The sequence below is a fragment of the Butyrivibrio sp. DSM 10294 genome, assembly GCF_028539135.1.
In the GTDB taxonomy this organism is placed as follows: domain Bacteria; phylum Bacillota; class Clostridia; order Lachnospirales; family Lachnospiraceae; genus Butyrivibrio.
Genome location: NZ_JANSWL010000039.1, coordinates 1 through 57,671, shown reverse-complemented (window position 1 = coordinate 57,671; position 57,671 = coordinate 1). Strand labels below are relative to the sequence as shown.

Annotated in this window: 50 protein-coding genes (1 of these 50 running past the window's edge); 40 read left to right on the top strand and 10 right to left on the bottom strand. The window is 45.2% G+C overall.

The window, feature by feature from the left end:
- The 3 genes from NXH67_RS02485 to NXH67_RS02475 form a co-directional block, all read left to right on the top strand.
- A protein-coding gene (locus NXH67_RS02485) for a DUF1622 domain-containing protein (protein WP_272796252.1) crosses the window boundary here: on the top strand, positions 1 to 271 show its 3' portion. The gene continues 77 nt to the left of window position 1, outside the view; 271 of the gene's 348 nt are visible here — the last part of the coding sequence; its start codon lies off the left edge, out of view; the stop codon is at positions 269 to 271.
- Between the two features lie 97 nt (positions 272 to 368).
- Positions 369 to 956 carry a hypothetical protein gene (locus tag NXH67_RS02480; protein ID WP_272796250.1) on the top strand — a complete coding sequence of 196 codons (588 nt, stop codon included), beginning with the start codon at positions 369 to 371 and terminating at the stop codon, positions 954 to 956.
- Between the two features lie 28 nt (positions 957 to 984).
- Positions 985 to 1,173: a hypothetical protein gene (locus tag NXH67_RS02475; RefSeq protein ID WP_272796249.1), complete on the top strand. Its 189-nt coding sequence runs from the start codon at positions 985 to 987 to the stop codon at positions 1,171 to 1,173.
- Between the two features lie 582 nt (positions 1,174 to 1,755).
- Here the strand turns inward: NXH67_RS02475 and NXH67_RS02470 are convergent.
- Entirely contained in the window at positions 1,756 to 3,363 is a 1,608-nt protein-coding gene (locus NXH67_RS02470; RefSeq protein ID WP_022777964.1) for a CTP synthase, read from the bottom strand.
- A gap of 311 nt (positions 3,364 to 3,674) precedes the next feature.
- On the opposite strand from NXH67_RS02470, the gene ftsH reads away from it, so the two are divergent.
- The 13 genes from ftsH (at position 3,675) to NXH67_RS02405 (ending at position 19,293) form a co-directional block, all read left to right on the top strand.
- Positions 3,675 to 5,978: an ATP-dependent zinc metalloprotease FtsH gene (gene ftsH / locus NXH67_RS02465; protein ID WP_272796248.1), complete on the top strand. Its 2,304-nt coding sequence runs from the start codon at positions 3,675 to 3,677 to the stop codon at positions 5,976 to 5,978.
- A gap of 83 nt (positions 5,979 to 6,061) precedes the next feature.
- Positions 6,062 to 7,936 carry an excinuclease ABC subunit UvrC gene (gene uvrC / locus NXH67_RS02460; protein ID WP_022777962.1) on the top strand — a complete coding sequence of 625 codons (1,875 nt, stop codon included), beginning with the start codon at positions 6,062 to 6,064 and terminating at the stop codon, positions 7,934 to 7,936.
- A 97-nt stretch (positions 7,937 to 8,033) separates the two neighbouring features.
- The gene (hprK, locus tag NXH67_RS02455) at positions 8,034 to 8,984 is read left to right on the top strand and encodes an HPr(Ser) kinase/phosphatase (protein ID WP_022777961.1); all 951 of its coding nucleotides are present in this window, start codon (positions 8,034 to 8,036) and stop codon (positions 8,982 to 8,984) included.
- Positions 8,985 to 9,196: 212 nt separating this feature from the next.
- Entirely contained in the window at positions 9,197 to 10,132 is a 936-nt protein-coding gene (locus NXH67_RS02450; protein ID WP_272796247.1) for an ROK family glucokinase, read from the top strand.
- A gap of 33 nt (positions 10,133 to 10,165) precedes the next feature.
- On the top strand, positions 10,166 to 11,077 hold the full coding sequence (gene murB / locus NXH67_RS02445; RefSeq protein WP_442870176.1) for a UDP-N-acetylmuramate dehydrogenase: 912 nt from the start codon (positions 10,166 to 10,168) through the stop codon (positions 11,075 to 11,077).
- 41 nt (positions 11,078 to 11,118) lie between these two features.
- The gene (rapZ, locus tag NXH67_RS02440) at positions 11,119 to 11,994 is read left to right on the top strand and encodes an RNase adapter RapZ (protein WP_022777958.1); all 876 of its coding nucleotides are present in this window, start codon (positions 11,119 to 11,121) and stop codon (positions 11,992 to 11,994) included.
- A gap of 9 nt (positions 11,995 to 12,003) precedes the next feature.
- Entirely contained in the window at positions 12,004 to 12,948 is a 945-nt protein-coding gene (gene whiA, locus NXH67_RS02435) for a DNA-binding protein WhiA (protein WP_022777957.1), read from the top strand.
- A 69-nt stretch (positions 12,949 to 13,017) separates the two neighbouring features.
- The gene (locus NXH67_RS02430; protein ID WP_022777956.1) at positions 13,018 to 13,278 is read left to right on the top strand and encodes an HPr family phosphocarrier protein; all 261 of its coding nucleotides are present in this window, start codon (positions 13,018 to 13,020) and stop codon (positions 13,276 to 13,278) included.
- Between the two features lie 327 nt (positions 13,279 to 13,605).
- Complete coding sequence (locus NXH67_RS02425) at positions 13,606 to 14,526, top strand: GNAT family N-acetyltransferase (RefSeq protein ID WP_022777955.1); 921 nt, start codon at positions 13,606 to 13,608, stop codon at positions 14,524 to 14,526.
- A 129-nt stretch (positions 14,527 to 14,655) separates the two neighbouring features.
- Positions 14,656 to 16,449 (top strand): Na/Pi cotransporter family protein, encoded by a 1,794-nt coding sequence (locus NXH67_RS02420; protein ID WP_272796245.1) that lies wholly within the window; start codon positions 14,656 to 14,658, stop codon positions 16,447 to 16,449.
- A gap of 94 nt (positions 16,450 to 16,543) precedes the next feature.
- A complete protein-coding gene (locus NXH67_RS02415; RefSeq protein WP_022777953.1) occupies positions 16,544 to 17,698 on the top strand; it encodes a serine hydrolase domain-containing protein in 1,155 nt (384 codons plus the stop codon).
- Between the two features lie 264 nt (positions 17,699 to 17,962).
- The gene (locus NXH67_RS02410) at positions 17,963 to 18,523 is read left to right on the top strand and encodes an NUDIX hydrolase (protein WP_022777952.1); all 561 of its coding nucleotides are present in this window, start codon (positions 17,963 to 17,965) and stop codon (positions 18,521 to 18,523) included.
- Entirely contained in the window at positions 18,520 to 19,293 is a 774-nt protein-coding gene (locus NXH67_RS02405; RefSeq protein ID WP_022777951.1) for a Crp/Fnr family transcriptional regulator, read from the top strand. Before NXH67_RS02410 ends, NXH67_RS02405 begins: the two co-directional genes overlap by 4 nt.
- Before the next feature lie 136 nt (positions 19,294 to 19,429).
- On the opposite strand, the gene pflA is transcribed toward NXH67_RS02405, so the two are convergent.
- On the bottom strand, positions 19,430 to 20,158 hold the full coding sequence (gene pflA / locus NXH67_RS02400) for a pyruvate formate-lyase-activating protein (RefSeq protein WP_022777950.1): 729 nt from the start codon (positions 20,156 to 20,158) through the stop codon (positions 19,430 to 19,432).
- Between the two features lie 453 nt (positions 20,159 to 20,611).
- Here pflA and NXH67_RS02395 point away from each other — a divergent pair, with 453 nt between their 5' ends.
- From NXH67_RS02395 to NXH67_RS02385, 3 genes are all read left to right on the top strand, one after another.
- Positions 20,612 to 21,043, top strand: a complete 432-nt coding sequence (locus NXH67_RS02395) for a hypothetical protein (protein WP_272796243.1) — start codon at positions 20,612 to 20,614, stop codon at positions 21,041 to 21,043.
- Between the two features lie 329 nt (positions 21,044 to 21,372).
- A complete protein-coding gene (locus NXH67_RS02390; protein ID WP_022777948.1) occupies positions 21,373 to 21,570 on the top strand; it encodes a hypothetical protein in 198 nt (65 codons plus the stop codon).
- Between the two features lie 114 nt (positions 21,571 to 21,684).
- On the top strand, positions 21,685 to 23,586 hold the full coding sequence (locus NXH67_RS02385; RefSeq protein WP_022777947.1) for an asparagine synthase-related protein: 1,902 nt from the start codon (positions 21,685 to 21,687) through the stop codon (positions 23,584 to 23,586).
- Here NXH67_RS02385 and NXH67_RS02380 read toward each other — a convergent pair.
- Positions 23,575 to 24,660, bottom strand: coding sequence for a hypothetical protein (locus NXH67_RS02380; protein WP_272796242.1), 1,086 nt, complete (start codon positions 24,658 to 24,660; stop codon positions 23,575 to 23,577). The genes NXH67_RS02385 and NXH67_RS02380 overlap by 12 nt on opposite strands.
- A gap of 182 nt (positions 24,661 to 24,842) precedes the next feature.
- On the opposite strand from NXH67_RS02380, the gene pflB reads away from it, so the two are divergent.
- Both pflB and NXH67_RS02370 read left to right on the top strand, forming a co-directional pair.
- Positions 24,843 to 27,107 carry a formate C-acetyltransferase gene (gene pflB, locus NXH67_RS02375; protein WP_022777945.1) on the top strand — a complete coding sequence of 755 codons (2,265 nt, stop codon included), beginning with the start codon at positions 24,843 to 24,845 and terminating at the stop codon, positions 27,105 to 27,107.
- Between the two features lie 352 nt (positions 27,108 to 27,459).
- Positions 27,460 to 27,783, top strand: coding sequence for a hypothetical protein (locus NXH67_RS02370; protein WP_272796241.1), 324 nt, complete (start codon positions 27,460 to 27,462; stop codon positions 27,781 to 27,783).
- Positions 27,784 to 27,896: 113 nt separating this feature from the next.
- Here the strand turns inward: NXH67_RS02370 and NXH67_RS02365 are convergent, their stop codons facing one another.
- Positions 27,897 to 28,886, bottom strand: a complete 990-nt coding sequence (locus tag NXH67_RS02365) for a helix-turn-helix transcriptional regulator (protein WP_272796240.1) — start codon at positions 28,884 to 28,886, stop codon at positions 27,897 to 27,899.
- A gap of 288 nt (positions 28,887 to 29,174) precedes the next feature.
- Here NXH67_RS02365 and mgtE point away from each other — a divergent pair, with 288 nt between their 5' ends.
- From mgtE to NXH67_RS02345, 4 genes are all read left to right on the top strand, one after another.
- Entirely contained in the window at positions 29,175 to 30,539 is a 1,365-nt protein-coding gene (gene mgtE / locus NXH67_RS02360) for a magnesium transporter (RefSeq protein WP_022777942.1), read from the top strand.
- A 15-nt stretch (positions 30,540 to 30,554) separates the two neighbouring features.
- Entirely contained in the window at positions 30,555 to 33,020 is a 2,466-nt protein-coding gene (locus tag NXH67_RS02355; protein ID WP_272796239.1) for an adenosine deaminase, read from the top strand.
- Entirely contained in the window at positions 33,017 to 36,670 is a 3,654-nt protein-coding gene (locus tag NXH67_RS02350) for a GH25 family lysozyme (RefSeq protein ID WP_272796238.1), read from the top strand. The genes NXH67_RS02355 and NXH67_RS02350 overlap by 4 nt, the downstream gene beginning before the upstream one ends.
- Before the next feature lie 313 nt (positions 36,671 to 36,983).
- Entirely contained in the window at positions 36,984 to 37,388 is a 405-nt protein-coding gene (locus tag NXH67_RS02345; RefSeq protein WP_272796236.1) for a hypothetical protein, read from the top strand.
- Positions 37,389 to 37,460: 72 nt separating this feature from the next.
- On the opposite strand, the gene NXH67_RS02340 is transcribed toward NXH67_RS02345, so the two are convergent.
- Positions 37,461 to 38,459: a sensor domain-containing diguanylate cyclase gene (locus NXH67_RS02340; RefSeq protein ID WP_272796235.1), complete on the bottom strand. Its 999-nt coding sequence runs from the start codon at positions 38,457 to 38,459 to the stop codon at positions 37,461 to 37,463.
- 192 nt (positions 38,460 to 38,651) lie between these two features.
- On the opposite strand from NXH67_RS02340, the gene NXH67_RS02335 reads away from it, so the two are divergent.
- Positions 38,652 to 40,016 carry a sodium-dependent transporter gene (locus NXH67_RS02335; protein ID WP_272796234.1) on the top strand — a complete coding sequence of 455 codons (1,365 nt, stop codon included), beginning with the start codon at positions 38,652 to 38,654 and terminating at the stop codon, positions 40,014 to 40,016.
- Between the two features lie 24 nt (positions 40,017 to 40,040).
- On the opposite strand, the gene NXH67_RS02330 is transcribed toward NXH67_RS02335, so the two are convergent.
- Positions 40,041 to 40,325 carry a hypothetical protein gene (locus NXH67_RS02330; RefSeq protein WP_272796233.1) on the bottom strand — a complete coding sequence of 95 codons (285 nt, stop codon included), beginning with the start codon at positions 40,323 to 40,325 and terminating at the stop codon, positions 40,041 to 40,043.
- 159 nt (positions 40,326 to 40,484) lie between these two features.
- Between NXH67_RS02330 and NXH67_RS02325 the strand changes: the two genes are divergently transcribed.
- Both NXH67_RS02325 and NXH67_RS02320 read left to right on the top strand, forming a co-directional pair.
- Entirely contained in the window at positions 40,485 to 41,819 is a 1,335-nt protein-coding gene (locus tag NXH67_RS02325) for a hypothetical protein (RefSeq protein WP_272796232.1), read from the top strand.
- A 286-nt stretch (positions 41,820 to 42,105) separates the two neighbouring features.
- Entirely contained in the window at positions 42,106 to 45,636 is a 3,531-nt protein-coding gene (locus NXH67_RS02320) for a starch-binding protein (protein WP_272796231.1), read from the top strand.
- A gap of 56 nt (positions 45,637 to 45,692) precedes the next feature.
- Here NXH67_RS02320 and NXH67_RS02315 read toward each other — a convergent pair whose 3' ends face one another.
- The gene (locus NXH67_RS02315) at positions 45,693 to 45,860 is read right to left on the bottom strand and encodes a hypothetical protein (protein ID WP_022777933.1); all 168 of its coding nucleotides are present in this window, start codon (positions 45,858 to 45,860) and stop codon (positions 45,693 to 45,695) included.
- A gap of 314 nt (positions 45,861 to 46,174) precedes the next feature.
- Between NXH67_RS02315 and NXH67_RS18420 the strand changes: the two genes are divergently transcribed.
- On the top strand, positions 46,175 to 46,345 hold the full coding sequence (locus NXH67_RS18420; RefSeq protein ID WP_272796230.1) for a leucine-rich repeat protein: 171 nt from the start codon (positions 46,175 to 46,177) through the stop codon (positions 46,343 to 46,345).
- Here NXH67_RS18420 and NXH67_RS02305 read toward each other — a convergent pair.
- Positions 46,338 to 46,463: a hypothetical protein gene (locus tag NXH67_RS02305; RefSeq protein ID WP_022777931.1), complete on the bottom strand. Its 126-nt coding sequence runs from the start codon at positions 46,461 to 46,463 to the stop codon at positions 46,338 to 46,340. The genes NXH67_RS18420 and NXH67_RS02305 overlap by 8 nt on opposite strands.
- A 33-nt stretch (positions 46,464 to 46,496) precedes the next feature.
- Between NXH67_RS02305 and NXH67_RS02300 the strand changes: the two genes are divergently transcribed.
- The 4 genes from NXH67_RS02300 to NXH67_RS02285 all read left to right on the top strand — a co-directional run bounded on the left by NXH67_RS02300 (position 46,497) and on the right by NXH67_RS02285 (position 49,430).
- Positions 46,497 to 46,658 carry a hypothetical protein gene (locus tag NXH67_RS02300; RefSeq protein WP_022777930.1) on the top strand — a complete coding sequence of 54 codons (162 nt, stop codon included), beginning with the start codon at positions 46,497 to 46,499 and terminating at the stop codon, positions 46,656 to 46,658.
- The gene (locus tag NXH67_RS02295; RefSeq protein WP_196804954.1) at positions 46,630 to 46,800 is read left to right on the top strand and encodes a hypothetical protein; all 171 of its coding nucleotides are present in this window, start codon (positions 46,630 to 46,632) and stop codon (positions 46,798 to 46,800) included. The genes NXH67_RS02300 and NXH67_RS02295 overlap by 29 nt, the downstream gene beginning before the upstream one ends.
- 160 nt (positions 46,801 to 46,960) lie before the next feature.
- Positions 46,961 to 48,448, top strand: coding sequence for a hypothetical protein (locus NXH67_RS02290; protein WP_022777928.1), 1,488 nt, complete (start codon positions 46,961 to 46,963; stop codon positions 48,446 to 48,448).
- A gap of 181 nt (positions 48,449 to 48,629) precedes the next feature.
- Positions 48,630 to 49,430 carry an FRG domain-containing protein gene (locus tag NXH67_RS02285; RefSeq protein WP_022777927.1) on the top strand — a complete coding sequence of 267 codons (801 nt, stop codon included), beginning with the start codon at positions 48,630 to 48,632 and terminating at the stop codon, positions 49,428 to 49,430.
- A 210-nt stretch (positions 49,431 to 49,640) separates the two neighbouring features.
- Here the strand turns inward: NXH67_RS02285 and NXH67_RS02280 are convergent, their stop codons facing one another.
- Positions 49,641 to 50,060 (bottom strand): LysM peptidoglycan-binding domain-containing protein, encoded by a 420-nt coding sequence (locus NXH67_RS02280; protein ID WP_022777925.1) that lies wholly within the window; start codon positions 50,058 to 50,060, stop codon positions 49,641 to 49,643.
- A 158-nt stretch (positions 50,061 to 50,218) separates the two neighbouring features.
- The gene (locus NXH67_RS02275; RefSeq protein ID WP_272796296.1) at positions 50,219 to 50,530 is read right to left on the bottom strand and encodes an asparagine synthase-related protein; all 312 of its coding nucleotides are present in this window, start codon (positions 50,528 to 50,530) and stop codon (positions 50,219 to 50,221) included.
- Between the two features lie 354 nt (positions 50,531 to 50,884).
- On the opposite strand from NXH67_RS02275, the gene NXH67_RS02270 reads away from it, so the two are divergent.
- The 7 genes from NXH67_RS02270 to NXH67_RS02240 all read left to right on the top strand — a co-directional run bounded on the left by NXH67_RS02270 (position 50,885) and on the right by NXH67_RS02240 (position 57,559).
- Complete coding sequence (locus NXH67_RS02270) at positions 50,885 to 51,547, top strand: hypothetical protein (protein ID WP_022777923.1); 663 nt, start codon at positions 50,885 to 50,887, stop codon at positions 51,545 to 51,547.
- 366 nt (positions 51,548 to 51,913) lie between these two features.
- Positions 51,914 to 53,722, top strand: a complete 1,809-nt coding sequence (gene aspS / locus NXH67_RS02265; RefSeq protein ID WP_272796228.1) for an aspartate--tRNA ligase — start codon at positions 51,914 to 51,916, stop codon at positions 53,720 to 53,722.
- Between the two features lie 242 nt (positions 53,723 to 53,964).
- Positions 53,965 to 55,239: a hypothetical protein gene (locus NXH67_RS02260; protein ID WP_272796227.1), complete on the top strand. Its 1,275-nt coding sequence runs from the start codon at positions 53,965 to 53,967 to the stop codon at positions 55,237 to 55,239.
- A 15-nt stretch (positions 55,240 to 55,254) separates the two neighbouring features.
- Entirely contained in the window at positions 55,255 to 55,938 is a 684-nt protein-coding gene (locus NXH67_RS02255; RefSeq protein WP_272796226.1) for a hypothetical protein, read from the top strand.
- A gap of 42 nt (positions 55,939 to 55,980) precedes the next feature.
- Entirely contained in the window at positions 55,981 to 56,676 is a 696-nt protein-coding gene (locus NXH67_RS02250; RefSeq protein ID WP_272796225.1) for a hypothetical protein, read from the top strand.
- A gap of 49 nt (positions 56,677 to 56,725) precedes the next feature.
- Complete coding sequence (locus NXH67_RS02245) at positions 56,726 to 57,154, top strand: hypothetical protein (protein ID WP_272796224.1); 429 nt, start codon at positions 56,726 to 56,728, stop codon at positions 57,152 to 57,154.
- A gap of 18 nt (positions 57,155 to 57,172) precedes the next feature.
- A complete protein-coding gene (locus tag NXH67_RS02240) occupies positions 57,173 to 57,559 on the top strand; it encodes a hypothetical protein (RefSeq protein ID WP_272796223.1) in 387 nt (128 codons plus the stop codon).
- Positions 57,560 to 57,671 lie beyond the last annotated feature (112 nt).

Sequence of the window (57,671 nt, the reverse complement as noted above, 5' to 3'; positions counted from 1 at the left end):
CGGAATATGTATTCTTGTTTACACCGGCGTAAAAAGTTTTATCCTGTGGATCAAGAAAAATGATGCCATTCGCCTGGAGCTTGCTCAGGGCATAGCACTTGCTCTGGAATTCAAACTTGGAGGAGAGGTCCTTAGAACCGTAGTTGTCCGTGACTGGGCAGAGCTGGGAATCCTCGGAGCCATCATAACTCTCCGGGCTGTTCTTACCTTCCTGATTCATTGGGAAATCAAGAATGAGAAGAAAGCACTGGAACCCGATATCAAAGAATGAAGTTGAGGCTGTTACGATGCTGTAGCAGCCTTTTTTATGCGATTATGGCGGGGACTGTGATAGAATAGCATAGAATATTTGGAAAGAAGGAAAAGAGATGATAGTTTATCATATTAGTCAGACACTGAAAGAAGGGGACGCAATGGTTCGGGACCATCAGAGGTGCATGGAACTTAGCAGGCCCTTTATTCAGGCGTTGGAGTATGACAAATCTTGTTTTTATGGAATGGTGCTGAATGCGAAGTATATGTTCGCGGTGCTTAAAAGGTTTGGATTAAGAGAATGGTCTGATTATGCCAAGTGGGCTACTGAAGGTCTGTTCGAGTATGTCAGACAGACTGAATTTCCTGATTGCATCAGCAGGTTGAACTGTAATTACTTTTATACGGATCTTGCAGACAGTAAAAAACTCTATGAGATGGACTGGGGCGAAGAAACCGAAGAAGAGCGCAGCAAGGTGCATCTGTTTGAGGTTGAAGTCGATGAGAACAGAATCGAAAAGAGAGATATGTCTATCTATGATGAAGCCTATGACACCATGAGCGCCAGACAGGATATGGAAAAGGCCCTTGAATGTGCAAGGAAGTATTATACAGGCGAACATGGAGATGAGCCTATATGGGAATATTTATATGCAGGAGATGCTGTTGCAGGAAGGAATATAACAGAAGTGCTAGGGGAATAAGGTGGTATATGTCAAGAAATTGGGAGTTATGAAGGCAGTTAATGGGATACTTTCCAATGAATATATTCTGAGACAAACATACGCCCCCCTTGACAGCACAAAGAATAATTGCTGCGTCAGATACACCGACGGCGAGGAACTCAGGAACAATCTTGTGCAGATTGTTATTTTATGGATGGAGAATCAACAGTGGTACGCTAATGTGATTGGCAAATGATCGTTGCTTAGGGGTAACACTTGAAAAATGATTAAGAGAATGAAGGAGTGTATACTTTGCTGAGATATAACACTTGTATGCTTTTTGCTATTCATGAGGAGTGTCAATTATAGATAGTGCAACACTTGTAGAAGAATCAGAAAGATATAGGAGTGTTAATTGAGTCCCATATTTCCGGAAATAGCTAAGTTTTGACACTTGAAAAAGCAGTTCTTAGCTGATTGAGTGTTTGATACAGAATAAGGCACAAATATAAGACACTTGAAAAAACATTTGGGAAGCTAAGAAGTGTATGGTAGGAGAAATGGAAATAAAAAATATTAAGCCAGCAAAAGGGATTGTGTGAACGCAGAGCACGAGAGGCAAGTAAGTGTAAGTAGTGGCTTCCAAGGAGGGGACGGCAAATAAAATAGAGCAGATAAATTCATCGATTTCGGTTCTGCAAAGATGAGACCTATGAAGTAGGAGTGCCTTATGCACGAGTACTTAATGTTCAGGGCTCTTCGGAGCGTTTAGAACCGTGAGATGAATTTATCTGCTCTATTTTATTACAACGTCCCCGGTCTTCCGGGAAACCACTAATTACTTGTTCTCGTGCTCAAGTGAAGCTTTGATGAAGCCGGAGAAGAGCGGGTGCGGCCTATTAGGACGAGACTTAAGCTCCGGATGAGCCTGCGTTGCCATATGGAATGAATTGGAGGGCAGCTCGATCATCTCTACAATACGTCCGTCAGGTGACAGTCCGCAGAGCTTCATGCCGTTCTGTACAAGAACAGCGCGGTAATCATTGTTAACCTCGTATCTGTGGCGGTGACGCTCTGTGATATTCTCTGAACCAAAGAGCTCGAAGGCCTTGGACTCCTTATCAAGAACGCAAGGATATGAACCAAGTCTTAAGGTTCCGCCGATATCCTCAACACCGTTCTGATCCGGTAAAAGAGCGATCATTGGATGCTGGGTATTTGGATCAAATTCGATTGAGTGAGCATCTGTGTAGCCCACAACGTCTCTTGCGAATTCTACGATTGCAAGCTGCATTCCAAGGCAAAGGCCAAGGAAAGGAAGATTGTTCTCGCGGGCATATTTGATGGAAGTGATCATACCTTCGATTCCGCGGTCGCCGAAACCACCGGGAACAATGAGACCGTCAACATCGGAGAGAATCTCCGCAACGTTGTCTTCATTAACCTCTTCGGAATCAACCCACTTGATATCAACTGCGGTCTGATTGGAGATACCGCCGTGCTTAAGAGCTTCTACAACTGAGATATAAGCGTCGTGAAGCTGTGTATACTTTCCTACAAGAGCAACTCTTACTTCGTGCTTCAGGGAATACAGAGTGTCAACCATTGCCTTCCAGTCTGTAAGATCGGGCTCAGGACAATCCAGATTCAGGCACTCGCAGGCAACCTGAGCAAGGTGCTCTTTTTCCATTGCAAGAGGAGCTTCATATAAGTATTCAAGATCAAGGTTGTTAAGAACGTGACTGCTGGGAACGTTACAGAAAAGAGCAATCTTGTCCTTGGTATCCTGCTCAAGTTCAATCTCACTTCTGCAGACGATGACATCGGGCTGAAGTCCCATTCCCTGCATGGTCTTAACTGCTGACTGTGTGGGTTTGGTCTTGATCTCCTGTGAGCAGCGAAGGTAAGGAATAAGGGAAACAAGGATAAGCATTGCATTCTCATGTCCTACTTCATGCTGGAACTGACGGATTGCCTCAAGGAAAGGCTGTGACTCAATATCTCCCACGGTTCCACCAACCTCAATGATGGCAATGCGGGTCTCGTCATCGGTAAAGTTTCTGTAGAATTTGCCCTTTATCTCGTTGGTGATGTGAGGGATAACCTGTACGGTGCGTCCGCCGTAGTCGCCGCGACGCTCCTTCTGAAGAACGGACCAGTAAATCTTACCGGTTGTAACGTTAGAGTTTTTATCAAGATTCTCGTCAATAAATCTTTCGTAGTGTCCAAGGTCAAGGTCAGTTTCAGTACCATCTTCGGTCACGAATACTTCTCCGTGCTGAACAGGGTTCATGGTTCCGGGGTCAATGTTGATATAGGGATCAAACTTCTGCATCGTCACCTTGTAGCCTCTTGCCTTAAGAAGTCTTCCAAGGGATGCGGCAGTGATGCCCTTTCCCAATCCGGACACAACTCCACCTGTAACAAAGATATACTTGACAGCCATTTTCTTTTTTCCTCCTGATTATTGACGAGATAATTGTTAATAGAAATAGAAATTATGAATCAAAACAAAGACATATTATATTATTTATGCTTCGGAAAATCTACCGTAAACTGTAAATTTATTAATAAATCTTTTATAATAAAAAGGTGATGTATGGTTGAAATATTTAATTGCACGCGATATAATAGCGTAACTTAAAATATATAGTGAGTAGAAATATATAAGTTTAATGCGTCAAAACCTACGTAGACATCATACCACATAACGTATTATATTATACAGTAGTATTTAGCGAGGAATGGAAAGAAAAAATGGATAATAAAAACAATCAAAGGAACAACAATCCCTTAGGGGACGGTTCAGGATCACCAAGAAGACAGAATCTGATCCTTCTCTTAGTGGCAGCGCTTATCACAATGCTGCTTATGACTTATTTCCTGAGAGCTTTCTCAGAAAATACCAGCAAAGAAATCACCTACTCCAAGTTCATAGAGTATGCGGAAGGCGGTTATGTAGACCATATCGTCATTGAGTCCGACAGGATCAATATCACCATGAAGAGCGTGGAGGAGATCAAGAAGCTCAATAAGGAGAATGGCAAACCTGAGAACTACGCTCTGGATGAGACAGAGCTTGGTGAGAATGCCGAGGAATACGGAAGAATATCCATATGGAATCTCGGAAATGTCAACAGTACTAAGTATACAGGCCGTGCCGAGAGTGACTCAGATCTGACACAGCGAATGATAGAGGCGAAGGTCACCGTCAGCAGCGAAGTTCCCGACAATTCAGGTGTTATCATCAACTTCATCTTATTATATGTAGCACCTATCCTTGTAATGTGGTTCATCCTGTCCATGATCTTCAGAAAGATGGGCAAGGGCGGCGGTCCTTTGAGCGTCGGTAAGAGTAACGCCAAGGTTTATGTGCAGAAAGAGACCGGAGTTACCTTCAAGGATGTAGCAGGTGAGGACGAGGCAAAAGAGTCTCTGGTGGAGGTTGTAGACTTCCTTCATAACCCTGCCAAGTATGCCAAGATCGGCGCCAAGCTTCCTAAGGGAGCACTTCTTGTGGGACCTCCCGGAACAGGTAAGACACTTCTTGCAAAAGCAGTTGCGGGTGAAGCCCATGTACCTTTTTACTCACTGGCAGGCTCTGATTTCATCGAGCTCTATGTCGGTGTAGGTGCCAGCCGTGTAAGAGACCTTTTCAGCGAGGCCAGCAAAAATGCGCCTTGTATCATTTTCATAGACGAGATAGATGCCATCGGAAGAAGCCGTGACAACAAGTACGGCGGCGGAAACGAAGAGCGTGAGCAGACACTTAACCAGCTCCTGTCTGAGATGGATGGCTTCGATTCCTCCAAGGGCGTGCTTATTCTTGGAGCTACCAACAGACCTGAGATCCTTGATAAGGCCCTTCTTCGTCCCGGCCGTTTCGACAGGCGTATCGTCGTTGATAAGCCCGATCTCAAGGGAAGAGAGGACATCCTCAAGGTTCATTCCAAGGATGTTAAGATGGATGAGACCGTTGATCTTAAGGAAATCGCTCTTGCAACAGGCGGAGCCGTTGGTTCAGACCTTGCCAACATGATTAACGAGGCGGCCATCAATGCGGTTAAGGCAGGCAGAGAATATGTTTGCCAGCAGGATCTTATGGAAGCCTTTGAGCAGGTTATCGCAGGTAAAGAGAAGAAGAATTCAATCCTCAGCAAAGAGGAGAGAAAGCTTGTAAGCTATCACGAAGTTGGACATGCCCTTGTAAGCGCAGTCCTTACCAATACAGAACCTGTACAGAAGATCACCATCGTCCCCAGAACCATGGGATCACTTGGATATGTTCTCCATGTGCCTGATGATGAGAAGAACCTCAACACCAAGGACGAGCTCCTTGAGGAGATCAAGGTACTTCTTGGCGGACGTGCAGCGGAGGAGATTATCTTTAACACCGTAACCACAGGTGCTTCCAACGATATCGAGAAGGCAACTTCCATAGCAAGAGCAATGATCACCCAGTATGGTATGAGCGACAGATTCGGTCTCATGCAGCTTGAATCAATCCAGAACAGATACCTGGACGGCAACAGGATCCTTGAGTGCAGTGACGAGACAGCAACACTCATCGATGAAGAGGTTAAGAAGCTCCTTGCAGAGTGCTATGAAGAGTCCAAGAAGGTTGTCAGCGCACACCTCGACACCATGGACAAGATCGCAGCCTTCCTTATTGAAAAAGAGACCATCACAGGCAAGGAATTCATGAAGATCTACCGCGAGGCAGAAGGTCTTACAGAGCCAACCGAAGAGGAGATGGAGGCAGCCAAGAAAAAGAGAATCTACGCAACAAGAGCGGAGTCAGCCCTTGTAGGAGCCAATGTTCCTGACAAGCGTGAGAAGAAGGCTGAGGAAGAGAAGAAAGCCGAAGAGGAAAAGGCAGAGGAAGAGCAGGAAGCTACTTCCGAGCAGACATCTCAGGCTCCCTATGAGAGTTCCACAGGCATAGATTATAACGAAGGAATCTTTGCCGATAGCAAGGATAATACTGATGATTCAGATAAGCCTGAGCAGACCGGCGGCGGAAGATTTTCCCATGCTCCCGAGGACTTCGATAAGAAGTAATATCTGATAATATGTAAAGGAAAAAACGCAAACTCCTGACGATTATTTCAGCGGGAGCTTGCGTTTTTAGATATAATAGCATTATGAGTGAATTTGATGTAAAAGAAGAACTGAAAAAGCTCCCCAATGAGCCGGGGGTCTACATCATGCGTGATGAGAACGACACCATCATGTATGTGGGTAAGGCTGTTAATCTGCACAACCGCGTCAGGTCTTATTTTCGTGCCAACATCGGCCGCGGACCGCAGATAGACCAGATGGTAAGGCAGATAGCACGCTTTGAATATATCGTAACCGACTCGGAGCTGGAGGCGCTGGTACTTGAGAACAACCTTATCAAGGAACACTGCCCTCGCTATAACACTCTTTTAAAAGATGACAAGACCTATCCCTATATCAAGGTTACCGTATCGGAGGAGTATCCAAGAGTCCTTTTTTCCCGACTTATGAAAAAAGACAAATCCAGATATTTCGGGCCCTTCACCAGCGCAGCTGCGGTAAAGGATACCATTGATCTCATAAATAAGATATACGGTCTTAGGACCTGTAACAGAGTCCTTCCACGGGACATCGGCCTGGACAGGCCTTGCCTGAACTATCACATGAAGCAGTGCTGCGGCCCCTGTACCGGGAATGTCTCCAGGGAAGAATACAGAGAGCGCATAGACAAGGCCCTTGATTTCCTCAGCGGCAATTATGCGGTAATAATAAAAGACTTGGAACAGAAGATGGAGGCAGCGTCGGAGGAGCTTGATTTTGAATCTGCCGCCAAGTACAGAGATCTTCTAAACAGCGTCAAAGTCGTGGCCCAGAAGCAGAAGATGACTGATTCTTCCATGGAGGACAAGGATATTGTGGCCATTGCTTCGGACGAGAAGGATGCGGTGGTTCAGGTATTTTTTGTACGAGACGGAAGGCTGATCGGGCGAGAACATTTTTACATGACACATGTGTCTGAGAATCCTCAGGCAGAGATCCTGCTCAATTTCGTCAAGCAGTTTTACGCAGGGACGCCCTTTATTCCGAGACAGCTCATGCTCCCCGAGCCCATCGAGGACATGGAGATAATAGAGAAGTGGCTTACTCAGCGCAAAGGAAGCCGAGTGTACATCACCGTTCCCGAGAGGGGGGAGAAGGAGAAACTTATGGAGCTGGCGGCCCAGAACGCCATGCTGGTTCTTTCCAAGGACAAGGAGAGGATCAAGCGTGAGGAGGGCAGGACCATCGGAGCGGTAAAAGAGATTGAGAATCTCCTGGGCATCAAGGGCCTTAACCGAATGGAGGCCTACGATATCTCCAATATAAGCGGCTTTGCCAACGTCGGATCCATGGTGGTCTATGAGAAGGGCAAGCCCAAAAAGAGCGACTACAGAAAGTTCAGGATCAAGTCCGTGGCAGGACCTGATGACTACGCCTGCATGCATGAGGTTCTGACAAGAAGGCTTCTTCATGGAATAGAAGAGCGCCATGACATGGAGGTTCGTGACATAGATGCGCAGTATGGCAGCTTTACCAAGTTTCCTGATCTGATCCTGATGGACGGTGGAAGAGGTCAGGTCAATATCTGCCTGCAGGTTCTGGAGGAGCTTGGAATTAACATTCCGGTCTGCGGAATGGTCAAGGATGATAATCACAGGACCAGGGGACTGTATTTCAACAATGTGGAGCTTCCCATAGATACCAGGTCAGAGGGGTTCAAGCTCATAACCAGGATTCAGGATGAGGCCCACAGATTTGCCATTGAATATCACAGGTCACTTAGAAGCAAGGCTCAGGTTAAGAGCTCATTGGATGATATACCTGGAGTCGGTCCTGCAAGGCGCAAGGCGCTGATGCGGCATTTTAAATCTATTGAAGATATTAAGAATGCTTCCTTTGAGGAACTTGCCAAGGTTCCTGATATTAATGAGAAGGTCGCAAGGCAGATTTTTGACTATTTTAATCCCACTGAACAATAGTCCTTTGTGGCGGCAGTATTTATTTGAAGTGCAGTAATAACTATGGTATCATTTAGCTGTTTGAAGACATTTTTATCTAATGAAGAGGGGGATAATAATGGCAAGCGTAAGTCTTAAAACTATTATTGAAAAAATGAAGCTTGAAAACCTGACACCTGAGCTCGACATCAAGAAGATCAGGATCTCACAGCCGGATATCAACAGACCGGCCCTTCAGCTGGCAGGATATTTTGAGCACTTTGAAGCCACGAGACTTCAGGTAATCGGCTTTGTTGAGTATACCTACATGGAATCTTTTCCTCAGGAAAAGAAGGAAGAGATGTACAGGGAATTTCTTTCCTTTGATATTCCCGGTGTTGTTTTCTGCAGAGAACTGACTCCTGATCCTTTGTTCCTTAAGATAGCGACTCAGGAAAAAGTTCCCGTTCTTATTACCAAGAAATCCACTTCCGCATTTATGGCGGAGATAATCAGATGGCTTAACGTCAAACTGGCTCCATGCATTTCAATCCACGGAGTTCTGGTTGATATCTTCGGTGTTGGCGTTCTTATCACTGGTGAGAGCGGAATCGGTAAGTCCGAGACAGCCATAGAGCTTATCAAGAGAGGACATCGTCTTGTATCGGACGACGTTGTTGAGCTCAGGCGTGTCAGCGAGGAGACACTTATCGGTACAGCTCCTGATATAACCAAGCATTTCATCGAGATGCGAGGCGTTGGTATCATCGACGTTAAGACTCTCTACGGTGTATCAAGTGTAAGAGAGACCCAGACCATTGACCTTGTTATCAAGCTTGAGGACTGGGACAAGGATAAGGAATATGACAGACTTGGTCTGGAGGAGGAGTATACCGAGTATCTTGGCAACAAGGTGGTATGCCACAGAATTCCCATCAGACCCGGACGTAACCTGGCGGTTATCTGCGAATCAGCAGCCGTTAACCACAGACAGAAAGCCATGGGCTACAACGCAGCTCAGGAGCTCTACAACCGCGTTCAGAATTCCCTTGCGCGTCGTCGCAGTGAAGACGATGAAGATGATGAGTGATACAGGGATTCAAGGTCATAACCTTCATGTGCTCGCACAATGAAGCTCATGACCTTGAAGACCGAACATACATGAGGAAGTAGCGCGGTAGTGCGGATTCCGAATGTATGTAGCATGGCGAGAACGAAGTGAAGCCATGCGTTTATCACGGAGTACACTACATCATTCACGGAGTAAATTATAATATTCATACATAGAGGAGACGAAAAAAGATGGCAAGATACGTATTCGGAGCAGACATCGGCGGCACAACCGCCAAGATCGGTCTTCTGACTGAGACCGGTGAGAAGGTAGATTTTTGGGAGGTTCCCACAAGGACCGACAATGGCGGAGAGCTGGTTCTTACTGATGTTGCGGAAGCAATCAGAGGCAAGATTAATGAGAAGAACCTCAACGATTCAGATATCGTAGGTGTAGGTGTCGGTGTTCCGGGTGCGGTTAATGTTGACGGACTGTGCTATCAGGCAGTTAACCTTGGATGGGAGAACAGAGCCGTTGTCAACGAGCTTCACTCCAAGGTTAAGCTTCCCGTTAAGGCCGGTAACGATGCTAACGTTGCTGCTCTCGGAGAGTCCTGGAAGGGCGGCGGACAGGGATATGCCAATATGCTGCTTGTAACACTGGGAACCGGTGTCGGCGGCGGAATCATCAACGAAGGCAAGATCCTTAACGGTGCCAAGGGTTCAGGCGGAGAGATCGGACACATTCATCTTGTGGATGATGAGCCTGATACCTGCGGATGCGGTAACCATGGCTGCTTTGAGCAGTACGCAAGCGCAACAGGAGCTGTAAGAATCGCCAAGAGAGTTCTTGCAGAGACCACAGAGGACAGCGTTCTTCGCGGCGGTTCATTTGAGTGCAAGGATATCTTTGATGCGGCCAAGAAGGGCGATGCAGTAGCAACCATGATCGCTGAGAGATACGGTTATTACCTTGGAAAAGGTATTGCCATCACAGCCAGCGTAGTTAACCCTGAGATCATAGTACTGGGCGGCGGCGTATCCAAGGCAGGAGATATGCTCTTTGACCTTCTTATGCCAAGCTTCAAGAAGTACGTATTCCCGGGCTGTGCAGATGCTAAATTCGCTCTTGCCAAGCTTGGAAATGATGCAGGCGTATACGGCGCAGCTAAGATGCTCCTGTACTAATGCTATTTTGTTAACTGGATGGAGAACAATCTTTTGAAGGAAGAATTACTTACATCCCTTAGAGGGATACTTTCGGAAGAAAATATATTAATAGATGAACCCATGAGCAGGCACACCACGTTTAGAACCGGTGGGCCTGCAAGCTTATTTATAAGGCCGTCTTCACGGGACGAACTTATACGGTCCATGACGATTATTAAGGAGAGCAATAGTCCTTTTTTCATCTTGGGGAATGGCAGTAATCTCCTTGTTTCCGACAAGGGATATGACGGAGTGATCGTATCTGTCTCCGGTCTTAAGGGGCTGGAAACCTTGGGTGAGAACAAGATTGTCGCCGAGGCAGGCTGCCTTAATTCACAGATAGCGGCGGTTGCCAGAGAGCATTCCATGACAGGCTTTGAATTTGCGGCAGGAATTCCCGGAACCATAGGTGGCGCCATGATCATGAACGCGGGAGCCTACGGCGGAGAGATGAAGATGATAACAGAGAGTGTTACACTTCTTTCTCCGGAGGGAGATATCGTGACCTATGACAACGAGGCCATGGAGTTCGGATACAGAACCAGCTCTATTAAGAATAAGGGCTACGTTGTTCTTGAAGCTACTCTTTCTCTTGAAAAAGGCGACAACGAACAGATTATTGCGACTATGAACGAACTTGCTCTTAAGAGAAAAGAGAAGCAGCCACTGGAGTATCCAAGCGCAGGATCAACCTTCAAGCGTCCCGAGGGCTATTTTGCCGGCAAGCTTATCGAAGATGCGGGACTTAGAGGCTATCAGGTGGGCGGAGCGAGAGTTTCAGACAAGCACTGCGGCTTCGTAGTAAATATGGGAGATGCCACATCTACAGATGTATACAGGCTTATCTGCGATGTTAGAGAGAAGGTTCTGAAGGAATCGGGAGTTACTCTCGAACCGGAAGTTATAATGTTGGGAGACTTTTAATCGTATTTGTTTAATTACAGTCAGAGAGAAAGGATCTTGAGATGAGATTCGTAATTGTTACAGGAATGAGCGGTGGCGGTAAGGCCACAGCTATCCATATGCTTGAAGATGCAGGCTATTACTGCGTTGACAACATTCCGGTATCCCTTATTGAGAAGTTTGCCGATCTTATTACCATGCCGGACAATGAGATCAATAAGGTGGTTCTGGGCATAGATGCCAGAGCCGGACAGAGTTTTGAAGAAGTTCCGGGAATAATCGACTCCCTTAAGCGCAGGGGAATCCCCGTTGAGATTCTTTTCATGGATGCCAGTGACCAGGTGCTTATCAAGCGTTACAAGGAGACTAGGCGTGTACATCCTATGAATGTAAATGATGTTGGCGCCAGAATTGAAGACGGAATTGATAAGGAGAGAGCTGTTCTTTCCGAGGTAAAAAAGCGTGCTGACTACATCATCGATTCCACGCAGCTTCTTACAAGAGAGCTTAAGGAAGAGCTGGACCGAATTTTTGTTAAGAATAAGGCCTACAATTCGCTGATGGTGACAATACTTTCCTTTGGCTTTAAGTACGGAATCCCTGCCGATGCGGATCTGGTTTTTGACGTCAGATTTTTACCTAATCCTTACTATATTGATGAACTGAAACATCAGACCGGCAATGACAAGGGAGTTCAGGACTATGTTAAGAGCTTCCCTGAGTGCGGACAATTCCTGGATAAGCTGGAGGATATGCTGAAATTCCTTATTCCCGGCTACGTTCAGGAGGGCAAGTACCAGCTGGTTGTGGGAATAGGCTGCACCGGCGGACAGCACAGAAGCGTAACCATCGCCAACGAGCTGTTTGACAGGCTTCGGGAGTCCGGAGGCAATATCGGAATCAAGCTTGCTCACAGGGACATCAAGAACAATAAGTAGGAAAAATATATGTCTTTTTCAGCAGAGGTTAAAGAAGAACTTGCTGCCAGGATCGGAGGACCGAGGCACTGTCAGCTGGCTGAGATTGCTGCGATAATTACCTGCGAGGGTTATGTGGAGTCCGACGAAAACGGCGTGGCTGCGCTGTTTTTGCAGGATGAGAATGAGCTGGCAGTCAGAAAGTTCTTTACATTATTAAAAAAAGCATTTAATATAAGAACTAGCTTTTTGGAGAATATCCCTGAAATTAAGGAAGGGGGCAGAGTTTATCGGCCTGTTCTTACTGACAGGCAGGAACTGGACTCAGTCCTTGGGGCCATCAGAATGCTTGACGGCGACCGTAAGGTCAGGGAATTTGACAATGGGGCAAGCCCTATGGTTACCAGGAATTCCTGTTGTAAAAGGGCTTTTTTACGTGATGCCTTTTTGTGTACCGGCTCCATAAGCGATCCAAACAAGGGATATCATCTGGAGTTTGTCTGTAACTATGAGGGACAGGCTAAGGCGCTTCAGCAGATGATCGAGAGTTTTGATATAGAAGCCAGAATAGTTCAGAGGAAGAAATACCATGTCCTTTATGTTAAGGAAGGTGCAGGAATTGTAGATCTTCTGAATATTATGGAGGCTCCCGTCAGTCTCATGAATCTTGAGAATCTTCGTATTGTCAAGGAAATGCGCAACTCCATCAATAGACGTGTCAACTGCGACGTGGCCAATATTGCCAAGACTGTTAATGCCGCCGCCAAGCAGATTGAGGATATCACCTATATCAGAGACCATTACGGATTTAACAAGCTTCCGGACGGACTCAGAGAGATGGCCGAAGTAAGGTTGGAACACCCGGAATCAACTCTTGGAGAACTGGGTGGCTATCTTGATCCGCCGGTGGGTAAATCGGGAGTCAATCACAGGCTCCGCAAGCTCAGCGAACTGGCTGAGAAGATCAGGCTCTGATACAATGTAATGTTTGAAATACCTGCAGTTTATAGCTTACACAGTGTAAGCCCGGCAAGGAGGGGAATTATGATCACAAAATCTATCGAAATCAAGTTACCAAGAGGACTTGAGGCAAGACCTGTTGCAGAGCTCGTTCAGCTCGCATCCAAGTACGAGAGTACAATGCACATCGAGGCTCAGTCTAAAAAAGTTAACGCCAAGAGCATCATGGGAATGATGACACTTAACCTCAACACAGGTGAGGAAGTAACTGTAATAGCTGAGGGAAGCGACGAAGAGACAGCAGTAGCTGATCTTGAGAAGTTTCTTCAGGGAAATGCACAGTGATGACTTTTAGCGATTAGAAAATGGCATGTCGGAAACGACATGCCATAAAATTTGCTCTAAAAAGGGAGGATGCCAGGTAAGCTTCCTTACCTGGCATATTATGAAAAAGTTTTTTATTTGGTATTGTCTTAACTCATCTGACAATATTATATTAACAAGCCTATATGTCCAAAAGATGATTCTGAGTAAACAAGCTTTTAATTAATTGTAAACAAATTATGAACGCGCCCGGAAACCAGTAAATATGCGGGCTGCGTTTTTTTGTTGTTTAAAAAAACATGCCTGTGCCTTATAATTAAGTTTGAAAGTTTCTGTTTTTGAGGTGATATGGTGTTAAAAACGGTAGTTTTTGTTCTGAGAAGTGAATTCATGGACAGTGAGATCATAACTTCCCAGATTGGAGAGACGATTGAATATATTAAAGAAAACAAAGTGGATGCATCTGTGGTATATGCAGATGAGGAGACCAATATCAGTATTCCCGGAGAGCCCGGAGAGATGCTGGTTATCTGCGACAGCGGCAGTATGGCGGAGAAACTAAAAGGCCGCGGATATTATATTACCGGACTGTGGCATGAGTTTAATAAGGATGAGAAGTTTAAGGACCTTAAATACATTTTTTCAGAGCTTACCGAGATAGATTTCGACTCTTTTGTTAAGACCTATCAGAGATACGCAGGGGAGCCCTGGGAGGTTCTTAGGACTGAGAGGTTACTTATCAGAGAGACCACCCTGGAAGATATTGATGAATTCTACAAGATCTACGCGGATCCGGAAATGACCAGGTATATGGAGGGACTTTTCGATGATCCGGCGGATGAGAAGAGATATCAGAAGGACTACATTGAGAAGGTCTACGGCCTTATGGGCTTTGGCGTGTGGACTATCGTAAGGCTTATCGATGGCAGAATCATTGGAAGAGCGGGATATTCCGTAAGGAACGGATTTGAGGACATTGAGCTGGGCTTTTTGATAGGAACGCAGTTTCAGAGGCAGGGCTATGCCTTCGAGGCTTGCAAAGCAATCCTTGACTACGGCCGTGACATTCTTTTGTTCGATAAGGTCCAGACTCTGGTTAAAAAGGAGAATCTGGTGTCCATCCATCTGTGCAACAAGCTGGGGTTTGCAGTCAGCGAGCAGGTAGAGGTGGAGGAGAATATTTACGGACATTCCTACAACGGCAAGAAGGTGGAGCTTAGTCAGTGCAACTATGGCACATATATTAAAATGGTTAAACATTTGACATAAAAAGCATTTCTTTATGGTAATTTTTAGCTTAATACTGTAATATATAGCTGTAGCAATGAGAAGGATTTAAGAATATAGGTACTAAGGGACACTGGAGCCCCTCAGGAGAGAATACCTATCGGAGGAAAAATGACAGCACTTCAAATGTTCAGTTTGGTCGCAGGACTCGTAGGCGGTCTTGCCATGTTTCTTTATGGAATGAATGTTATGAGCGGAGGCCTCACCAAGGCAGCCGGAGGTAAGCTCGAGGCAGTTCTTGCCAAGGTTACGGAGCATCCTATCATAGCCTATCTGTTCGGAGTCGGTGTAACGGCTCTTGTTCAGTCATCATCTGCATCAACCGTAATGGTTGTTGGTCTTGTTAATTCAGGTATCATGACTCTCAAGCAGGCAGTAAGCGTTATCCTTGGTGCCAACCTCGGAACAACCTTTACCGCATGGCTTCTTTCATTAAACGCAATCAGCAGTGACAACTTTTTGATCAATCTGTTAAAGCCCGCATCCTTTACGCCTTTCCTGGCGATAATCGGTATCGGTCTGTATATGTTTGCCAAGAGCGACAAAAAGAAGAATATCGGAACCATTCTTCTTGGCTTCTCGGTTCTTATGTTTGGTATGAGCAGCATGTCCAGCGCTGTTTCACCTCTTAAGGAAGTTGATTCATTTGTGGATTTCCTTACAACTTTTTCCAATCCAATAATCGGATTTCTGGTTGGTATCATCTTTACCATGGTAATTCAGAGTTCTGCCGGAACCATCGGTGTACTGCAGGCTCTCTCATTATCAGTCAGCGTTAAATACAGCATGTCTATTCCCGTGGTTGTGGGCGCAGAGGTAGGAACCTGTATTACAGCGATCCTTTCATCCCTTGGTGCCAACAAGAACGGTAAGAGAACAGCCCTGATGCACCTTTACTTCAATATCATCAAGGCTTCACTCTTTATGATCATCTTCTATACAGTCAATTCCTTTGTACATTTTGCATTCATGGAGGAGCAGAGCGGAATGGTTGGTATCGCCGGAATCCATACGCTCATCAACCTTGTGGCAACGCCTCTTATGCTGCCTTTTGCAGGACTCCTTGTTAAATTGGCTCTTAAGACTATTCCTATCGATGAGAAGGAGAAAAAGGAGCAGGAGGAGAACGAGGCTATTCGTACTCTGGACGAGCGCTTCTTAAAGAACCCGCCCTTTGCTCTTCAGCAGGCAAGACAGGCTGCGGTTGAGATGGCTACTATGTCAAGGGATGCTCTGGTTAAGGCAATCGGCCTTATCAATGAATTTGATTCAGAGATCGCGGATGAGGTTGACTATCTTGAGAGAAAGGTTGACCGCTACGAGGATCAGCTGGGAACTTATCTTATGAAGATTAACTCCCACCACCTTGGTGAGGAGGACAGCCATACACTTTCAGTTCTTTTGCACTGTATCACCGACTATGAGCGAATCAGTGACCACGCCCTCAATATCATGCAGAAGGCCAGGAATATGTCAGACAACAAGAGGAAGTTCTCACCTAAGGCAGAGATAGAGATGGGTGTATTTTCTGCAGCGGTTCAGGAGATTGTGGAGCTGTCACTTAAGAGCTTCGAGAATCTGGATATGGTTGTGGCCAAAGAAATTGAGCCCCTTGAGGAAACCATCGACGGAATACAGAAGGAAGTTAAGCGCCGTCATGTGAGAAGACTTCGCAAAGGCAAATGTACCATCGAGCAGGGATTTGATCTTAGCGACATCGGAACAGATTTTGAGAGGATTGCCGATCACTGCAGCAATATCGCGGTTGGTATCATTGAGGTTAACGACGATGCCTATGATGCCCACGGATACCTTGAAGCGCTGAAGGCTGACAAGCGTGAGGACTTCGACAAGGCAGTTGAATTCTATGAGAGAAAGTACGAATTGCCTGCGGTTAAGTATTGACACAGTTAGACATTGTCATTAAAAGGCTGTGAGACTCTGCGGGGTTCTCACAGCTTTTGAGCGTATTACAAGAATAAATTGGAAGGATTTGTTTATGAATATCAGGAAACTTGGCAGACTGACTACATATATGGAGGCTCAGCAGAAGCTCGGGAGAATCCAGGGCGCAGCTCTTGTTGTGGAACACAAGGGCAAAAGAGTCTATGAGAATCACCTTGAGCCCGACAGGGAGGATAGCATCTACAAGATTTTCAGTATGACTAAGCCCATCACCGCCATGGCAGCCATGATGCTCTATGAGAGAGGTGAGCTGGACCTTATGAGCAAGGTATCCGATTATCTGCCTGCCTTCAAGGATTGCAAGGTTGCTTCTCCGGAGGGAATCAAGAAGGCGGAGAATCCTATTTTGATAAAAGATCTGTTGAACATGACTTCCGGCATTGTGTATCCCGGTGATTTCGGTGAGGCAGAGAGATCTATGGGCAAGGTTGTGAAGGAAGCAACGGCCCAGAGACAGTCGGGAATCCTTAAGAGCAACGTGGATTTCTGCAACAAACTGGCGGAAGGCTATCTTGCCTTCGAGCCGGGAACCGGATTCAGATACGGTTATTCCGCGGATGTTATGGCAGCGGTGATGGAGGTTATCACAGGACAGAAGTATTCCGAGTTTTTGAAAAAGGAGATATTTACTCCTCTTAACATGGAGGATACAGGATTTAAGATTGACGACAGCAAGGCCTTCAGAGCAGCTGTTCTCTACAGAAGAGATAAGACAGGTAAGGCAGTGAGAGCAGAGGATGATGTCAGAAGACGCCTGTCCATGGAGCATCCCACAAGGGAGCCTTTATTTGAGAGCGGCGGCGCAGGGCTGTATTCAACTATCAACGACTATACGCATTTTGCCCAGATGCTACTTAACAAGGGCTCTTATCACGGCAAAGAGCTTATCGGCAAGAAGACCCTTGCCTTTATGACAAGCCCACAGCTCACACCTCTTCAGCAGGATGCGCTGGATCTGGACAGCTGTGTTGGCTATGGATACGGCAACTATTTCAGGATTCTGACGGATCCTTCCGCTGCCTGCTCAAACGGCAGTATTGGCGAATATGGATGGGACGGAATGGCAGGAACCTATTTCTTTGTTGATCCCACCGAGGAGCTGATCGTGATCTATATGCAGCAGATTGAGGGCGGTTGTGATTATAACTTTATCCGCGGAATCAGACAGATTGTGTACGGCGCTTGTTGATTTTTGGGTGACGAGAACGTAGAGAAGTCATGCGATATCGCGGAGTAATGATGGAGAATAGTATGCGATTTGAATATGAGCGATATAAGGAATGAGTAAATACAATGCTGTGCGTGCACAAAGCGTTGTGTTTATGAAATGACTGAACGGACATGAGGAAAAAAGATGCGCGATATTTATGAGCACATCGATTTCCGAGTGGACGTAGCATGACGAGAACGTAGAGGAGTCATGCGATATCGCGGAGTAATGATGGAGAATAGTATGCGATTTGAATACTTAGAAAAGAAGGAGCAGGGCCATTTTATCACCCGCTATGACCTTCACTACAAAACAGAAGACAACATCGACAAAGTCTATGAGATAATCAGCAGAAATCCCAATCTCAAGGGCTTTGAGGATATACATAACAAGAAAGTGGACGCAGTTGTGCTGATCATGCATGACGAGACCGGAGAGAAGATCCTTATCAACAGGGAATTCAGAATGGCTCCCGGTGCCTGGGTCTACAATTTTCCGGCAGGTCTTATCGACCCCGGAGAAGTTCCGGAGGAGAGCGCAAGGCGCGAGCTTAAGGAAGAGACAGGTCTTGACCTTGTGGCTATTGATGACTGGATCGGAGAGAGCTACAGTGCTGTGGGATTTTCCAATGAGAAGAACGTGTGCTGTGTTGGAAGAGCCGCAGGGACTTTTTCCAAGAGCAGCTCTACTCTGGAAGAGATCGAGCCCGGCTGGTATACCAAGGAGCAGGTAAGACAGCTCCTTAAGACAGAACCTTTTGCCGCAAGAACACAGGCTTATTGCTATCTGTGGAGTAGATCATGAGCGAAAGAAATCAAAATATCAGAAACAACGGAATATATAAGAAGCCATCGGAAGGTCAGAACAATGCCTTGAAGAGGGGTATTGTAGGACTTAATATCTGCGAGGAATGCGGCGGCTTCTGCACAGAGAGCGTGCCTCTTATCGAGGGTCTTCCTGTCAACGCCCAGGTGAGCCTTATGGAGCACTCGGTTCATGAGACGCTCAAGAAGAACAGTTATCTCTTCAGAGAAGGTGACCCTGTTGATTCCATCTGTATCATAAGAAAAGGCAGAGTCAAGCTCTGCCGTTATGACTCCCTTGGAAGAGAGCAGATCATTACTATTCTTGCGGACCACGATATCATCTGGGAAGGAATGTTCCTGGATGGCAGTATTTATCCTTATTCTGCAGTGTGCCTTACCAATGCATCCATCTGTCAGATACACAGGGATGATTTCATCAAGGTGGTAAATGACCCTACTGCAGCCATGAATACCATCATTCTTCTCAGTAAAAAACTTCACGATGCCAACGAGAGAAACATGCTACTGTCTACCAAGGATCCCATGGCTAGACTTGCTGGATTCCTCATGTACAGAGTGGACCGAAGCGCCACTGATGACATCGTGCTCAAGCTCGATGATATCGCTGCCAGTGTGAGCCTTAGGACTGAGACGGTCAGTCGTAAGCTCAGGGAGATGGAGAAGATGAATCTTATCACCCGCACAGGCCACGGCAAGATTAAAGTACTGGACCGAGACGCCCTGAGGGAGATATACGTCTCACAGTGATAGAGGACGGACAAGCCGCTTTTCTGTCCCAGAGCACCTTGTCCTGTGCTATGACACCGGTAGAAGATGCGCTTGCAGAGTATAATCTCCCTTTTTCCCGGTCTATAGCAATCATGGATAGAAGGGAGATAGTGTATTATTTGCCGTTTAGAATATTGCGGGCGTTTTCGACGCGGTCGGCGGTGGGGGATTTGACGCCTTCCAGCTGGTAGGGAATGCCTAGGGCTTCAAACTTGTGCTGGCCAAGGGTGTGATAGGGCAATACATCAATTCTTTTTACATTGGAGAGAGTTTCGATGAACGCTCTGGTCTTGTGAAGATACTCGTCGTTGTCGGTAATGCCCGGAACCAGTACGTGTCTGATCCAGATGGGTTTGTCAATCTCTGAGAGGTACTTCATGCCTTCGATGATATTCTCGTTGGGAAGACCTGTGAGCTTAATATGCTCATCTCTGTCGATGTGTTTGATATCAACCAATAACAAATCCGTATATTTCATGAGCTCTTGGAATTTGGAAAAGAAGGGCTCCTCTTTTGTAAAAGGCTGAAGCGCTGTATCTATGCAGGTGTTTATGCCTTTTTCTTTTGCCTTCTTGAAGAATTCCAAAAGAAAATCAATCTGAAGCAGGGGCTCTCCGCCGCTGACAGTGATTCCACCGTCTTCTCCCCAATAGGTTCTGTACCTTTCTGCGAAGTCCAGCAGCTCATCGGCACTTCTCATATCCTCGGAATTGGGATCCCAGGTGTCTGCGTTGTGGCAATACTTGCAGCGAAGCTTGCACCCCTTAAGGAATACAAGAAATCTGATGCCCGGCCCGTCAACGGAACCGAAAGTCTCTATGGAATGGATTGCTCCTTTTATCATAATTATTTCCTCGTCTTTCTGTAACTATACTATCGTGTACTATACCAAACAGAACCGTCCCCATTGGTATAAAAACGTCCCGCTGATGTAGTTTGCCCGATAATCTATGGTAATTATATCAAACTAAAACATTGCGTAGAATCAAAAAGAGCAGATTGCTTTGGCATCATGTAAATAAAAATGCGACAAAACATAAATTTCTTAAGGCTTTCTTAAGATTGCACCAAAGCTGTTTACATGACAGGCAGTTTATGCTACCCTAGTCGTGAGCTCAGTTCTGAGCCTTCAGACACGGCAATGATATTTCAGCCGGACATTTCCAAAAAAGTCATTAATAAGTCATAGGAGAAAATAATGTCACGAAAGCCACGTGCCGCAAGCTATTCCTATTATTTCAAAGCCAAGTACAACCGTGTTGGTCATCTGTTTCAGGATAGGTAAAGGAGCGAGCCGGTGGATGATGGCAGATATTTTTTTACTGTCTTCAGATACATTTTGAATAATCCGCAGAAGGCTGGAATATGCAGCGCATCTAAGTATGGATGGAGTAGTTACTGGGATTACTTTAATCCGCCGGAGTATATGGACTTTAGCTACGTCAAAAAATTTATAGATAACGGGGAACGTTATCGAAAATTCATTGGAACCGAGAATGACGATAGCTGCATGGAGTACGATGAAAAGCATGATGATACCTGGGCCGAAGAAATAGTAAGGGAATATGTGCCTGAAGATAAAAATCAAAAGGGACTAAAATCCATGGACAAGAACGAACGCTTTGATGTGTTGAAAAAAATTCATGGCAGAGGCGTGACACTTAGACAAATTGAACGACTTACCGGTGTTTCCAGGCCAACAATAAAAAAGGCTATAGGGGATAGATAAAGGAAGATACACCTGTGTGGGTGATTTTATACCAATGGGGACGGTTCTGTTTGGTATAGTTTTTCGTGAAAAACTATACCAAACAGAACCGTCCCCATTGGTATAAAATAATCAGACAAAAAGCAATCCAAATAGATAGTTTTTGACAAATAACAAAAATGTATAAATTATAGATTAAATGAACCTATAAAACTCAGACAATTCAAGGCTTTGGGAGGGGCTATATGTAACAATGATGAAAGAATTATTGACCTATGAATAGCAGTTCGATAGAATATGAAATATCCTAAAGAATATACTAAAAATACAGAAAACGGAGGAGAGTTATAATGAAGAAATGGAACACACCTGAACTTGCAGAATTAAACCTTACAGAGACTGCTGGAGGATTCTGGTGCGATGATCACGAGAGTTGCACATGGTATGGGGGCACACATGACCATACTCCTAAAGGCGATAAGGGCCAGGAAGAAAAGGGTACAGAATCAACTCCTGAGGAAGAAGAGTTTACTGATAAGTTATCATAATTCAGTCGTCTTAAATTGGTGTTAAAGAGCTCATCAAAGACATTTGATGAGCTCTTATTTTTGTATATGTCAGTTAGTATAATAATGAGATTTTGAAGTGGTTCATGGTGAATTATGAGTGGAATATATGGTGTAGTTTCAAAAAATAAAATCGAACAAACTAATTACATTGGATTGACTAAGTGGAATGGTCTGTACGGTGATTTGGAGAATCAAAGGACTGTTACAGAGACCTTTCTTTTGGGAATCAAGCCTGAGCGTTTGAGAGAAAAGGATTCAAATGCTGATAATTATCTAATGAAGAACGGAAGCATGCTAGGAGCCATTGATGCATTTGTATTTTCAGAGAATGAAACAGAACAATCTGACCATGATTATATTTTTTGTACAATAAAAGAAAAAGGGATTCAAGGCTTAAAAGACATAAATGGAGATTTCGCAGGAGCCATTTGGGATGATTTTGGAAAGCAACTTGTGCTGTTTAGAGATCACATGGGAATCAGGCCACTTTTTTACTATCAGGATGATAAGAGAGTGATTTTTTCTACGGATATCAGAGGCATTACTTCTGTAGAGGATACAGATGTTTCAGTTAATGAAGAACTATTGTATTATGCGATGATAGGTGCATCTGAGCATTCAGCAACAAATACTGAATATCGTAGAATCAAATGTGTGTCTCCCGGTGGTTATGTAAAGTTTGATTTTTCTGATTCTAAAATAACATGTAACGAAGGCTACTATTGGATTCCCGGAGAAAAAAAGATTCGCTGTAAGAATAGGACAGAGTATACTCGTGAACTTAGGAAGTTAGTAGAGAATGCTGTTGCTATTAGAGCAAGAGCATCATCATTTCGAATTGGAGCGGAATTGTCAGGGGGCTTAGATTCAAGCGTGATTGATCTGCTTTTGGCAGGATTGAGAAAAGACTGCGTGTATTATTCCTGGACTCCTGGGGAAGATTATCTACCTATAGTGGAAAAGGATGAGCGCCTTGTAATAAAAGATGTATGTGAAAAGGCAGGAATAGAATGTAACTATGGGGGGCTGAAAATACAGATTGACGGGGACGAGACTCTTAATCAACGTTTCTTTTTGGATACTGAAGGAAAATATAAAAATACCTATTATTATATAAAATATGCATTTCCACACTATATGAATACAGCCCAAATCTATGAGACTGCTTCATTTATGAGGAATCAAGGTGTTAAATTTGTTTTTACCGGTCACGGAGGTGATGAAGGCGTTAGTCACAGGGCAAATCCATATGAAATGCTGCACTATCATGAGTACTATCATTATTTGCGACTGATGTATTCAAGGAGTAGTGTTTCGAAATACAGACTTATTAAGACCATTGGGCTTATTAGAGATAATTTAAAATATGCCAGAGAAAAGTTGTTAAAGCCTTTTTTCCATGTGGATGCGGGTGCTAACCCTGTTATGAAGCCTGAGTTTGCTGAGAAAAATAAAACAAAAGCTTTACCTTTATTATATTTTGCATACGACCCTGTTAGGTATATTAGGCAAGGAGGCAGCAGAAACAGACTCGATGTTTTGGCTTTCTACGGGAGTTGTACCGGTATAAGATATTTGACACCATATCTTGACTATAGAGTAATTGATTTTGCACTGGGCATTCCCAGGTATTTATACCATAACTGGTACTATAATCGATATATTTTCAGAGAGGCTTTCAAGGATATTATGCCAGAGTCCTTGTACTGGCTGAAGTCTAAAGAGAGCATCAGCATGAAAAACACTGTCATGAATAAAAAGAATGAGAAAGAAGACGGCGGTTTAAAAGAGGAAACAATTAATAGCAGGAAAGAGTATCTTGAATGGCTTGATCGGGATTACTGGTCTGACTATCTTGACTTTGACGTCTTAAATGATTGGGTTTATTGCAAGAGCAATAAAGAATTTGATAGTAAGATTTATTCAACAATAATTCAATGTATTCAAATAGAGCATCTGGTCAAGCGTTCCAGAGAAGCGAATTTATCCTCTTGAATTCTTATACACCCACGTGTAAATCTTGTCATGTGACACCGCAACACGCTGCATTCCGTTTTTATCCTTGAAGCTGATGGTGATAGCGGTATCAGAATCATAGTTTATGGTGTACTCGGTTTTGCCGCTGCAGATATATTCGAGGTCTTTATCATCTCTGTAATCGGCTTCGTTCCAGCCATAGATATCACCGGTGATGTTGTCCCTTATAAGGACGGCATCACCTTTTTTGTTGGAGGCAATTACACAAGAATCCTTGAGATGACTTACCTTGAAGCTTGTCTCTGAATAATTGTCGTAAACATAGAGCATGCCGCCGTTTTGTCTGTCGCTGTAAAAAAGAAATCTGCCGTCGGAGGAAACCATCTGGGGGTAATGCTCACCTAAAAGGAGTGTCTGATACTCCTTTGAAGTGGTGATCTTGACGATACCGGTTCGGCTTCCGTTTTCTTTGGTGGCGTAGATAAAATGGGCATCGCTGAAGTTTTCGTTATAGTAGATGGCGGTAATATTGTTATCTGCAAGATAGGTCTCGTTGAAGCGGGTGTCGTACATGTACAGATCGCCGTCGCTTGTAAGGTAAAAGTCGTAAAAATCTATATTGCAGGAATCTACAAGATCCGCATCCTGTGACAGGGTTGTCACAGTGAAGGGGTGCTGCTTGTCGGTGACATCGGGACGACTTGAGAAACGGGCATAGCCGGCGATTAGTGAGAATACCACTAAAAATACAGCCGACACCTTTAGCATGGAAATCATGAAGGGGCTTTGTTTCCTTTTGCTACGAGAAGTGTGTCTGCTGTCGTCGCTATTCTTGGAAAAAGGATTCGCTGCGTCTGCGTATTCTTCCTGTTTGGCCAGCTGTTGTCTGATGTCGGAATCTATATCTGACTCAAGATACTCACGCTTGATGTTCGGATTGCTCTCCTCTAAAAGAAACTCGCCGCGAAGACGATCGTTGCGGTCTTTCAGCGCAGCTTCTGTGTCAAATTGCACGGGAGGCTGCGGATTATCCTGAGTTTCAAATGCTATTGGGCTTGAATTAGAATTATTATCTTCAAGATACTGATACATTTATTCTCTCCTTTTTCAAAAAAAGACTCTACTAATTTAAAAAAATATTGTGACCATTTTGTGAACAAGCACAAACTTGATTACAATCAATGTTTACATAATGTCGCTTTGATAAGATAACCTTCGGAAAAATAAGTGATAAAACTTTAACAAGCACTTTGTTTTTTAAGAAGGAGAATATTATGAAAGAAGCATGGAGAGGCTTTAAAGGAAGCCACTGGCTGGATGACGTAAATGTACGTGATTTCATCCAGAATAACTACACACCCTATGACGGAGATGAGAGCTTTTTAGCAGATCCCACAGAAGCTACAGATAAGCTTTGGGGAAGACTTCAGGAGCTCCAGAAAGAAGAGCGTGAGAAGGGCGGCGTTCTTGAGTGCGAGACAGAGGTTGTTTCAAGCCTCACAGCTTATGGCCCCGGATATATCGATGAGTCTATGAAGGATCTTGAGACTGTAGTAGGTCTTCAGACAGACAAGCCCCTTAAGAGAGCATTCATGCCTTACGGCGGAATCAAGATGGCTGAGGAAGCTGCTGAGACATACGGCTACAAGGTAAACGAGAAGTTCCACAAGATCTTCACAGAGTACCACAAGACTCACAACCAGGCAGTATTTGATGCATACACACCTGAGATGAGAGCTGCAAGACACAGCCACATCGTAACAGGTCTTCCTGATACATACGGACGTGGACGTATCGTAGGCGACTACAGAAGAGTTGCTCTGTACGGTATCGACTTCCTTATCCAGAAGAAGCAGGAAGATTACAACAACTGCGGCGACGGAACAATGCTTGATCACATCATCCGTCAGAGAGAGGAGATCTCCGAGCAGGTTAGAGCACTTAAGGGCATGAAGGAGATGGCAGCTGTATACGGCTTCGATATCTCACAGCCTGCTAAGAACGCAAGAGAGGCAGTTCAGTGGCTCTACTTCGGATACCTTGCAGCTATCAAGACACAGAACGGTGCTGCAATGTCAGTTGGACGTGTTTCAACATTCCTTGATATCTATATTGAGAGAGACCTTCGTGAGGGTACTCTTACTGAGAAGGAAGCTCAGGAGCTTATCGACCACATGACAATGAAGTTCAGAATGGTTAAGTTTGCTCGTATTCCTTCATACAACAACCTTTTCTCAGGCGATCCCGTTTGGGCTACACTTGAGGTTGGCGGTCTTGGTATGGACGGCCGTCACATGGTTACTAAGAACGACTTCAGATTCCTTCATACTCTTGAGAACATGGGACCTTCACCTGAGCCTAACCTTACAGTGCTCTACACATCCAAGCTCCCTGCTACTTTCAAGAAGTATGCTGCTAAGATCTCTGTTACAACATCTTCAATTCAGTACGAGAACGACGATGTTATGAGACCTATCTGGGGCGATGACTACAGCATCTGCTGCTGCGTATCTGCTACACAGACAGGTAAGGAGATGCAGTTCTTCGGAGCAAGAGCTAACCTTGCTAAGTGCCTTCTTTACGCTATCAACGGCGGTAAGGATGAGAAGTTCCTTACAAAGGACGGCAAGCACATGCAGGTAGGTCCTGAGATGGCTCCTATCACTTCAGAAGTTCTTGATTATAACGAAGTAATGCACAAGTACGACATCATGATGGATTGGCTTGCAGGACTCTATGTAAACATCCTCAACCTCATTCAGTACATGCACGACAAGTACTACTACGAAGCAGCTGAGATGGCTCTTATCGATACAAACGTAAGACGTACCTTCGCTACAGGTATCGCAGGCTTCTCACACGTTGTAGATTCACTTTCAGCTATCAAGTATGCTAAGGTTTCTACCGTTCGTGACGAGTCAGGCCTTGTTATCGACTACAAGGTAGAGGGAGACTTCCCAAGATACGGTAACGATGATGAGAGAGCAGACGAGATCGCTGTATGGCTCCTTAAGACCTTCATGAAGAAGATCGAGAAGCACCACACATACCGTGATTCCGAGCCTACAACATCTATCCTTACAATCACATCTAACGTTGTTTATGGTAAGGCTACAGGTGCTACACCTGACGGAAGACCTGCATTCGCTTCATTTGCACCCGGTGCATCACCTTCCTACGGTGCAGAGAAGAACGGACTTCTTGCTTCACTTAACTCTGTTGCTAAGATTCCTTACGAGTACGCTCTCGATGGAATTTCAAATACACAGACAATGAATCCTAACGCTCTTGGTCACGACGACGAGGAGAGAGCAAACAAGCTGGTTAACGTCCTTGACGGATACTTCAACCAGGGCTCACACCACCTCAACGTTAACGTATTTGGTAAGGAGAAGCTCATCGATGCTATGGAGCATCCTGAGAAGCCTGAGTACGCTAACTTCACAATCCGTGTATCAGGTTATGCTGTTAAGTTCATCAACCTTACTAAGGAGCAGCAGCTCGACGTTATCGCACGTACATGCCACGAGGCACTTTAATAGCAGGACGATGAGAGGCAGACAACATAAAACAAGTATTTTTTATGTTGTCTGCCTCTCATCTGTGTATTGGCTAATGAAAGGTGACGGAGTCATATGTACGCACTCTACTTTGCGTCTCGCAACAATCTTTTTTGATCGGGTAAAATGTGAATTCTTTGTGTCTGAGATTGCGCAAAAATCGCTGCAAAGCAGATGGGCTCTGGATGTATTTTATTTCATTTCTATACGCCGTTAATGAATTATTGTTTTTTCGGATTTTGTATTTACAAGTATAAGCGTATCTGATATATTGTCACTTGTCGGAAACAGTTAATAAATTTTTTAGATTTAGTTTATACGGAGATAAGAAATGAAAGCTTTAGTTATTACTTTTACATCAGTACTTGTTGGAATGGTTATGGCAATCACAGGACACCAGAGTTTTGCTGAGGCAAACATCGAGCATGATACAAATAATGTATTTGTTGTAGAGTTCAACGAGTATGTTGATCTTGACAGCAGTGCAGTTGCTAATGTTGAGAATGTGGCAAATGCTACTGCAATGTATCGCCCATATGGATGCTATTATGTGTTCACTGTAGAAGATGGTTCATACGAGAAGCTTCAGAGCATCTGCGAAAGCGTTAAAGAGCTTCCTGAAGTAAAGAATGCACACACAAGATGGGTTAAATAATTTGAATTACAAAAAAGAAAAGCTCGGGACTTCATTGAGAAGCCTCGGGCTTTTTTCCAATATATTCTGTGCTGCAGATTCATAATCCAGATCTTTTATGCTGTTAAGAATAATCATTTATACATGCTGATCAAATTCGCAATCTCTGTTTTATACCGCTGCCTGACATCTGCAGGCTCCAGTATTTCCACATTGGTGGCAAGGGAGAAAATCCAGCCAAAGAACTGGTCGCTGATGGCGACTTCCACGGTGGTTTCCGACCAACCATCTTTTTTGGAGGGGCGAATGGGCATATCTTTGCCAAAGCGGTCTATCATGATGCCGACAAAGCTGTTGTTGAAGGCAATCTTCACCATAGTTTCTTTGCCGCCGAACATTCCGAAATTCATTCTTGCCCAGGCGGCCATGTCGTACTGCTCAAATTCTTCGCGGCCTTCACGCCTTTTATCTGTTATTGTGATGTTTCTTATTTTGTCCACGCGGAAAAATTTGATCTTCTGCTGGGGGGTGTCGTAGCTTATGAGGTAATAATTCTCATCATCCCAGGTAAGAGCCCAGGGGCTTTCCTCGTAGAGGCCTTCCTTTCTTGGAACCATCTTTTTTTCCAGATTCCAGGTCAGGTATTCGAAGGTGATGCGCTTGTTACTCATCATGGCTGTGTGAATCTCGTCCACCAGATAGTAGATACTCTCGTTCATGGTCTTGACGCGGCCCTGAACCACAACCTGGCGCTTCAGCTGCGCTGCTTCATGCTCACTGGCAAGGGCTGTGAGCTTTTTGATCAGATCCGAGGACTTGCGCTCGGTTATGAACTTGGAGGACTGGATGGCATCCACCAGGAGCTTTAATTCTGCCAGCTCGAAGTGCTTGCCTCCCACATGGTAGTAGTAGTTGCGGCCCCGCTGCTCGCCTATAACATCAATGCCAAGAACCCTCAGCGCTTCCATATCGTCATATAGACTCTTCCTGTCCGCAGTAACATCGTATTCTTCGAGAAGCTTACGAATCTCAGGCATAGTAAGGTAATGAGTGTCGTCCGTCTTCTGAACAAGAATCTTGGCAAGATAATAGAGCTTGAGTTTCTGATTTGTTCCCTTTGGCATAACCGCCTCCTGCAAAAAGTATTCTGCTACAATGATACCCCAATTTTCAACATGTTATCAATGAAAGGAATAAATATAAATCCATATTTAACTCGGGCCTATTTATCCCCAATATTACTTTTGCACAACCCACCCCACTGTGCTATCATTATAGTGCATGGAAATGCGATTTTCATGTAATCTCGAATGAAAGGTGGTGGTTTTTAATGAAGTCGGATACACATAAATGCGGCAGTGATCCTGCTCCCGGTCGAAGTACCATAAAAACCACATACAAAGGAGATTACCATGGAAATGGAAGAAGAAAAGACAATCGTTGAAGTTTTACAGGATCTTCTCTCTAGCAGGCAATACACACTGCTCCGTCAGACCATCTCAGAGATGAACACAGCCGATATCGCGGCTGCAATGGGTGAGATGGAAAATGAGGATTCCCTTAAAATGTTCAGGATCCTGCCCAAGGACATGGCAGCAGATGTTTTTGCCGATCTGGAACTCGATGCACAGCAGTACATCATTCGATCACTGTCAGATCGTGAAGCATCCAATATTATCGACAATCTGATGGCCGACGATGCTACGGATCTTCTGGAAGAGATGCCCGCCAACGTCGTTAAGCGTATTCTGGCTAATGCCAGCCCTGAGACCAGAGCTGATATTAACCATCTTTTGCGTTACCCTGAGGACTCCGCCGGAAGTATCATGACCGTGGAGTACGTGGACCTGCGTGAGGACATGACCGTTAACGACGCCATTGAGCGCATCAGACAAAAGGGTGTGGATTCTGAGACCATCAATATCTGCTACGTCGTAACCAGACAAAAGATCCTTGTGGGCACAGTTGCCCTCAGATACCTGCTGATAATGAATCCCGATGACACCATCGGAGACATAATGAACACCAACGTCATCAGCATCAACACCATGACCGACCAGGAAGAAGCGGCCAGAATGTTCCAGAAATACGGCTTTACCGCCATGCCCGTTGTTGACAACGAGACCAGAATGGTCGGTATCATCACCATCGATGACGTAGTGGACATTCTGGAAGAAGAGGCCACTGAGGATATCGAGAAGATGGCAGCTATCATGCCTTCCGACAAGCCCTATCCCAAGGTTGGTATATTTGAAACTTACAAAAACAGAATGCCCTGGCTCCTTCTTTTGATGATCAGTGCCACCTTTACCGGCGCCATCATCACCGGCTTCCAGGAAGCCCTTGCAGCCTACGTTGTTCTGACAGCATATATTCCAATGCTGATGGACACAGGCGGTAATGCGGGTTCCCAGGCCAGCGTATCCATCATTCGTGGACTTTCGCTAAAAGAGATCGAGTTTGACGACATTTTTAAGATCATATGGAAGGAACTGAGGGTAGCGTTTCTCTGCGGTCTGACCCTTGCATCCGCAAGCTTTGTTAAGCTGCTTCTTTTGGATAAGCTCTCAGTCCCTGTTGCGGCTGTTGTATGCCTGACCCTTCTTATCGTAGTACTTATTGCCAAGCTGGTGGGCTGTTGCCTTCCCATGCTGGCTTCCAAGGCGGGTTTTGACCCGGCTGTTATGGCATCACCTATGATCACGACAATCGTTGATGCACTTTCGCTGCTGGTATATTTCAATATGGCAACGAGACTGCTGCACTTGGTTTTATAAAACAGAGGTGACAATATGACCTATTTCACAGCCTTTTTCCTGGATAATGAAAAAGACATTATTGTGAGCCTGTACAAGGACCTGGACAGAATGCTCTACGTTCTGTCCACGCCCAACCACGGCACAGGCAATCTTATAAGGAATCTCGCAGCAATCGTGCGGCTGCCCCTCTCCCATGACGAGAACGGAATGCTGGTGATAAGAGGCGAGGTTCCTTGTTTTATTGATGCGCAGAACCATGAGAGCTATATCTTCAGCCTTGGTGACATCGAAGTTGCAAGGATATATCCCGACGCCCGCGTTGAGATGAAGGCTGCGATCCCGGCTATTTCCAAGACTCTCATGAGCCAGACCAAGGATTATCGCTTAGGCCTTGATAAGACTGTTTTTAAGACCTTTGTAAAAAAAGAATTGAAATTCCGCGCAGATCTCCACACCCATATGAACGGCAATCTCACAGGCGATATGCTGATTGCCCTGGGAATCTGCCATCAGATAAGATATCCCCTGTATTATGTCAAAAAGTTAGAGCTGCAGCTAACCGAAGAGCAGTGGATCCGGGTAAATGCCCAGAGATCCAAGGTTGCCAAGCAGTTCATTACATCAGAGCTTACCGGCAAATACCTAGACCGCAAGATCAATGACAACACATATATCAATTTTGCAGACCTGATCCTCAATAACCTCGGAAATGCGGAGATGAACATAGTCAAGATCCGTGGTTCGCTGGCTGTTATCAAGGATGGACAGGCCGTTTTTACCAACCTTGAGAAGGTCTACCTCTATCGATATGTCTTTTGCAAAGGAAAAGAGAGCGATGAGAAGATAAGGCTCCATAACGTGGACCAGATCCCCGACGAGGACGTTAAGCGCTACCTCAAGCAGATGCTGATAGACAGGGAGAATCCGGATTATTGCAATAATACTATTTTCCAGGACAAGCTCCTGTGGATCGCTCGTTACTACAAGCGTCAGGGAGTCTGCTACGCCGAGATAAGTGATACCACTCTGGTAAAAAAATATGAATCCATCGAAATGCTACGGCAGGTCCATGAGGTCATGCCAAGGATATATCAGGAGACGGGTGTCATGATCCGTTTCCTGGCTGCGATGCGAAGGATCCCTCTTACAATTATCAAAGATGCGGTGACACCGGCGGATTATCTGGAGCAGAACCTGGCAGTTCTGAAGGCCACAGCTCTTGATCCGTATGTGGCGGGCTGCGATTTTGTCGGCGAGGAGATTAATGATATCAGCACTCTGAGACCTGTTTTCAAGGAGCTGGTGAAGATCGCAAAGGAGGATCCTTCCTTTGTCATCAGAGTTCACGCCGGAGAGAATGACAGTTACAAGGACAATATTCTGGGCAGCATTCAGTGTGTACGGGATTTCCTTGCGCCGGGGCAGCAGATGCCGAGAATGAGACTGGGACATGGTCTGTACACCTACTCCTTAAGGTCTCTGAAGGGCAAAGAAGTCCTTAAGATGTTAAAAGAGAACAATGTGGTGCTGGAGTTCCAGATAACCAGTAACGTAAGATTAAATAACCTGAATTCCCTGGATAAGCACCCCCTGCGGCAGTACCTGAAACAGGGCATAAAGTGCGTGCAGGGCTCAGATGGTGCGGCTCTCTACGGAACCAATTCAATTGATGAGGAACTGTCGTTGGAGAGGATGCTGGAGCTGTCTGAGAAGGACCTTCGTCTTATGAAGGAAACCGAGGAGAGCATCATAGAATACAGCAGGGCTGCGTATTCTACCAAGAAAGCAGCTTACACGGAGATGCTCGGCGAAAGGGATATGGAGGAAGTCCTTCTTGAGAAGATGCAGACTGTTAAGATATCCCGTGGCAATACTAAGAGTGTTCCAAGGTTCGACGCCAACAGAGAGCTCAAGGAAGAGATTGAGGAGCTGGCCTGGGATAGATTCCCGGTTATTTTGCTGGGAGGAAGCTTTAATACCGAGAAGCGTGCTACCCGTGTGACACAGGAGGGCATCAAACAGATGAAGGAGCTGATGAAGTTCCTGGATCCCGAGGAGGTCTTTTTTGTCATAGGGCACAAGCTCTCAGGCTATGAGAAGTATCTGCTTGATAATAATAAAAAAGGATTCAAGATCTACAGCGTTGTTCCTGCGGCCGTGACCGCCAAAGAGATTGACCGGCTAAAGAATAGCGGCGTTAAAATAAGAGTTTCCACAGAGACTGAGGGCATGGGCATCTACAAGAGCTTCAACTACGAGATCTTCGAAAGGCGCCCTTCCATGGTCGTTGCCTTCGATGGCAACAGCGCCGCCGCCAACCTCATCCAGGAAGCCAAAAATGGCAAAGGCAAAGCCGCCATCCTGGTGTGGAGCCGCTCCAAGACCCTCCAGCAGAAGGCCCGTTCCCTGCAGGGATACGTGGAATTCTTCGATGAGGAGAAGGGGATCGTGGAGCAGATAAGGAAGATACAGAGGGAGTTTGGGGAGAAGGAGAAATGATGAAAAAGAGATTGTGCGCAGCATTACTCAGCTGCATGATGCTGTTTACGGGAATCCCTGTAAGTGCATCAGAGGGAGAATACACTGATTTTTCTGAGGAGATTACCTTAGAGTCTGAGGAAGAGGAAGGGACTGTAGCGTTACAAGAAGTTGATGAAGCTAATCCCGATATAGAGACCGTTCAGGAACAAAGTACTGACGAAGATACATCGCATGAGCTCACAGAGGTTCCTGAGGATGTTGAATTGTCGGAAACCACTGATATTCCGGAAGATACAGCGATTACGGAAGAATCAGCTGTGTTGCCAGATGACTGGGAATCCGCTTGGCTTGAGCGTTATAACCTCACCAAAACGGAAGACGGCAACTACATATCCGTTGATGAAAACGGTGACACCTGGTTCTACGATTCTGAGGATCCGGAACTTCTTAAATACTTTCCAATAGAAGAGGATCAGACAATGGTTCCCATTTCACCTCTTGATGAGGAGGAATTCACTTTCCTTGAGGCGCAGAATCCCGATCCACATGTATTCAAGCTCCATCCGCAGCTCAGGGTCAGATATCCCAAGTATTACAAGACCGATGATGACAGCAAAAGAGTTGGCATTCGCTATGGTATAGACATCTCAAAGTATCAGAAGAACATTACTAAAGATAACTTTGCTCGTATGAAAAAGGAATTTGGCATTGACTTCGTTATTGTAAGGGCAGGTGCCAGAGGATACGGATCTGCAGGAACGCTTATCGACGATGAATGCTTTGTAAACAATGCAAAGAATGCAGCGGCAGCAGGACTTAAGGTTGGCGTATACATCTATTCACAGGCTATAACGGAAGATGAGGCCGTTGAGGAAGCTAATTACTGCCTAAACAAGATCAAAGACTTCAAAAGTGCTATCACTTTGCCTATATACATAGATTACGAATATAGTAAAGACCCCGGAAGACTTCAGAAAGCTGGGCTTTCAGCAGAGCAGCACACTGCAATCGTCAACCGTTTTTGCACTACTATTAAAAACAGCGGCTTCCTTCCAGGAATATACGCCAATAGGGATATGCTTGAAAAAGACATGGTTCTTTCCCAAATCCCGAAAACGACCTACATCTGGATGGCCAATTTTGTCAAAAATCTTGATGGCGAATATGGCACCTCCTACGAGGGAAGGCTTGAGACCTGGCAGGTTACCAGTAGTTTCAGCTTCCCTTCGGGCATGGTGGGAAGTACATATGTAGATTTTGATTTTTGGTTCGGAGACTACTATCGCATCGCCGACAGCCTCAAATATGAAGCCAACGGTGGGCGCGGTAGCATGTCAGTTACCAAGGGCTATCAAGGAACAGAAGTTACCGTAGCTAATTGCAGCTATAACAACGCCGGTCATACTTTTGTAGAGTGGAACACCAAGGCCGACGGAACCGGCCAATCCTACATGCCGGGAGATAAGTACACCCTCACCCAGGATAACGACGTTCTCTACGCCATCTGGAAGATCCAGAGCTACACCATGACCTTCGACAGTATGGGCGGCAGCAGCGTCAGCAGCATAACTGCAGTGTACAACACTCTGATCAAAAAGCCCGCTGATCCCGTGAGACAGGACTATATCTTCACCGGCTGGTACAAGGATGAGAACTGCAATTATGAATGGGATTTTACAAAGGATACCTTAAGGCGAGACACCGTGCTCTACGCAGGCTGGAAGCTGGATGAATCTCTTGACTGGAGAGACCTTGATCTTCCGGAAAATGCTGATATCAAGGCCATGTACGCGAGCGCAGATAAGGTACCGCTTGAGATACTGGTTTACGGAGTGCCTGAGAGCGTTAACTACGAGGGCAAAGCGATCACTTTCCCGGGGATAAGAGTTTTTTACGGCACCAAACAGCTTAAGCTGGGCTCGGATTACACCGTTAAATACAAGAATAATGTTAACGTCGGCAAGACCGAGACTGACAAAGCGCAGCTCATCATAACCGGCAAGGGCAACTATCAAAAGACAAGAATCGTGGAGTTTGCGATTCTTCCGCTTGATATCACTGACAAACTGATTGCCCCGGATGTTAAGCTGGGCTATACCGGCAAAGCGCAGAAGGTAGTTACCACCGTGTCCTATGTTAAGGACGACAAGGGCGGAACGACCCTTCTTGCGGCAGGTAAGGATTTTGATTACATATATGATGAAGCGCTGATCGGCAGCGCAGATGAAGATACAGAGTATACCGTTACTGTAAAGGCTAAGGGCAACTACACCGGAAGCGGCACATTTACAGCGGTTATTCTGAAGAAGGAGACCGAGAAAGTACCTGTTTCCAAGCTCAAGATCGGCAAGATCAAGGCTCAGAAGTTAGAGCTAGGTGCAGACGGCTCCGTGAAGGCAGCTGAGCCGGTACTGACCGTTAGCTACAATAAGGCTGCGGTTCCGCTTCTTGGAGACGGAGAAGACCCTGACGCTGACGGCTATGTGATCGAGCGCTACACCGACAACGACCGGGCAGGCACCGCATCGGTATACATCAGAGGAAACGGCAAATACACCGGCGAGCGAAGGATCACCTTCAAGGTGACAGCGCTTCCCATGAAGTCTGTCAAGGTAGAGGGGCTTAAGACATCTTTTGTTTTTGCCTGCAAAGCCATAACCCAGGAGGGCAACTACAAACTGACCTATACGGACGCAGCCGGAACTACTTACGAGTTAAGAGAGAATGAGCATTTTACGGTGTTATATCTTAATAACGTCAACGCCGGCAAGAACAAGGCATCAATTACTTTTACCGGAATCGGAGCATTCTCCGGGGCTGTTAAAAAGACTTTTTCCATAGAGCCTGCTCTGCTAATAGCCGGAAAAGAGCCGGATCCGGAGGATGTTGATACCTATTATTTCACCAAGGGCGGAGTTAAGCCTGAGGTAAAAATAGCGTTCAAAAAAGACGGCGTGCTCTATGACCTCGTTCAGGGCAAAGATTACACGCTTAAGTACGCCGGAAACACAACTGTCACAAAGCCGGGCAAAAACGCCAGTGTCACCATAACCGGAAAGGGCAATTACAAGGGAACCATAAGGCGCGAATTCAAGATCAGCCCCGAGAACCTGGGAGCCCTTGATGTATATGCGGCAGATGTTACATGCAAAGACAAAGCCGGTAACTTCAAGACTTCTATGACAATCACAGACCTTAGCGGACACAAGCTTGCTGCAGGCACAGATTTTGACAAGACAATTATCTATACCTACGCAGAAGATAAAACAATTGGCGGACAGCAAAAGTACGATGGCGATCCCGTCTTAAGCGCCGACATCATTCCTGCAGGCACCAGGCTAAGGGCCTCCGTATATGGCAAAGGAAACTTTGAAGGCATAGGCAGCGCCGAGTTCCGCGTTGTAACCACAAGCATAGTCAAGGCTAAGGTTAAGATCGCCGATCAGTGCTACACCGGAAGACCCGTTGAGATCACGAAGAGCGACATTACTTCTGTGATGGTTGGAAAAAACCTTGTTTTACCTGAGAACTACAGGATCGTTCCCGGAAGCTATGTGGCCAATGTAGGCAAAGGAACAGCCAAGGTTACATTAGAGGGCATTGGTAACTACGGAGGAAGAGTGGTTGCGACGTTCAAGATAACGGCGAAGAATGTTGCCGGCAAGTAATTAAGCCAATGCTGGTTGCATCCTTGGTTTACACCCCCCGGCATACACCTTATAAAGTGGAAAGGGAAATTATTCGGGCAAGATTTCAAAATCATTCACGGTTTACAGACGTGCTTTTTCTAAAACCGATGGAATAAATGTTATAGCCACCGACATTCCTTACTCCCCTAAAGCCGGCAAATACACCACCACCGTTAAGGTCTTCGACAACGACGGTAAACTTCTCAAAGCCGGCACAGACTACGAGAAGAAACTTGTATACCAAAAAGAAGGAGAGACACTTGATTCCAAATCCCACCCGTCAGCAGGCGATGTGATAACAGTCCTGGTAACAGGAAGAGGCGGCTACAGCGATGATATAGTAGAAGCCACTTATACCATTCTTCCTGCGGGAACCGTTAACGACATTTCCAAGGCGACCATCAAGATCAAGGATCAGAGCTATAACAAGGGAAATCCTATTTGCATTACCTCACAGGATCAGCTGCTTCAGGCGACCATCGGTAAGGGTAAAACACCGCTGAAGCTTAGTACTGACGGAGGTGAGACCGGAGACCTCATGGTTGTCCCCGGTAGCTATGTGGCAAACAAGTACAAAGGAACTGCGCAGGTTACTTTCATGGGAATCGGAAATTACAGCGGAACCAAGACAGTGAAGTTCAAGATCGGCACCAGATCCATTCTGGACATATGGTTTGGATGGGCCAGGAAGAATTAAATCATTAGAGTATAAAAAACAGCGTCGGAAGTGTATGGAAGCCTCCGGCGCTGTTTATTATTTGCATGATGCTTATGAATTTGCGAAAGTTATATAGTTTCCTTCATGCTTCTTACTCTCGTTCATGGCCTTGTCTGCGGTGTGATAGAGAACTGAGAAGGCATCCTTATCATTTTCACCAAACAGAACGGCCCCGATACTGAGTCTGATCTTCCAGTCATTTATGCCCTCGAAGGATACTATGTCTACATTGTTAAAGAGTCTGTTGATGGCGATGTAGCCAAGGTCTTCGCTGTCGACGCCTGCGACGAAGACTACGAACGCGTCTCCGCCAAGCCTGAATAATACGTCTGTTTCGCGGAAGGTATCCTTGAGTACATTGGCGAGGGTGATGATGACCTCATCGCCTTTGTCGTGGCCGTAGGTTTCGTTGACGTATTTGAAGTGATCTGCGTCAATTACCAGCAACATACCTTTTTTGCCGTCAAGAAGAAGCTCTGAGATAACATTTTCTCCGCCGCTTCGGTTAAGAGTATGTGTAAGAGAGTCAGTTTCGGCGAGAGCCTTGAACTGCTCTTGTCTTTTCTTGTCTTCGTCTATGGGCTCTGTAGCCCAGATGATCTGCTGGGCGACGCCATTTGAATCTTTTTCGGCAACTATAAAATGAAGACGTGTCCATTTACCATCGTTGTCAACGTATTCATAGGATATGTTAGATAGACCTCCAATGCGCTCCCGTATTGTATCCATGCTGATAAACTGAGCAAGGGATTCTCTGAAGGGCTTGGCGGCAAGGCGCGCTGCGAGAACCCTTTCTTTGCTGGGGACGATGGTTCTCTGCCCCTTAAAAACCTGCTCGTCAATCTCGCCCGGGTTAATAGGGATGACTAAGTTTTGGCTAAGATCGATCAAGGCAAGGGAAGAATATATATCCATAATGGCATTTGATACAAGGCCATAGGTCTCTGCTTTTGTGTGCTTTTTCGAAAGAATTGCAGGTAAAGCGCATAGAAATGCCAGTAACGCAATAATTAGAATAATTATGGCAATGTCAAATGGCGAATAAATCATGCTTTGCATCATTTCTCCGGAGTCATACGAGACGTCTTAGCGATGAAATGTAAACTGTATACCATTATGATTATACTATGTTTAATGGGATTCGCTCAAATTAAAGCTTTATAAATAACTGAGGGGTACGAGTTGATGTTTTTTATGGTATATTAGAGGTTAAGTTTACATAAGTTTGGGAGGTTAAGTGTTTTGAAAAAAGAAAGAGGGTCTTTTTCGGGTAAAATAGGATTTGTACTGTCGGCGGCAGGAGCATCCGTGGGACTGGGAAATATCTGGAGGTTCCCATATCTGTGCGCCAAGTACGGCGGAGGAATCTTCCTGCTGGTATATATTCTGCTGGCGCTGACCTTTGGCTATACCATGATCGTGGCTGAGACCGCCATCGGCAGATATACGAAAAAAAGTCCCGTCGGAGCTTTTCATGCTCTGGGGAGCAACAAACTCATGGGCTTCGGAGGCTGGATAAATGCCATAATTCCGATTCTGATCGTGCCTTATTATTCGGTTATCGGCGGATGGGTTACCAAGTATCTGTTTGAATATATCAGAAGCGATGCGGAGTATGTGGCCACTGACGATTTCTTCGTGAATTTCATCACCGACGGAACTGCTTCCGAGATATGGTTCATCATATTTACAGCACTGGTTCTTGGGGTTATCTTCATGGGAGTTGAGCGCGGAATCGAGAGATTTTCCAAGTTTGTTATGCCCGTGCTGGTGGTGCTGGCTCTTGGAGTCTGCGTCTATTCCGTAACAAGACCGGGAGCGCTGAAGGGCGTGAAATACCTGTTCATTCCTGATTTTGCACATTTTTCCATTATGACGGTGGTAACGGCCATGGGCCAGATGTTCTATTCCCTGTCAATTGCCATGGGAATTCTGATTACTTTCGGATCCTATGTCAAAAAAGAAGTCAGCATTCATGAGTCCACAAGACAGGTGGAGTTTTTTGATACAGCAATCGCTGTTATGGCCAGCCTTATGATCATTCCAGCGGTGTTCTCTTTTTACGGAGGAGATCAGAGCAAGTTAAAGGCAGGACCATCCTTGATGTTTATTACTATGCCTAAGATTTTTGCAAGTCTGGGATTTGGTAAGATTATCGGAATCATGTTCTTTGCGCTAGTGCTGTTTGCAGCGGTGACAAGTGCCATCGCCCTTACTGAGAGCGCAGTTTCCACCTTCTCAGATGAGTTCGGATGGAGCAGAAGACGCGGCGTCGTGATAATGGCACTGGTTATGATCGTTCTGGGAAGTCTCTCTTCACTGGGTAACGGCCCTCTGGCTGATGTCACCATTATGAAGATGCAGATCCTTGATTTCTTTGACTTTTTGACCAACTCCATCATGATGCCCATTGCGGCGCTGATGACCTGCATTCTTGTTACCAAGCATATGGGAATCGATGTCATCACCAAAGAGGTGGAGCAGGATGGTCATCCTTTCAGAAGAAAGAAGATCTTTTCCGTGATGATCACGGTGCTGTGTCCTATATTTGTAGTGGTTATCCTGGTGAGCGCTGTATTAAATGTATTAGGAATAATACAGATGTAACGGAGTAACAACAGGACCCATTAGTCAGTCATTGACAACGGTGCTGATAACAGCACTGTTTGCGGAATCAATAACATATTCATATTCAACGAAGCCTACTCGGAATTCCACCGTGTAGGCTTCTTTTCCGTTTACGAAGACCTTTTTGGCATAGGTATAGAGGGTGTCTTCCTCATCGTAGCCTGCGTCTTTAAGAGCTATGCAGGTGGCCTGGTCTTTGCTTGCGCAGGGAGAGGGTGCTGCCAGAGTTGTCATGGATGCGGTGGATAATGTGAATATGATCATTGCTGCTGCGAATACTTTTTTCATAGTGTATTCTCCTTTTTTCTTTGATTGATGTTATTATGTTAGCATTTGATTCATCACAGAAATATCACAGTATATTTTGCCTTTTTCGGCATTTAAGAGTAGCGTTTATCGCTCTAGAATAATAGAAAAATACGTCAGATTGACAGAGAGATATATGGTATGAAAAAGAAAATAATAACGATAGCGGCAGTTGTGGCGGCAGCAGCTGTTTTCGGGGGAATATGTTTTTTTAACTGGAAGAGCGCAAAGGATTTGCCCAAGGAAAGAGCCGAAACGGTGGAATTGAAAACAGATGAGAATCCGGCGCAAAATTCCGGTGATGACAAGGACAAGAGTGATAAGAAAGCCGGAAAGGGAAGCCTTTTTAAGAAAAAAGAAACCGCTGAGGTGCCGACTTTTTCTGATAAATACTACGTTGCTTCATATTACGGCGGCAGCAGTTGGGGAATATGGTATGACTGCTTCAGCCTTAAGGTAATCGTCAGCTCAGACAAAGAGCTGCTTGTATATGCGCCTTCTGACGGAGAACATAACTATATTTATATGACATCTTTACCTCTAAGCGATGCTCAGTACAACGGGATTACCCGCGGAATTGACAGGAATAAGCTCTATACGCTGGACCCGGAGTTGGAAAAGGATGTCTGTGATGGCTATTCCGACTTCCTTATCTTATATGATGAGAACGACTACGAGCTGAAGGCCTGCGGCGGATACATGCCCACCAACAAGGATTTCAATAAGATGCTCAGCAATCTGTTTAACAATGTTCCGAAGGATGAGCTTGCCAAGCTGTGGGATATGTGGCGTGAAGAGCTGATAGCGAGGGAAGAGTCGGTTAGGTACAAAACGGATTATCAGACAAGAGACTATTTTTGCCTTGATTGTCACAGACAGATCATCGATACTTTTGAGGAGTATGTGATCCTTGATGAAAATGAGTATCCAAAGGCTAAGGAAATAAACAAACTGATCAAGAAGGACATGATCTCGGAGAGGCCTGATGATATTTACGACAACTCGAAGGATGAGTGCGGCACCAACGATGGCGACAATGCTACATATTATTACTCAAAGGTAAAAAACGTATGCCTTATAGATGACCACATCCTGGCTATAACTGTCAGCGCAGAGACGGACATTCATACAGCTCCCCATCCATGGCTCTCCGAGAAGCAGTTTCTCTATGACATGAATACAGGTGAGAGACTGGATCTTCAGGAGTATCTTGGCAAGGATGAGGAGGCTTTCAAGAAGCTTGTGGCCGATGCCACTTATGATTTCTATACTAAGAATCCGGATGCGCAGCATGGTTTTTATGGGTGCAGCGAAGAAGATATTCATGAAAAAGCTTATGAGTACGCAGGGTATGATACGACCAAGCTTTTCCTGTATCCGACACATATGGAGCTGATCTATATTGATGATGGCATGGTGCCACATGGACATGGTGAGTATGTAATATATATTCCTTATGGCGAAATTGGGGTCTGACCCCAATTCACAGTTTAGACACAAATAGAAAAAAATGAAATGCAGATAAAATCAAGGCTTGAGGCTTGTCGAGAAAAAAATTGGGGTCAGACCCCAATTTCATAGGTTAATGTTAATTATACAAATTTACCGAAAACGTTTCCGAAAAATGGATGAGTTTCAACAATTGACGCAGAAACCCCAGTAAAATTATAATTTTATTATAAATGTTAATCGGTTTATCACATTGTAACTATCAACAGGCAGTGCAAACTGCCAATTCTTTAAAGGAAAGCAAGGAGGAAGTATGAGAAGGGGTAAACTATGGGGCAGAGTGGTATCTGCGGCAGGCCTTGGCTTGTCTGTTTTTTTGAGTTCTTTCGGAAACGTTTCCGGAGCCTATGCGGCTGAGCCGGAGGATGAAGTAATTCTTCTGGAAACCGTAGAGGAGACGGAGGAAGATACCGTAGATGATGCGGTAGAAGCTGATGTGGCCTCAGAAGATGAGGCAGAAGAAGCAATTCTCCAGGACTTCGGTGCAGACGAGGATGCGGATGATGTGGAGCTTCTTGAGGAATATGAGGTCGAGCCTGCAACTGCGGCTGTGGCAGAGCAGGGAACCTATGCCGTTGCACCAAGGGATAAGAGAGAGGCTGACAACAGTCTCATAACAAGAGACAGTGTACATGACGGTGCTATACTTCATGCTTTTTGCTGGAGTTTCAACACCATTGCAGAGAACATGGCGGATATTGCGGATGCAGGTTATACTGCGGTTCAGACTTCGCCTATAAATGAATGTCTTGCCACCAATCCGGGCATGAATCTTCACGGCCCCGACGGAATGTGGTGGTATCATTATCAGCCCACCGACTGGGTTATCGGTAACTATCAGCTGGGAAGTAGGGATGAGTTCAAGCACATGTGCGATGTGGCTGATGAGTATGGTATCGCAGTCATCGTTGATATTTTGCCAAACCATACAACACCTACCTACAGCCAGATTGCTGATGCTTTGTACGAGGCAGCAGGTGGAAGCGATGCTCTTTACCATACAACAGGTAAGACAGCGGGTGGTTACACCGACAGACTGGAGCTCACTTACTATGAGATGGGCGGCCTTCCGGATGTGGATACCGAGAATGCAGGCTTCCAACAGTATTTCTACGAGTTCCTTAAGGACTGCGTATATCTGGGAGCTGACGGTTTCAGAATCGATACGGCCAAGCATATTGCGCTGCCTGACGATCCGGTTCCTTCAGATTATGCATCAGATCCCGGCAGAAACAATTTTTACCCAAATATGAGAGCGGCAATTGATGAGTACTCTGCTGAGGTCGGAACCAAGAGCTACGATGAGCTGTTTGTATACGGCGAGGTTCTGCAGGGAACCAATGACAGACTGGCAGCTTACCAGCAGTATATTGGCGGAACAACGGCCAGCAACTACGGTGCAAGCATCAGATCTGCTCTGACAAGCACCAATTTGTCTGTTAACAGGATTCTGGATTATCAGATCTACGACGATACAGCTTATGGCAGCACATACAAAGCAGATGCAGAGCGCCTTGTGACCTGGGTTGAGTCCCATGATACTTATATGAATGACGGCGACAGCTGCTGGAAGTCTATTTACGACAGAGATGTCATCCTTGGCTGGTCCATCATCGGCGCAAGGAAGGCCGGAACACCTCTTTTCTTCAGTAGGCCCAATAATTCTTCGCCTGAGAGCCCATATGGTGACAACCTTATCGGCGAGGCTGGAAGCGATATCTACAAGGCTCCTGAGGTCAAGGCTGTTAACAAGTTCCGCAGGGAAATGGGAGATGTAAACGAGTATCTGTCTAATCCCGGCGGCAACAACAAGGTCCTTATGATCGAGAGAAAGGGCGATGCTGTTGAAGGCGCGGTTATCGTTAATGCAGGTAGTGAGAAGACGGCTGTAAATTGCAAGACGCAGCTGACTGACGGTATCTATCGTGATCAGGTTGAGGGCAGCAGTGCTATTTTCCTGGTAAAAGACGGTGTGATTTCCGGAACTGTAGCTGCCAGAGGCGTTGTTGTTCTTACCGATAGAGTGGATGGAACCGGCAAGGTGGTTTCTTTCTACAATGCAGATAACTGGTCACAGGTTAAAGCAAGAGTAGATGGCGGAGAGGCGCTTGATACCGAGGATGAGGGCGATGGCTGGTTTAGTGTTACCGTTTTGGCAGAGGAGTTTGGCATACGTTTCGAGAATGAAGACGGAACCCTGGTTTCACCTGAGTATGTGATTACTGAGGACAGCGGAACTTTTGCAACACCCAGGTCATCGGAGCTGTTTTATTCGAAAAAAGAGGCTGAGGAGTCACTGGGAATCCACAGCTACAGCGTATATTTCTTTAATACAGAAGGCTGGAGTGCGGTCAATGCCTATGGCTGGCTCGATGGCGGTGAGCAGATTTTTGGCGGATGGCCGGGGGAGCCTGCGGTTAATGAGGGAGAAGGCTGGTGGAGAGCTGATATCAAGTCGGATAAAGTTCTTGATGCCTTCAATGTGATTTTTAATAACGGAAACGGCGTTCAGACAGTAGATATTACAAATATTTCTGCAGGCGGAAAAGAGATCTTTTTTGCAGTAGATGCGGAGAATAGCGGCAGCCAGTTATCGGTGCTCAGGTTCACGGACAAGGAGTCGGCGGAGAAGGCTCTGGGAGTGTCCGGAGAGTATACAACTGCTTACTTCTATGACACTGAGGGCTGGGGCGAAGTAAGCTGCTACATTTGGGGCGCTGCAAGCTTTGGCGATTGGCCAGGACAGGCCGTTAGTAAGGATGAGGACGGATGGTACAAGGTTGTAGTTCCTGCGGGAGCCTGCGATGATCTGAACATCATCTTCAACAACGGCGGCAATGGCAAGCAGACACCGGATATGAAGCTGTCTGATATGAAGTATCGTTTCTTCATGCACGATGGCATAACCTATCGTAAGTTTGGCTCCAAGAAGGAGGCCATGGAAGCTATTTCGGGACAGGAAGAGGTGACCTACAAGACGGTTTACTTCTACAACGAGAAGGCCGACGACAGTGCATGGCAGGATGTTTTCCTCTATGTTTACGGTGGAAATAACGGCGAGTACAACCACCTTGTGGGGCAGTGGCCCGGGAAAAAGATGGTGAGAGAAGAGGGTAGTAACTGGTATAGCGCCGAGGTTCCGGAGAAGCCGCTTAATACAGGCACTCTGACATATATTTTTAACAACGGAAACGGAACGCAGCTGGGCGACAACAGAAATATTACGGCGGAGAAGTGCTATTTTACCATGAGCAGTACTGACAGCTTTGAGAGCAAAGAGACTGTATACGAATTCCTGGGCTATAACCCCGAGGAGCCGGAAGTGCCTGAGATTCCCGAACCTGTCGGAAAATTTGTGACAAAGTGGGGAACAGTCAGCTATGTTCAGGAAGATGGAACCAAGGTAACCGGATTTGCAAGAATCGATGGATACATCTACTACTTCAAGGCCAACGGATCTATGGTAAGGTCCGACTATGTAACTGTTGATGACAAGATCTACTACCTTGATGCCAGCGGTCACAGAGTAACCGGATTCTACACCAAATGGGGCAAGACCTATTACTATGATGCTAACGGCGTGCAGGTAAGAGACTCTCTGATCGAAGTCGATGGTGACACTTACTATATCAATGTCAGAGGCGGCAGGGTTACAAGCTCCTTCGTCGATTTCGAGGACGGAAGACGTTTCTTTGACTCCCAGGGCAAAATGGTCCGCGGCCGCACCATCACTCGCTGGTGCAAGAAATACACCTTCGACGACAACGGAATACTCATCGGCTAAACTTTGCCTAACTAAAGTGACAGGCACTTCACTATGTTGAAGTGCCTGTCACTTTATCATAATGCAGTGCCTGTCACCTTATTGAATCCCGGAAAATTCTTTCTAACAATCGAGATCGCCGCCAAAGCCCCGAAGGAAGCCAGCGCCTTCTCAAGATTGTCTCCGGCGGGTGCCCCGCCTGCTATATTTTTGTTTCCGTTCTTTTCACAGATATTTGTACCCATTTTTCTATACCTTCTTTCACACAAGAATTCGTTTTTGTTTACAAATTTATACTATCACCTCTTCTATCACACTTTTGTCACACAAAAAATTGGGGTCTGCCCCCAATTGGGAATTTAATTCTCTTTTTGTAGAATCGCCCGAAATCTGCTATGATGTCTCCACTTTATTACAAACTGTTGGGAGAAATATGGACTGACAAGATTGGGAAAATCGGCTGCAATCATTGCCCTTACTGCGATTCTTACTGCAGGAAGTGCTATGAGCTGCGCAGCCACTGCGTTTGCAGAAGAAGTCTGTAACGCCACCTGGACCTATGATTCCAAGCACCGTCACAGAGATCGGAGACTATGCTTTTTACAAGATAAGGACTGGCAAAGACTTAAAAAAGCCTGTTATTCCGGACTCTGTCACTACTCTTGGCAAGCATTGTTTTGAAAAAAGTGAGATTTATAGTCCGATAGTATTGGGAGATGGGATCACATAAAAACCTTACAGGTAATGTTGAGCTCCCTGGAGTTTATAAACTGGGAGATTGAGCTTTTAGATCCACTTACATAGACTCTTTTACTCTGGGAAAATATGTATATTTCTATTATTGCCATTTTGCCTCCTGCTTTGGCAATGCGTATTCAAAAGTGACCTTCAGGGGAGCGCAGTGGGAGAAGAAGATCAGCGAGAACACCTGGAAGAACCTTAAGTTTATTCCGTCCGGTGAAGTATATACGGAATACGATGAGGAAGAATGGGGTGATGTGACACCGGATATTCGTGAGGCCTGTCATAAAGGTGAGCCTTGAAGGCGGCGACTTCACCCTGAAGGAGGGCCGTGACTATACTCTTACCTATGAGAATAAGAAGAGCGCCTTCAAGGTCCCCGGCGAATATAAAATAACCGTCAACGGTAAGGGCAATTACCGGGGAACTTTGCCGGAAGCGTAAAAGGAACGTTCATAATTAAATAATGAAATTACGGCTGCGCCGTAGTGAAATTCATTTGCTTTAATTTGCCTATTCCACACTATAATGCCTCAGTAGTTTGGCATAGAATTAATCTGAGGTCTGACCTCAATCTAGATTATATGAAGAATTGGAGATTACTATGAAAAAACCAATTGCAGGTATTATGGCAGTAATGATGCTGACCGGCTGCGCATTAAATGCCCCCAAAGAAGAACCGATAATTATGGAACCCACCGAAGAGGCAACATCAGCAATTACTCAGGTGGAAATATCAACAGATGAGGCGAAGGAGAACATCACAACTGAGGAAGAGGCCGCCGTAGCTACCACTGCCGAGGAACCCAAAAACGGCATGACCACCACCTTTCGTGACACCCCCGATCTGACTGCCTTCCCCACCTTCGACGCCTTCTTAAAGGACGAAGCAAAGGCCCATTTTGCCGACTCTGCAGATTACCGCATCAAGGATCTTGAGGATGCCTTCGACCTGACCGCCGATTACACCCTTCAAGAGCTCATTGAAGCCTTTGAAGGTTCATCCTTTGCTCTTGATGGCACCAATGATGCCCATGTAGATGCTCGTCTTCTGGACTGCGGCAAGGACGGAGCTAATGAGCTGGCGGTGGATGTGGCTTTTACAGAATCCAAGTTTGATGACCATGCGATAGAGTTCATCTTGAAGGACACCGCCGATGGCCTTACGATTGGATATTTCAAAGAGAACATGTTTAGAAATGAAGAGGCTGTAAGCTCCGATGGAGCAGTTTCTCCCGCCGGTGCAGCATCCCATGACATTTGGGGTGGCGATTACGGATATCTGGACGCTGAGCTTAGATGGCATTATCTTTACACCGAATACTATTATCTGGAGATCAGCGGCTATGCGCATAGCATGGAATCTGTGGGTATCAACCTGGACGTATCCGGCGCTGAATGGAAGGGGATTCAGGCCACCAAATATGCCTTTGAGGAGGACCCGGCTGACAGGACCTGGTACACAATCTATACTCTCTGCGACGACAAGGGTGCTCACAAGGATCTTTCTATTTACGACGAGGGAAGCTATTACAAAAACGCTTTTGACGCCGCTGGAATCGCAACCTATTCACCTTATGAGATAAAAGAACTGATGGTGAAAAACATTCTCAGAGGAAATAAGTCTCCCATCACTCTCGAGGATGTTACATTCTCCTATAACGGAAACACCTTTGGACCCTCTACCAATTGGAAAGAAATTGTGGATGCCCTTGGCTACCCTGAGCGCTATGAGGAAAGCAACTACGGTTTTGTTTCAGCTGAAGCCGGCTATAGATGGAATTTATGCTATCCTGAGGCCATGGCTTCCGATTATGGATTTGAAGCGGTTCTTGTCAACGATGATATGAAAAGAGAAGGCCCGGCAACCTATATCGATTTTTACCTATTGAACACCACCCCAACCGCCAGAGGAATCCAGGTGGGAGACAGTATTGTTCTGCTAAAAGAAAAATACGGTGAGCCTGACAGCATAGAACCTTTTTATAATACCCCTGACTGGTGCTATGTGACCTACGACGGAGGCACCGCTAAACTCAGATTCGCAATTAACAATTACAATGAAATTTTCAGCATAACAATAGATTGGTGATGAAATTGGGGTCTGACCCCAATTCACAGTTTAGACACAATTAGAAAAAACTGAAGTGCAGATATAATCAAGGTTTGAGGCTTGCCATGAAGTAAATTGGGGTCAGACCCCAATTTTTTCAACACGGAAAAGTAGATGTGGATGATCGGGAAATGGTACAATGGTAGTGGAGGGTGAGCCTATGATTAAGACTGTGATCATTCAGGATATGGACCACCTGTACGACCTTCTTAATGAGCAGGAATACAGGAATGACCTAAAAAGAAACAGGAATCTCTTTGTGTACCGGGGGCAGCCGGACGCGGAGTTTGAGCTGACCACGAGCCTATCGAGGAATTGCAAGGACAAGAAAAAGGAGCTGGAGCCCTGCATGCTGCGGAACTTCACCAAGTACGCGGTGCTGGAGGAGCCGTCGATTGAGAATTCAGTGTGGCGGCAGATGATCTTCGGGCAGCACCATGGACTGCCAACAAGGCTCCTGGACTGGTCATTTTCGCCGCTGATCGCGCTTCATTTCTCCTGTACCGAGAACGATATGGAAGATATGGAAAAAAGAGACAGCGTCGTGTGGCGCACGGACATCCACGAACTTCATGACCTCCTTCCGGAGAAATACCGGAAAATCGCGAAGAAGTACAACACCACCGTCTTCTCCGTGGACATGCTCTCGGAAGCCTGCGACAGCCTTGACACCTACGACCGTGACATGGGCTCCTCCTCAATGCTCATGATTGAGCCGCCGTCGGTTGACGTCAGGATCGTCAACCAATACTCGTTCTTCTCCGTCATCCCCAATGACATGGCAGACATTCAGGGCTTCCTTGACAGATGCACGGACAAGACAGTCAAATATGTGATAAAAAAAGAAATCCGCTGGCAGATACGTGATATGCTTGACCACCAGAATGTCTCAGAACGCATTGTTTACCCGGGCCTTGACGGCCTGTCAAAATGGCTGGGAAGACATTATTACGTAAGATAACACCCCTAAGATCACATCATCCGAGACTGTGATTCTTCTGTGATACTTGCTTTGATAAGATGCATTATATCGAATACAAAGAGAGGGAAAAAACATGAAGAACACAGTAAGAAAAATAACAAAAACAATGCTCAAAATAACAACAGCCCTGGCAATCACAGGAACCGCCATGGCTGATGTAAAACTCTGTACATTGATCTGACATACAGATCACTTAAATTCTGCAGAATAATAAGGAATAATAAGACTTTCTCCCGCCAGAATGTTACAATTCTCCGGGAGATTGTTTATGCATGAAACCTCCGCCACATAGGAAGCAATATCGCTGTAGTGGTCGTAGGAAATATTCTCAGCCGCGATATCCCAGAGCGTGTCGCCGCTGTGAACCGTGATCTGCTTGTAATATTTAAACTCAGGAGCATACTCATCGCTCTGAGCATCAAGTATTAGTGTAGACAGTAAAAAAGAAAACACGAAAACCACTACTGCAGCTGCCAGCGCCAAAGCAAGTTTCTGTCTGCGAATAATTCTCTCACGTCGAAGCTTGTTTTTATAAATGCGGATCTCGCTCTTAGATAAAAATCTGGGATCATCATACATCTTTGCTGCGGCCAAAAGTGCTTTACTCATATCGCGTACTCCTCTCATTTGAAATCACTTGGAATCATCCGAAATCATTACCTCATTCTTACATCCTAATAATCCCAAATAAGGAGTACAATAAAAACGCCACCTCGCAAACCCGCACCAAAACTGGGCTCACGGGCTAATTATAACTCTTTTACCACCTAGGCCATATGCTGGAAATAGCACATATCCGTCAGCAGATCAGCGATGGCAATGTGCTCTTTTGGAAACCAATCGGTCTCTTCCTTGATTTCACCTTCCGAAAAGAATATGGCTTTGTTCGTTGATTCATACAGTGACGTTGGCATAATATCCTTGAAAGCCTGTCTGTAGATATATCTCTTTTGACAATTGTTTATGTACAGATGCCTTGGAATGGACACCGCATAATTAATAACGTCTTTATCCGGGAACGGAAAAACATATCTTGCTCCGGAATAAGGACCAAAAAGCGCAGTAACAAACGTGCGGATAAAAGTCGCGCCTGTTGCTATATATTTGATCTGTATCTCTTAGTTTGGATGTGATGTAGCCGCAAGTCTTGGTAAAAAGATACTCTGGATTGATATTTCCCGGAACTGCCGGGAGGTTAATCAGCTCGCAACCAAACATTACAGTAACGCAATGAATCGCTAAAGCAACCGCTGCACAAACCGCTACAACCCGCATAAAACAAAGGAAACTGCAATTCCCTTCATCCCCTTGCCATATTTCAGAAAACGTTTCAGAAAATTTGTACAAAAAAACCCCGATTTTATCGGCGGTTTTGGCATTTTCAGACAAGTCCCCGTAAGTTACAATGAAAATAGCTATAGGGGGTGATGCCTATGACGAAGAAAAGTATTCTGGGTCTTATTTTATCGGGACTTTTAATAATGTGTGTTGGATGCAGCGGTGCTCCGGCGGGAAATGGCAGTTCAGATGACTGCGCTACGGGACAGGATCTCAAGCCTGTAATTTACCTTTATCCCGAGGAAGATAACACTGCTGTTTCAGTGCGTTTGGATTACAACGGAGATCTTACCGAGCTCATACCTGAGTTCAATGCAGAGAATGTTTGGAACTGCACCGCCAATAAGAACGGCAAGATAACCTTCGAGGGCAAAGACTACGATTACCTCTTCTGGGAGGGAGCTCCAAAGTGGGAATATGATTTCTACTCAGGCTTCTGCATCAGAGGGGCTGATACAGAGGCGTTCCTCAAGGAAGCACTTCCTCAGCTGGGACTTAACGAGTCCGAGGCCAAAGAGTTCATGGAGTTCTGGGTTCCGCAGATGCAGGGCAACGCTTATAACATGATAAGCTTCCAGGGCAGAACCTATAACAAGAACGCCAAGCTTACCGTAACTCCCGAGCCTGATTCCATCATCCGTGTATTCATGGCCTGGTATCCTACAGAGAGGTTCATCAAGATCAACCCTCAGTACTTAAGCGCACCTGAGCGCAAGGGCTTTACCGTAGTAGAATGGGGCGGCAACAAAGTTAAATAACCCAATATCAGTTTTTTCTTGCAACAAACATAATCATGTTCTAAAATGTAATGCGTGATATCAGACCTTCATCCGATATCACGCTACTTTTTTGTCAGTGTAACCCAGCGGTTATCCCATTAACTACGCCTTATCATCCAGACCGGGATTGTAGGCCGACATTACAGTAGCAGCTATTTTACAAATATTGGTTAAAGGAATGCATGACGCCTTTGTCAATTCCTATTCCTTTGGCTATAAATGAGCAGCCATCATTTCAAAATATGCATAAGGAGCGATTGCAGTGCTCAGCACTATGAGCGACGTTGTATATTTTGAAATGGTGACTGCGGATTAAATTCATCAATAGAAATGGAGTAACAAATTATGATGCAGTCACGTACACATACCTGTGGTGAGCTGCGCATGGCAAATGTCGGCGAGAGTGTTAAGCTTGTTGGCTGGCTTGAGAACATGCGTGAAGTAGGATCCAACCTCGGCTTCGTAGTCCTTCGTGATTTCTACGGCACAACACAGATCGTTCTTGAAACAGAAGAGATGGTCAAGACAGCCAAGGCCATCACCAAGGAATCCACAATCTCCGTTAAGGGCGTTGTAAGAGAGCGTAGCTCCAAGAACCCCAAGCAGGAGACCGGTGATATTGAGGTTGTTCCCGAGTCCATCGAGATCCTCGGAAGATGCCGTTACAACGAGCTTCCCTTTGAGATCAACCACTCAAGAGAGGCTGACGAGACAGCACGTCTTAAATATCGTTATCTTGACCTTCGTAATCCCGAGGTTAAAAAGAATATTATCCTTAGATGCAACGTAATCGCAGCCCTTCGTCAGTCAATGACAGAGCACGGATTCATGGAGATCACAACTCCCATCCTTACCGCTTCTTCACCTGAGGGCGCAAGAGATTACCTTGTACCTGCAAGAAAGCACCCCGGCAAGTTCTATGCTCTGCCCCAGGCTCCTCAGCAGTTCAAGCAGCTTCTTATGACAGCAGGCTTTGACCGCTACTTCCAGATCGCACCCTGCTTCAGAGATGAGGACGCTAGAGGCGACAGAAGCCCCGGAGAGTTCTATCAGCTTGATATGGAGATGGCTTTCGCTACTCAGGAGGACGTTTTTGCAGTATGTGAGGATGTACTTCCTCCCGTATTTGAGAAGTATGGTACCTATGACCGCGCTTCCAAGTCTCCTTTTACCAGAATTCCTTATCTTGAGGCTATGGAAAAATACGGTTCAGACAAGCCCGACCTTAGAATCGACCTTACTGTTACAGATGTAACTGAGGCTCTTAAGGACTGCGGCTTCGGACCTTTCGCTACTAAGGCTGAGGACGGCACAGATACCAACGTAAGAATCAAGGCAGTTGTTGTTTCCGACTTCAAGGAGAGCCGCAAGTTCATCGACAAGACCATCGGCGATGTAGAGGTTCAGTCCGGAAACAAGGCATACTGGTTCAGAATGGATGAGAACGGCGAGCTGGTTGGAGGAATCTCCAAGTTCGTTGCACCTATAAAAGACGCAGTGGTTTCAGCTCTTTCACTTAAGAGCGGCGACCTGGTTGTTCTTTCTGCCGGTAAGCTTACAGCAGCTCAGAAGACAGCCGGCGTTATCGTTAAGACCTTCGGCGCAGCAGTTCCCGGTCACATGGACAAAGAAAAGTACGAGTTCTGCTGGATCGTTGATTTCCCTATGTACGAGATCGGCGAGGAGTCCGGCGAGCTTGAGTTCTGCCACAATCCTTTCTCAATGCCTTCAGGCGGTCTTGAGACCCTTCTTAAGGCTGAAAGAGGCGAGATCGATCCTCTTTCCATCACAGCAGATCAGTACGATCTTGTTGTAAACGGAATCGAGCTTTCCTCAGGAGCTGTTCGTAACCATGATCCCGAGATCATGATCAAGGCCTTCGAGATGGTAAGACTTGGTGAAGAGGACGTTAAGGCCAAGTTCCCTGCCATGTACAACGCATTCTGCTACGGAGCACCTCCGCACGCAGGAATCGCACCCGGCGTAGACCGTATGGTAATGCTCCTTGCAGGAGAGGACACAATCAGAGAGATTATTCCTTTCCCTATGAACAAGAACGCGCAGGACATCATGATGGGTGCTCCCGGATACGTAACAGACAAGCAGCTTGAGGAGCTCCACATCAAGACTACTGCTGATGAAGAGAATGAATAATTAGGATACATGCTTTATGGTAAGTTGCCGCTATCGCATTATGCGATAGCGGTTTTTTATGATATAGGTGTCAAAAAAATCCCCGGAAAATGTCATTCATCCCATTTCAAGTGTCATTCGTCGGAAAATCAACTATTCTCAGAGTTGCCATGTTATAATGCATCATAAAATCAAGGAGAGAGCCTATTGGGGATTAGTTAAGAAATATGGAAACAGACTAATAGTAGGAGGAGAAGGACAGAGTGAGCAATTTTATGATTAAACCCGGCTCGGTCAAGGGGGCAGCATCAATACTTGGAAATGCAGCATCTGAGGTGATGGGCATCTCTAACGAGATGGGAAATGTTGTTGAAGAACTTAGAAGAATAAGTAGCAGCTATGACATTGTTGCAGATAATCTTGCTGTGTTGGCACAAACGGCCAGGACTTCATCACAAAAAATTGGAAATCTGGAAACGGCGCTGGTTGCAATATGCAATGCGTATACCAATACTGAAGACAGCATAGTTGGAAATATTACGGGCCGCAATTCGGGCTATGGAACTAATTCGGCTGCACAAGCTGCAAATGGCACCACAGGACAGGTTAATACTCAGGGAAAACAGCTTCTTGACAGTACGTCGGATGCAGATAAAGATAAGCTTATTGCGGATTTTGAGAAGAATAATCCTTATCTTGCTAAAAACCTGGATGATTTTCTAAAGACAGGAAAGAATAATAAACTAACTGCAGATGATATCAGAAATATCAAGTATTTGGTTTATTCTGCTCCGGAACCTTATAGAACAGCGTACCTGCGGAATATATGGAGATTTGATATAGCTAATGGTGACAAGGACGGCGAAGCATACTATACCCCCGGCCGAATATTTGGACGGAATGTTACTTTGGACTATCCTGACAGTTTTGCAGATGATCCGAGAGGACCTTATACGACATTTTTCCATGAGTGCGGTCACGGTATAGATGATACCGGAGATATGTCTATGCCATGGGGCTATGATACCCAAACATTCACAGCTTACAGCTCAGCGATGGGAGAAGATGTTACTGTCAAAGAGGCTATTCTGTATGATGTGTATGAGAATCCCAATAATCCCCATAGTATTACAAGCATGGCTAACTCTATAATAAAATCCGGTGGTGCTGGATCTAATGGGGATATAAATGCAGTTATTGGTGCATTTCAAAATGGAAGACCTGATATGCTTAGCCAGGAAAACAGAGATCTGTATGATGCTATTGTTCTTGAACAAAGCTTAAATCATAATAATAGTGCGGTTGAGATGGAGTCAGTATCGGATGTTTATGGCGGAGTAACAGGCAACGTTTTTCGCAATAATTATGGTCATAGCGATGATTATTGGAAGAATACTCAGAATCCCGGAAGAGAACTATGGGCTGAGTTTTATGCCTATAATATGGCGCGCGACGATCAGGCCCTTGCCAACCTGAAGGAGTATTTCCCGGAGTCATACAAGATATTGGAGGAATATGCAAATAGTTACCAACCATAAAGGAGCAAATATGCAATGAAAAAGGTGATTGTTGTTATTTGTTTATTATTTTCTTTTGCTACTATGATAGGATGCGGAGATAATAACAGAGTTGATGGAGGAAATAAAATGATCGAGTTTGATGTTAATTCCCTTGATGATAAGGAATATCTAATAAAGGTATATGGTTTTACGGAAGAGGAACTAGAGAATATTGACCTGGAGCTTTTTGCCAAAGTTGGACGTTTTAGGGAAGAGGCCAGATCTTCAGAAGATCTGCACAGAGTCCTGGATAATTTCAGAGATAAGCTCACAAACGAAGACTACCCGGAGGAAATGATCCTTCTCACCGCAGGAGGGAGCAATAAAATTAACCAGGGAACTAAAGTTGTCAAAATTGGATTTTACCTTAATTCTGGCACATATGTTCAGAAAACGGTATTTGACGTTGCAACTGGAAAATATTACGTTAATGACAATGTGGGTCATGAGTTTACCGATGATCTTGCTGATATAACCGATCAATACGAAGTATATAAGTGGAAGAGCAATACTACCGGAAAAAAATCTGAGACCACAGGCAACTACGAATGGAAGCTGGTATTTAAAGGCGAAGATGGAACAAACTACGTTTACACCGGCAATTCCCCTGATGGTTCGCATTTTCCGGATACATATGAGGATCTTGCAGCTAAACTTATTGAGATAAGCAAAAGCTAATAGCATATGTCCTATTACAGACTTGGACAAAGGAGACCAGCTATGAAAAGACAGTTGATTTGTCTTAACTTTTTACTGACATTTATATTATTGGTTGGATGTAGCAATACAGGAAATGGAAAAATAGAAGAAATAAGCCCGGAACATACCGAAGCAAATAAGGAGCAGGAATATATTCAGTATCTGGTTGAACATTATGATTTCAAAAAAGAAGACTTTGACGAGATGGACGTAGTTGCCTTTGTTGAAGCGTACGATCTGGTCGCTGATGATTGTACCTCAGAGGAGGCCCATGAAATATATGAGGGCTCTGCGGACATGTACAGATATACGGAAATGGACAGGTTATATGGCTTCATTGACAAAGATACGGACTATGCTGTGAAAAAAGATGACAAGATCGTGCGAATTGGAGTTTATCTTAATGAAGGAGTTTTCGCACAAAAAAAGGTATTTGATCTGACTCAGAAGGCATATTACACCGATGATACCAATTCTGTTGCTCTATCAGCAGAAGCTATTGAGAAACTAAGTACAATTGTATCGAGATATGAAGTTGATGCTTGGGAAAAAACACCTGAATTTACAGGGACAGATACTGATTCGACCGCAAACTATGCATGGCGTATTGTCTTTGTTACGGAGGATGGCAGGAACTGCTCTTACTATGGAGGATTGGGGTATAATGACCCGAAACATTCAGCAGAAGTGATTGAAGAGCTTATGAAGCTTATTTGATAGAGCGCACCAAAGCACGAGGGACTATTGAGATCAGCGAAGGATAATCATGATTTTTGATAATTATATAAAAAATAATCGCATACAAGCTGATGATGACCTGCTGAATATCCATGAAGCATTAGATCTAATTAGTAAAGATGCCGGTGATCTTTTAGCGGAAGAAGCACTCATAACTCCTTATTACATCGATGGCCGAAAAAAATACGAACTATACCAATATGAGTTTTGCCTTTCTGGAGAAAGCTTTCAAGAGTTTCTCGAACGAAAAACGGGCAAAAAAGCTGAACTTGTCGATAAGGATATTATTATACTAAGGGCAATGTGTTTTGCTAATTTGCATGACGGAATGGAAGTAGTATCAAAGAATATCAAGAATTATTTTGAATACTTGCTTTCTAATCCTGAAATTCAAGAGGAGATATCCGGAATATTTGGTTCCTATGATGAAGAAAAAATGTTCATGGAAATATATTGAGATCAGCTAAGGATAAGTATGAACAAGAAAAAGATGATACCGGCAGCCGCTGCTATTGAGGCAAAACTCGCCCCATCCCCAAAAGGCGAAGAAGTCTTCGATGAGATTATTTCACTTGACGGAGCAAGATATAGGGATGTCGATTGGATAAGGCCTTTATTAGACTATCAGGAGAAAACCTACGTCAAGGAAAATGGTAAGATCATACGGGCCAAGTACAGCTATGACCCACAGGAATACGGAACCTATAACTCCTCAGGAACACTGTACTACGATGGGCAGGAACGCCCTTTTTACAAGAATTATTATGTAACCAGTGGATCAAGATATACATTCTACCAATATGAACTACCCTCACCGACTCTGCGTCGGAAAAGGTTTCTGTTACGCCGCTTCGCGGCATGAACCTGCAGGCTGCTCTACGCAGCATGCAGAACAGGGCATGTCCACTATGCCCCTATCCCATTGGGTTACCTTTGGGAATACTTTTCTTAAGATATTTGCAGCCCCGTTTATG

What these genes read in the sequence shown, in the direction of transcription:
- NXH67_RS02370 (WP_272796241.1), top strand. Translation starts at nt 27,460, where the DNA reads ATGAAAGCTTTAGTTATTACTTTTACATCAGTACTTGTTGGAATGGTT.
- NXH67_RS02320 (WP_272796231.1), top strand. Translation starts at nt 42,106, where the DNA reads ATGAGAAGGGGTAAACTATGGGGCAGAGTGGTATCTGCGGCAGGCCTT.
- NXH67_RS02245 (WP_272796224.1), top strand. Translation starts at nt 56,726, where the DNA reads ATGATTTTTGATAATTATATAAAAAATAATCGCATACAAGCTGATGAT.
- NXH67_RS02405 (WP_022777951.1), top strand. Translation starts at nt 18,520, where the DNA reads ATGAGCGAAAGAAATCAAAATATCAGAAACAACGGAATATATAAGAAG.
- uvrC (WP_022777962.1), top strand. Translation starts at nt 6,062, where the DNA reads ATGAGTGAATTTGATGTAAAAGAAGAACTGAAAAAGCTCCCCAATGAG.
- NXH67_RS02330 (WP_272796233.1), bottom strand. Translation starts at nt 40,325, where the DNA reads ATGAAAAAAGTATTCGCAGCAGCAATGATCATATTCACATTATCCACC.
- NXH67_RS02425 (WP_022777955.1), top strand. Translation starts at nt 13,606, where the DNA reads ATGGTGTTAAAAACGGTAGTTTTTGTTCTGAGAAGTGAATTCATGGAC.
- NXH67_RS02350 (WP_272796238.1), top strand. Translation starts at nt 33,017, where the DNA reads ATGATGAAAAAGAGATTGTGCGCAGCATTACTCAGCTGCATGATGCTG.
- hprK (WP_022777961.1), top strand. Translation starts at nt 8,034, where the DNA reads ATGGCAAGCGTAAGTCTTAAAACTATTATTGAAAAAATGAAGCTTGAA.
- pflB (WP_022777945.1), top strand. Translation starts at nt 24,843, where the DNA reads ATGAAAGAAGCATGGAGAGGCTTTAAAGGAAGCCACTGGCTGGATGAC.
- NXH67_RS02450 (WP_272796247.1), top strand. Translation starts at nt 9,197, where the DNA reads ATGGCAAGATACGTATTCGGAGCAGACATCGGCGGCACAACCGCCAAG.
- NXH67_RS02420 (WP_272796245.1), top strand. Translation starts at nt 14,656, where the DNA reads ATGACAGCACTTCAAATGTTCAGTTTGGTCGCAGGACTCGTAGGCGGT.
- NXH67_RS02415 (WP_022777953.1), top strand. Translation starts at nt 16,544, where the DNA reads ATGAATATCAGGAAACTTGGCAGACTGACTACATATATGGAGGCTCAG.
- NXH67_RS02315 (WP_022777933.1), bottom strand. Translation starts at nt 45,860, where the DNA reads ATGGGTACAAATATCTGTGAAAAGAACGGAAACAAAAATATAGCAGGC.
- NXH67_RS18420 (WP_272796230.1), top strand. Translation starts at nt 46,175, where the DNA reads ATGATTCCAAGCACCGTCACAGAGATCGGAGACTATGCTTTTTACAAG.
- NXH67_RS02240 (WP_272796223.1), top strand. Translation starts at nt 57,173, where the DNA reads ATGAACAAGAAAAAGATGATACCGGCAGCCGCTGCTATTGAGGCAAAA.
- whiA (WP_022777957.1), top strand. Translation starts at nt 12,004, where the DNA reads ATGTCTTTTTCAGCAGAGGTTAAAGAAGAACTTGCTGCCAGGATCGGA.
- NXH67_RS02430 (WP_022777956.1), top strand. Translation starts at nt 13,018, where the DNA reads ATGATCACAAAATCTATCGAAATCAAGTTACCAAGAGGACTTGAGGCA.
- NXH67_RS02340 (WP_272796235.1), bottom strand. Translation starts at nt 38,459, where the DNA reads ATGATTTATTCGCCATTTGACATTGCCATAATTATTCTAATTATTGCG.
- NXH67_RS02355 (WP_272796239.1), top strand. Translation starts at nt 30,555, where the DNA reads ATGACCTATTTCACAGCCTTTTTCCTGGATAATGAAAAAGACATTATT.
- NXH67_RS02365 (WP_272796240.1), bottom strand. Translation starts at nt 28,886, where the DNA reads ATGCCAAAGGGAACAAATCAGAAACTCAAGCTCTATTATCTTGCCAAG.
- NXH67_RS02475 (WP_272796249.1), top strand. Translation starts at nt 985, where the DNA reads ATGAAGGCAGTTAATGGGATACTTTCCAATGAATATATTCTGAGACAA.
- NXH67_RS02250 (WP_272796225.1), top strand. Translation starts at nt 55,981, where the DNA reads ATGAAAAGACAGTTGATTTGTCTTAACTTTTTACTGACATTTATATTA.
- NXH67_RS02385 (WP_022777947.1), top strand. Translation starts at nt 21,685, where the DNA reads ATGAGTGGAATATATGGTGTAGTTTCAAAAAATAAAATCGAACAAACT.
- aspS (WP_272796228.1), top strand. Translation starts at nt 51,914, where the DNA reads ATGATGCAGTCACGTACACATACCTGTGGTGAGCTGCGCATGGCAAAT.
- NXH67_RS02480 (WP_272796250.1), top strand. Translation starts at nt 369, where the DNA reads ATGATAGTTTATCATATTAGTCAGACACTGAAAGAAGGGGACGCAATG.
- NXH67_RS02305 (WP_022777931.1), bottom strand. Translation starts at nt 46,463, where the DNA reads ATGGCAATAATAGAAATATACATATTTTCCCAGAGTAAAAGAGTCTAT.
- rapZ (WP_022777958.1), top strand. Translation starts at nt 11,119, where the DNA reads ATGAGATTCGTAATTGTTACAGGAATGAGCGGTGGCGGTAAGGCCACA.
- NXH67_RS02290 (WP_022777928.1), top strand. Translation starts at nt 46,961, where the DNA reads ATGAAAAAACCAATTGCAGGTATTATGGCAGTAATGATGCTGACCGGC.
- mgtE (WP_022777942.1), top strand. Translation starts at nt 29,175, where the DNA reads ATGGAAATGGAAGAAGAAAAGACAATCGTTGAAGTTTTACAGGATCTT.
- NXH67_RS02270 (WP_022777923.1), top strand. Translation starts at nt 50,885, where the DNA reads ATGACGAAGAAAAGTATTCTGGGTCTTATTTTATCGGGACTTTTAATA.
- NXH67_RS02325 (WP_272796232.1), top strand. Translation starts at nt 40,485, where the DNA reads ATGAAAAAGAAAATAATAACGATAGCGGCAGTTGTGGCGGCAGCAGCT.
- NXH67_RS02280 (WP_022777925.1), bottom strand. Translation starts at nt 50,060, where the DNA reads ATGAGTAAAGCACTTTTGGCCGCAGCAAAGATGTATGATGATCCCAGA.
- NXH67_RS02410 (WP_022777952.1), top strand. Translation starts at nt 17,963, where the DNA reads ATGCGATTTGAATACTTAGAAAAGAAGGAGCAGGGCCATTTTATCACC.
- NXH67_RS02470 (WP_022777964.1), bottom strand. Translation starts at nt 3,363, where the DNA reads ATGGCTGTCAAGTATATCTTTGTTACAGGTGGAGTTGTGTCCGGATTG.
- pflA (WP_022777950.1), bottom strand. Translation starts at nt 20,158, where the DNA reads ATGATAAAAGGAGCAATCCATTCCATAGAGACTTTCGGTTCCGTTGAC.
- NXH67_RS02380 (WP_272796242.1), bottom strand. Translation starts at nt 24,660, where the DNA reads ATGTATCAGTATCTTGAAGATAATAATTCTAATTCAAGCCCAATAGCA.
- NXH67_RS02285 (WP_022777927.1), top strand. Translation starts at nt 48,630, where the DNA reads ATGATTAAGACTGTGATCATTCAGGATATGGACCACCTGTACGACCTT.
- NXH67_RS02255 (WP_272796226.1), top strand. Translation starts at nt 55,255, where the DNA reads ATGAAAAAGGTGATTGTTGTTATTTGTTTATTATTTTCTTTTGCTACT.
- ftsH (WP_272796248.1), top strand. Translation starts at nt 3,675, where the DNA reads ATGGATAATAAAAACAATCAAAGGAACAACAATCCCTTAGGGGACGGT.
- NXH67_RS02390 (WP_022777948.1), top strand. Translation starts at nt 21,373, where the DNA reads ATGAAGAAATGGAACACACCTGAACTTGCAGAATTAAACCTTACAGAG.